At 35.5% G+C, this 57,671-nt stretch carries 58 protein-coding genes and 1 tRNA gene (2 of these 59 running past the window's edge); 28 read left to right on the top strand and 31 right to left on the bottom strand.

From position 1 onward, the window contains the following. The 5 genes from BOQ62_RS17430 to BOQ62_RS17410 all read right to left on the bottom strand — a co-directional run. On the bottom strand, window positions 1–1,006 hold the 5' portion of the coding sequence (locus tag BOQ62_RS17430) for a TonB-dependent siderophore receptor (RefSeq protein ID WP_129041489.1). It extends 1,178 nt beyond the left edge of the window; the window shows 1,006 of its 2,184 coding nt (coding positions 1–1,006); its start codon is at window positions 1,004–1,006; the stop codon falls past the left edge of the window. Between the two features lie 13 nt (window positions 1,007–1,019). Continuing rightward, complete coding sequence (locus BOQ62_RS17425; protein WP_129041487.1) at window positions 1,020–2,468, bottom strand: ABC transporter permease; 1,449 nt, start codon at window positions 2,466–2,468, stop codon at window positions 1,020–1,022. A gap of 3 nt (window positions 2,469–2,471) precedes the next feature. Beyond that, window positions 2,472–3,890, bottom strand: a complete 1,419-nt coding sequence (locus tag BOQ62_RS17420) for a DUF3526 domain-containing protein (RefSeq protein ID WP_129041485.1) — start codon at window positions 3,888–3,890, stop codon at window positions 2,472–2,474. A 170-nt stretch (window positions 3,891–4,060) separates the two neighbouring features. Beyond that, the gene (locus BOQ62_RS17415) at window positions 4,061–4,762 is read right to left on the bottom strand and encodes an ABC transporter ATP-binding protein (RefSeq protein WP_129041483.1); all 702 of its coding nucleotides are present in this window, start codon (window positions 4,760–4,762) and stop codon (window positions 4,061–4,063) included. 671 nt (window positions 4,763–5,433) lie between these two features. Then, on the bottom strand, window positions 5,434–5,982 hold the full coding sequence (locus BOQ62_RS17410; protein ID WP_129041482.1) for a hypothetical protein: 549 nt from the start codon (window positions 5,980–5,982) through the stop codon (window positions 5,434–5,436). A 530-nt stretch (window positions 5,983–6,512) separates the two neighbouring features. Here BOQ62_RS17410 and BOQ62_RS17405 point away from each other — a divergent pair. The 5 genes from BOQ62_RS17405 to BOQ62_RS17385 all read left to right on the top strand — a co-directional run bounded on the left by BOQ62_RS17405 (window position 6,513) and on the right by BOQ62_RS17385 (window position 10,102). Beyond that, on the top strand, window positions 6,513–6,749 hold the full coding sequence (locus BOQ62_RS17405; RefSeq protein ID WP_129041480.1) for a hypothetical protein: 237 nt from the start codon (window positions 6,513–6,515) through the stop codon (window positions 6,747–6,749). Between the two features lie 148 nt (window positions 6,750–6,897). Then, entirely contained in the window at window positions 6,898–7,983 is a 1,086-nt protein-coding gene (locus BOQ62_RS17400; protein ID WP_129041477.1) for an NADH:flavin oxidoreductase, read from the top strand. 307 nt (window positions 7,984–8,290) lie between these two features. After that, window positions 8,291–8,656 carry a DsrE family protein gene (locus BOQ62_RS17395; RefSeq protein ID WP_129041475.1) on the top strand — a complete coding sequence of 122 codons (366 nt, stop codon included), beginning with the start codon at window positions 8,291–8,293 and terminating at the stop codon, window positions 8,654–8,656. Between the two features lie 76 nt (window positions 8,657–8,732). Continuing rightward, entirely contained in the window at window positions 8,733–9,617 is an 885-nt protein-coding gene (locus BOQ62_RS17390; protein ID WP_129041473.1) for a helix-turn-helix domain-containing protein, read from the top strand. An 11-nt stretch (window positions 9,618–9,628) separates the two neighbouring features. Next, entirely contained in the window at window positions 9,629–10,102 is a 474-nt protein-coding gene (locus tag BOQ62_RS17385) for a nucleoside deaminase (RefSeq protein ID WP_129041471.1), read from the top strand. Here BOQ62_RS17385 and BOQ62_RS17380 read toward each other — a convergent pair. From BOQ62_RS17380 to BOQ62_RS17350, 7 genes are all read right to left on the bottom strand, one after another. Further along, the gene (locus BOQ62_RS17380; RefSeq protein ID WP_129041469.1) at window positions 10,099–10,728 is read right to left on the bottom strand and encodes an NUDIX hydrolase; all 630 of its coding nucleotides are present in this window, start codon (window positions 10,726–10,728) and stop codon (window positions 10,099–10,101) included. The two genes, BOQ62_RS17385 and BOQ62_RS17380, sit on opposite strands and share 4 nt — an antisense overlap. Further along, window positions 10,725–11,609 (bottom strand): helix-turn-helix transcriptional regulator, encoded by an 885-nt coding sequence (locus BOQ62_RS17375; RefSeq protein WP_129041467.1) that lies wholly within the window; start codon window positions 11,607–11,609, stop codon window positions 10,725–10,727. Before BOQ62_RS17375 ends, BOQ62_RS17380 begins: the two co-directional genes overlap by 4 nt. 152 nt (window positions 11,610–11,761) lie before the next feature. Further along, complete coding sequence (locus tag BOQ62_RS17370) at window positions 11,762–12,346, bottom strand: NAD(P)H-dependent oxidoreductase (RefSeq protein WP_129041465.1); 585 nt, start codon at window positions 12,344–12,346, stop codon at window positions 11,762–11,764. Between the two features lie 504 nt (window positions 12,347–12,850). Beyond that, a tRNA-Arg gene (locus tag BOQ62_RS17365) sits at window positions 12,851–12,922 on the bottom strand. 75 nt (window positions 12,923–12,997) lie between these two features. Further along, window positions 12,998–14,761 carry a TonB-dependent receptor gene (locus tag BOQ62_RS17360; RefSeq protein ID WP_129041463.1) on the bottom strand — a complete coding sequence of 588 codons (1,764 nt, stop codon included), beginning with the start codon at window positions 14,759–14,761 and terminating at the stop codon, window positions 12,998–13,000. Window positions 14,762–14,795: 34 nt separating this feature from the next. Further along, complete coding sequence (locus BOQ62_RS17355) at window positions 14,796–15,287, bottom strand: hypothetical protein (RefSeq protein ID WP_129041461.1); 492 nt, start codon at window positions 15,285–15,287, stop codon at window positions 14,796–14,798. Between the two features lie 3 nt (window positions 15,288–15,290). Beyond that, window positions 15,291–18,254: a tetratricopeptide repeat protein gene (locus BOQ62_RS17350; RefSeq protein WP_129041459.1), complete on the bottom strand. Its 2,964-nt coding sequence runs from the start codon at window positions 18,252–18,254 to the stop codon at window positions 15,291–15,293. Window positions 18,255–18,511: 257 nt separating this feature from the next. On the opposite strand from BOQ62_RS17350, the gene BOQ62_RS17345 reads away from it, so the two are divergent. The 5 genes from BOQ62_RS17345 (at window position 18,512) to BOQ62_RS17330 (ending at window position 25,470) form a co-directional block, all read left to right on the top strand. Further along, window positions 18,512–20,245 (top strand): CocE/NonD family hydrolase, encoded by a 1,734-nt coding sequence (locus tag BOQ62_RS17345; protein WP_228414265.1) that lies wholly within the window; start codon window positions 18,512–18,514, stop codon window positions 20,243–20,245. Between the two features lie 56 nt (window positions 20,246–20,301). Beyond that, entirely contained in the window at window positions 20,302–20,751 is a 450-nt protein-coding gene (locus tag BOQ62_RS23500) for a CocE/NonD family hydrolase C-terminal non-catalytic domain-containing protein (RefSeq protein ID WP_410494221.1), read from the top strand. 182 nt (window positions 20,752–20,933) lie between these two features. After that, entirely contained in the window at window positions 20,934–23,186 is a 2,253-nt protein-coding gene (locus BOQ62_RS17340) for a CocE/NonD family hydrolase (protein ID WP_129041457.1), read from the top strand. Window positions 23,187–23,290: 104 nt separating this feature from the next. Then, window positions 23,291–24,973, top strand: coding sequence for an APC family permease (locus BOQ62_RS17335; RefSeq protein ID WP_129041455.1), 1,683 nt, complete (start codon window positions 23,291–23,293; stop codon window positions 24,971–24,973). Between the two features lie 158 nt (window positions 24,974–25,131). Beyond that, window positions 25,132–25,470: a DUF962 domain-containing protein gene (locus BOQ62_RS17330; protein WP_129041453.1), complete on the top strand. Its 339-nt coding sequence runs from the start codon at window positions 25,132–25,134 to the stop codon at window positions 25,468–25,470. Between the two features lie 305 nt (window positions 25,471–25,775). Here the strand turns inward: BOQ62_RS17330 and BOQ62_RS17325 are convergent, their stop codons facing one another. From BOQ62_RS17325 to BOQ62_RS17320, 3 genes are all read right to left on the bottom strand, one after another. Further along, window positions 25,776–26,075: a hypothetical protein gene (locus BOQ62_RS17325; RefSeq protein WP_129041452.1), complete on the bottom strand. Its 300-nt coding sequence runs from the start codon at window positions 26,073–26,075 to the stop codon at window positions 25,776–25,778. Beyond that, window positions 26,072–26,239, bottom strand: coding sequence for a hypothetical protein (locus BOQ62_RS22590; protein ID WP_164976780.1), 168 nt, complete (start codon window positions 26,237–26,239; stop codon window positions 26,072–26,074). The genes BOQ62_RS17325 and BOQ62_RS22590 overlap by 4 nt, the downstream gene beginning before the upstream one ends. A 139-nt stretch (window positions 26,240–26,378) precedes the next feature. After that, a complete protein-coding gene (locus BOQ62_RS17320; protein WP_129041450.1) occupies window positions 26,379–28,400 on the bottom strand; it encodes a hypothetical protein in 2,022 nt (673 codons plus the stop codon). 150 nt (window positions 28,401–28,550) lie between these two features. Here BOQ62_RS17320 and BOQ62_RS23495 point away from each other — a divergent pair, with 150 nt between their 5' ends. After that, window positions 28,551–29,165, top strand: coding sequence for a DUF4377 domain-containing protein (locus tag BOQ62_RS23495; protein WP_228414263.1), 615 nt, complete (start codon window positions 28,551–28,553; stop codon window positions 29,163–29,165). A 126-nt stretch (window positions 29,166–29,291) separates the two neighbouring features. Here BOQ62_RS23495 and BOQ62_RS17305 read toward each other — a convergent pair whose 3' ends face one another. Then, the gene (locus tag BOQ62_RS17305; RefSeq protein WP_129041446.1) at window positions 29,292–30,230 is read right to left on the bottom strand and encodes an SPFH domain-containing protein; all 939 of its coding nucleotides are present in this window, start codon (window positions 30,228–30,230) and stop codon (window positions 29,292–29,294) included. Between the two features lie 197 nt (window positions 30,231–30,427). Between BOQ62_RS17305 and BOQ62_RS17300 the strand changes: the two genes are divergently transcribed. The 7 genes from BOQ62_RS17300 (at window position 30,428) to BOQ62_RS17275 (ending at window position 34,183) form a co-directional block, all read left to right on the top strand. Continuing rightward, a complete protein-coding gene (locus BOQ62_RS17300; protein ID WP_129041445.1) occupies window positions 30,428–31,000 on the top strand; it encodes a Crp/Fnr family transcriptional regulator in 573 nt (190 codons plus the stop codon). A 97-nt stretch (window positions 31,001–31,097) separates the two neighbouring features. Beyond that, window positions 31,098–31,412, top strand: a complete 315-nt coding sequence (locus tag BOQ62_RS23490; protein ID WP_228414261.1) for a hypothetical protein — start codon at window positions 31,098–31,100, stop codon at window positions 31,410–31,412. Further along, window positions 31,370–31,630: a YceI family protein gene (locus tag BOQ62_RS23485; RefSeq protein ID WP_228414284.1), complete on the top strand. Its 261-nt coding sequence runs from the start codon at window positions 31,370–31,372 to the stop codon at window positions 31,628–31,630. The genes BOQ62_RS23490 and BOQ62_RS23485 overlap by 43 nt, the downstream gene beginning before the upstream one ends. 39 nt (window positions 31,631–31,669) lie before the next feature. Continuing rightward, window positions 31,670–31,888 (top strand): tautomerase family protein, encoded by a 219-nt coding sequence (locus BOQ62_RS17290; protein WP_129041443.1) that lies wholly within the window; start codon window positions 31,670–31,672, stop codon window positions 31,886–31,888. Between the two features lie 7 nt (window positions 31,889–31,895). Then, window positions 31,896–32,630 (top strand): SDR family NAD(P)-dependent oxidoreductase, encoded by a 735-nt coding sequence (locus BOQ62_RS17285; protein ID WP_129041442.1) that lies wholly within the window; start codon window positions 31,896–31,898, stop codon window positions 32,628–32,630. Continuing rightward, window positions 32,627–33,079 carry a nuclear transport factor 2 family protein gene (locus BOQ62_RS17280; RefSeq protein WP_129041440.1) on the top strand — a complete coding sequence of 151 codons (453 nt, stop codon included), beginning with the start codon at window positions 32,627–32,629 and terminating at the stop codon, window positions 33,077–33,079. The genes BOQ62_RS17285 and BOQ62_RS17280 overlap by 4 nt, the downstream gene beginning before the upstream one ends. Before the next feature lie 30 nt (window positions 33,080–33,109). Beyond that, window positions 33,110–34,183: an NAD(P)H-dependent flavin oxidoreductase gene (locus tag BOQ62_RS17275; protein ID WP_129041438.1), complete on the top strand. Its 1,074-nt coding sequence runs from the start codon at window positions 33,110–33,112 to the stop codon at window positions 34,181–34,183. A gap of 7 nt (window positions 34,184–34,190) precedes the next feature. On the opposite strand, the gene BOQ62_RS17270 is transcribed toward BOQ62_RS17275, so the two are convergent. Further along, complete coding sequence (locus BOQ62_RS17270) at window positions 34,191–35,546, bottom strand: deoxyguanosinetriphosphate triphosphohydrolase (protein ID WP_129041540.1); 1,356 nt, start codon at window positions 35,544–35,546, stop codon at window positions 34,191–34,193. Between the two features lie 349 nt (window positions 35,547–35,895). On the opposite strand from BOQ62_RS17270, the gene BOQ62_RS17265 reads away from it, so the two are divergent. Next, window positions 35,896–36,372 (top strand): class I SAM-dependent methyltransferase, encoded by a 477-nt coding sequence (locus BOQ62_RS17265; RefSeq protein WP_317127392.1) that lies wholly within the window; start codon window positions 35,896–35,898, stop codon window positions 36,370–36,372. 91 nt (window positions 36,373–36,463) lie between these two features. Then, a complete protein-coding gene (locus tag BOQ62_RS17260; protein ID WP_129041436.1) occupies window positions 36,464–37,198 on the top strand; it encodes a DNA-formamidopyrimidine glycosylase family protein in 735 nt (244 codons plus the stop codon). 148 nt (window positions 37,199–37,346) lie between these two features. Here BOQ62_RS17260 and BOQ62_RS17255 read toward each other — a convergent pair whose 3' ends face one another. Together BOQ62_RS17255 and BOQ62_RS17250 are read right to left on the bottom strand one after the other, a co-directional pair. Next, window positions 37,347–38,069, bottom strand: coding sequence for a LytR/AlgR family response regulator transcription factor (locus tag BOQ62_RS17255; RefSeq protein WP_129041434.1), 723 nt, complete (start codon window positions 38,067–38,069; stop codon window positions 37,347–37,349). Beyond that, on the bottom strand, window positions 38,069–39,145 hold the full coding sequence (locus tag BOQ62_RS17250) for a sensor histidine kinase (RefSeq protein ID WP_129041432.1): 1,077 nt from the start codon (window positions 39,143–39,145) through the stop codon (window positions 38,069–38,071). Before BOQ62_RS17250 ends, BOQ62_RS17255 begins: the two co-directional genes overlap by 1 nt. Window positions 39,146–39,337: 192 nt before the next feature. Between BOQ62_RS17250 and BOQ62_RS17245 the strand changes: the two genes are divergently transcribed. From BOQ62_RS17245 to BOQ62_RS17235, 3 genes are all read left to right on the top strand, one after another. Next, window positions 39,338–39,766, top strand: coding sequence for a hypothetical protein (locus BOQ62_RS17245; protein WP_129041430.1), 429 nt, complete (start codon window positions 39,338–39,340; stop codon window positions 39,764–39,766). Between the two features lie 7 nt (window positions 39,767–39,773). Further along, on the top strand, window positions 39,774–40,745 hold the full coding sequence (locus BOQ62_RS17240; protein WP_129041428.1) for a hypothetical protein: 972 nt from the start codon (window positions 39,774–39,776) through the stop codon (window positions 40,743–40,745). A gap of 241 nt (window positions 40,746–40,986) precedes the next feature. Next, on the top strand, window positions 40,987–41,643 hold the full coding sequence (locus BOQ62_RS17235) for a glycosyltransferase family 32 protein (protein ID WP_129041426.1): 657 nt from the start codon (window positions 40,987–40,989) through the stop codon (window positions 41,641–41,643). Here BOQ62_RS17235 and BOQ62_RS17230 read toward each other — a convergent pair. Next, window positions 41,640–41,975, bottom strand: a complete 336-nt coding sequence (locus BOQ62_RS17230; protein WP_129041424.1) for a DMT family transporter — start codon at window positions 41,973–41,975, stop codon at window positions 41,640–41,642. The two genes, BOQ62_RS17235 and BOQ62_RS17230, sit on opposite strands and share 4 nt — an antisense overlap. A 1,186-nt stretch (window positions 41,976–43,161) precedes the next feature. On the opposite strand from BOQ62_RS17230, the gene BOQ62_RS17225 reads away from it, so the two are divergent. The 3 genes from BOQ62_RS17225 (at window position 43,162) to BOQ62_RS17215 (ending at window position 45,754) form a co-directional block, all read left to right on the top strand. Next, window positions 43,162–43,881, top strand: coding sequence for an AAA family ATPase (locus BOQ62_RS17225; protein ID WP_129041423.1), 720 nt, complete (start codon window positions 43,162–43,164; stop codon window positions 43,879–43,881). Continuing rightward, window positions 43,878–44,612 (top strand): YggS family pyridoxal phosphate-dependent enzyme, encoded by a 735-nt coding sequence (locus tag BOQ62_RS17220; RefSeq protein WP_129041421.1) that lies wholly within the window; start codon window positions 43,878–43,880, stop codon window positions 44,610–44,612. The genes BOQ62_RS17225 and BOQ62_RS17220 overlap by 4 nt, the downstream gene beginning before the upstream one ends. 422 nt (window positions 44,613–45,034) lie before the next feature. After that, complete coding sequence (locus BOQ62_RS17215; RefSeq protein WP_129041419.1) at window positions 45,035–45,754, top strand: hypothetical protein; 720 nt, start codon at window positions 45,035–45,037, stop codon at window positions 45,752–45,754. Between the two features lie 182 nt (window positions 45,755–45,936). On the opposite strand, the gene gcvP is transcribed toward BOQ62_RS17215, so the two are convergent. Continuing rightward, complete coding sequence (gene gcvP / locus BOQ62_RS17210) at window positions 45,937–48,795, bottom strand: aminomethyl-transferring glycine dehydrogenase (RefSeq protein ID WP_129041417.1); 2,859 nt, start codon at window positions 48,793–48,795, stop codon at window positions 45,937–45,939. Window positions 48,796–49,241: 446 nt separating this feature from the next. Between gcvP and BOQ62_RS17205 the strand changes: the two genes are divergently transcribed. Continuing rightward, window positions 49,242–49,562: a hypothetical protein gene (locus BOQ62_RS17205; protein ID WP_129041415.1), complete on the top strand. Its 321-nt coding sequence runs from the start codon at window positions 49,242–49,244 to the stop codon at window positions 49,560–49,562. A 2-nt stretch (window positions 49,563–49,564) separates the two neighbouring features. Beyond that, on the top strand, window positions 49,565–50,404 hold the full coding sequence (locus tag BOQ62_RS17200; protein WP_228414282.1) for a DcaP family trimeric outer membrane transporter: 840 nt from the start codon (window positions 49,565–49,567) through the stop codon (window positions 50,402–50,404). A gap of 237 nt (window positions 50,405–50,641) precedes the next feature. On the opposite strand, the gene BOQ62_RS17195 is transcribed toward BOQ62_RS17200, so the two are convergent. The 10 genes from BOQ62_RS17195 to BOQ62_RS17155 all read right to left on the bottom strand — a co-directional run. Next, the gene (locus tag BOQ62_RS17195) at window positions 50,642–51,127 is read right to left on the bottom strand and encodes a molecular chaperone DnaJ (protein WP_410494218.1); all 486 of its coding nucleotides are present in this window, start codon (window positions 51,125–51,127) and stop codon (window positions 50,642–50,644) included. Further along, on the bottom strand, window positions 51,124–51,288 hold the full coding sequence (locus tag BOQ62_RS24325; protein ID WP_410494216.1) for a DnaJ domain-containing protein: 165 nt from the start codon (window positions 51,286–51,288) through the stop codon (window positions 51,124–51,126). Before BOQ62_RS24325 ends, BOQ62_RS17195 begins: the two co-directional genes overlap by 4 nt. Window positions 51,289–51,672: 384 nt before the next feature. Continuing rightward, a complete protein-coding gene (locus BOQ62_RS17190) occupies window positions 51,673–52,317 on the bottom strand; it encodes an alpha/beta hydrolase (RefSeq protein WP_164976779.1) in 645 nt (214 codons plus the stop codon). A 143-nt stretch (window positions 52,318–52,460) separates the two neighbouring features. Further along, complete coding sequence (locus BOQ62_RS17185) at window positions 52,461–52,718, bottom strand: hypothetical protein (RefSeq protein ID WP_047385468.1); 258 nt, start codon at window positions 52,716–52,718, stop codon at window positions 52,461–52,463. A 90-nt stretch (window positions 52,719–52,808) separates the two neighbouring features. Next, complete coding sequence (locus tag BOQ62_RS17180) at window positions 52,809–53,141, bottom strand: hypothetical protein (protein WP_129041409.1); 333 nt, start codon at window positions 53,139–53,141, stop codon at window positions 52,809–52,811. 11 nt (window positions 53,142–53,152) lie between these two features. Next, window positions 53,153–53,707: an RNA polymerase sigma factor gene (locus tag BOQ62_RS17175; RefSeq protein ID WP_174774444.1), complete on the bottom strand. Its 555-nt coding sequence runs from the start codon at window positions 53,705–53,707 to the stop codon at window positions 53,153–53,155. Window positions 53,708–54,181: 474 nt separating this feature from the next. Beyond that, entirely contained in the window at window positions 54,182–56,185 is a 2,004-nt protein-coding gene (locus BOQ62_RS17170) for an alpha/beta hydrolase family protein (protein WP_129041407.1), read from the bottom strand. Between the two features lie 143 nt (window positions 56,186–56,328). Beyond that, entirely contained in the window at window positions 56,329–56,784 is a 456-nt protein-coding gene (locus BOQ62_RS17165; RefSeq protein ID WP_129041405.1) for a DoxX family protein, read from the bottom strand. A gap of 95 nt (window positions 56,785–56,879) precedes the next feature. After that, complete coding sequence (locus tag BOQ62_RS17160; protein ID WP_129041403.1) at window positions 56,880–57,338, bottom strand: SRPBCC family protein; 459 nt, start codon at window positions 57,336–57,338, stop codon at window positions 56,880–56,882. A gap of 87 nt (window positions 57,339–57,425) precedes the next feature. Next, window positions 57,426–57,671, bottom strand: partial view of an SRPBCC domain-containing protein gene (locus BOQ62_RS17155; RefSeq protein WP_129041401.1) — the 3' portion only. The gene runs 183 nt beyond the window's last position; 246 of the gene's 429 nt are visible here — the last part of the coding sequence; the start codon falls outside the window, past its right edge; the stop codon is at window positions 57,426–57,428.

The raw sequence follows: 57,671 nt of genomic DNA, 5'->3' as shown, positions 1-57,671 counted from the left end.
CATCATCAAACATTGGCGGAGTATAGCTTGCTGTTCCTCCCAAAAGGCTCCATTGATCCAAAGGTGTACTTTTAATGGATGACTGAGAGACTATCTTCCATCGATCATTGAAGTTATGGTTAATGACGAATCTTCCGTAATGCTCATCCAGTTTTGATACTGGAAGATTGGGGTCTCCCTGATAATTGGCTCTCCAAGGATGCTTCTGAACACTGTTTTCATTTTCATACTGAATAAAATTACTTGATTCGAGGGCTCTCCCCTGAATCATGTTCCATTCTGCAAGAAGGAAAGTATTTTTGCTGAAATTATATTGAATAACGGGTGCTACAACAAATTTTCGCCTTTTCGCATAATCAAAATAATAGCCCTGAGATTCATAAGCCGCATTGAACCTAAACGAAAAACCTTTCTCTTTTACCGTACTCCCCAAATCAACAGAAGCTCTGTAAAATCCAAAACTTCCGGCAGTAATATTGGCTTCTCTTATTCTACGGGGGCTTTTGGTATTGATATTTAAAGATCCTCCACCTGTTCCCATTGAATTGATGAATCCTGCAGGTCCTTTTATAACATCTACCTGCTCTATCAAGGCAACATCTTCCTGTGAAAGACCTCCGGCAAAAGAAGGCAGTCCATTTCTGAAGGTACTTACAGGATTAAATCCACGAATCTGGGCATTAAAAGTTCCTGAAAAAACATTGCCGGCTCCGGTAGCATCACTGATATACACTCCACTTACATTTCGAAGGACATCCTGTACATCAAATGCTCCCTGAAGATTCAGCAAGTCACTTTTTATACTTATAATATTCTGAGGAATTTCTAACAGCCTGTCTTTTCTCTTTAGATTTCCGGAAAGACTATCTGTTTTGATCTGCTTCATTGCCGTTAATATGACTTCATCAATATATTTTTCAGAAACAGAATCCTTTTTTTCCTGTCCGGAAACTAAGGAAAATGATCCATAAAGTGCTATTGTTACCAGAAGGTAATTTCTCTTCATTATTTTTTGTTTTTTATTGTTGTATTTTCTTTATCAGGAATAAACCTCCTATGCAAAGTCCTATGCTTATAAGCCATAAATTCAATAGGCCATATATAAACTCCGATATTTTTACCGGATGGTATTTTACTTTGAACTCTGGTAATGTTTTAAGAGCTTCAGGAGAAAATGAGGACAATATTCTTTTGCCATTATGCATAGAAAAAACTCTGTCGTAAAAGCAGGTTTGCCATATACGTTGAAAATCTTTAATATCCTGTTTATATCTCAGGTAATCTATCCTGCTGGTATGAGCTAAAAGAGTAAATAAGTGTTCTGTATTTTGAACAGGATTATATTTGATTAAACTATAAGCTGTCTGATTAGCTTTATTATCACCTTGCCATAAAGAATCAACCACAGCTTTCATGCGTTTCTGCTTTATCTGGTAGTATCCTGCAAAGAAAGCATCATTCTGATTATCTATAGTATCTGACGGAGTGTAAGCCAATTTGTATTTCGGATAATCATTGTAAAAACTGTCTGTGACAAGCTTTGGATTCATCGCCCATACTTCATCACTGATTAGCCTGTCTTTTTCTTCAAGATCCAAAAGTTTAAGCTCAGAAGGGTTTTTCAGTTGTGCTGTCTTATTAATTACCAACGGCAGCAGAAACAATAAAAAAATCCAGAGTGCAAGGCACGAAAAGAGGTTGAATACACTATTCCTGTCCAATGAAATCATTATAAAGCACAGAGAAATCCAAAAAATACAGTAGGAAAGTAATAAAAAGAGCCAAAGAAAAGCATCCAAAACCGATGGATGTCCGGATGGAGAAAGCAACATTCCGAGAACATTTAAAAATACCGCAGCCGAAAAAACTAAACTTAAGCGAAATACTAGCTTAATCAATAATACACGTTTTAAGGTTCCGCCCTGAACAATCAGAAGACGGCTTATCCCTTTTTCTTTTTCCGAGGAAAGAATATTGTATACCAGAACTATAATAAGTAAAGGAATTAAGTATAAATTGACATACAGAAGATCCAGACGTCCCTCAAAAAGAATAGCGGGATTGGTTATTTCCCTGTCAACTGCAGCATAATCTGTATAATAATTAACTTTTTCCGTAACAGGAGTTACATCTTTTATTCCTGCCGCCAAACCTGTCAGTGGATAAGGATAATCATAAGCTATCCTCGGATATCGATAATCTATTACGTAGGGGTTGCCTGCGTTTTCTGCCTGTTTCTTTTTCTCAAGAGTTAAAGTATCATTAAAAGCTTTCAATGTCGTATGATAATCTTTCACAGATTCTTTCTTTGCTTCGTTAATAGCTTCCAACTTTTTATTTGTCAAAGCATTACCGGAATAAACAGCGTACCCTCCTATTACAAAAAACAGAAAAAACAAAATCCAAACTGTTGGCTGTCGAAAAATATGTTTCCATTCATAGAACAACAACATTCCTTTATCTTTCATATTTTAAAAATAATTTCGGTTAATGATCAGTCTGAAAGAGAGCATCAATATCAAAGTCCAAAAGAACAGCGACAGAACAGCAATCGGATGATTACGAATAACAGATCCGGCAGTAGGATATTGGTAAGAGAAATCGGGTAAATTGCTATAAAAAAAACGATTATCTACTTTTGTTTTCCCGGAAACAGCGATTTCAAGCTCTCTTTTATTCAGTCTGTCCATCATTGTATTTCTGTATTCTTCTGCTTTATTGAAAAAATCAATATGATGCTGTACATCCGTTCCGGCAAATGCCATAGACAGCTGGCGGATTGCTATAAATGGATTAATAATTCCCATATAATCCATAAACTCCTGCTGTTGATTAAATCTATCCTCCACTTTCTTAGAATAAAAAGCATTTACTTTATTTTCATAAGCTTCGGCCTGAATAAGATCAAGGGCAAAACGGACTTTTTCCGGCAATTTTTCAATACTGGCTGCATTGTACTGACTGAGATGTCTTTTCAGATAGGATTCAGATCGGGATGTATAACCGCCATCATTTCCAAGCCCTTTATCAAAACCTGTTTTAATATTATGCTCAAATTCATGATAGGATGACAAAGGATAAAAGTTATCAGCTGCTGAAGTAGCAAGTTTAGGGATTAGCAAAACGCAAAGAACCCACACTGTAATATTTGCAAGTAATGAAGACCAGGATGAACGGCTCAAAGCTGAAATCAACAGGACTCCGCCTGAAATAATCAGAAAGTACACGGCGTATAAAACAATCCAATATCCTGCTCTTATCAAATGATCAACAGGTTCTCCTTCAAAAATAAGCCCGGCAAACATGATTACCAGTGGCGGAACAATAAATAACAGAACTGCTGTGTAAAGTGCCATGAATTTTCCTGCCAGTAATTGCCCAAATGAAGCTCCCTGTACAGATAACATCTTTAGAAATCCTTTTTCACGCTCGGAAGAAACAGAAGAAAAGCCTAATCCGATAATAATCAACGGCATAAACCATTGAAAAAAAAAGGCTGTATTCAGATCGGGCCTTCTCATAAATGCTTCCAGATCACGCAGTCTGTAGGAATGCATTTGCGGTCTTTTATGAGCTTCTACTCTATATTGGTTTTCAGAATACACATTAGTACCCGATTCTAAAAGGGAAAGGTAGCTTATGGGTTTAAAAAGAAAGGTTCCCCAATGGGCAGCACTATGATTATTTCGGTTCTGATCTTTCCATTCGCTATCTATTATTTCTTTAGCGTGTTTATTCTTCACCGATGCTGCGGCAAGCTGTACATAATTACCTGTCCAGACTCCCAATAAAACAAACGTATAAAAGAAGATAAATAACTTTAGTCCATTTTCCTGAAATGCTTTGAATTCATGTTTAGCGACTAAAAGTGTTCGTTTTAATTTACTCATTCATTTACTTTTGATCATTTTTATAACAGGCAATACTTTTCATTTCAAAACCACTTCTGTATAATCTCACAATGAAGTTTCTAAAAGAACAATCCTTATTGCAACTTTGTAGCAAAAATAAAAATACTTTTCACATAATGCATCATTGTTGCAATATTTTTTTTTAAGTTTTATTCTTGTATATAATCGAGATAAATTTTTTCCAACTCATTGGCTGTTACATCTAAAGCAGGTATTTCCTTCACCAGCAATCCGTTTTTAAGAATTCCTATACAGCTTGAAGTTTCTTTTACCCGGAAAATATCATGGGAAGCCATTAGAACCGTTGCTCCGTTTTCTGCCAATTTTTTTAGTAAAGCAGAGAGTTCATTGCTTGCTGAAGGATCGAGACCGCTTGAAGGCTCATCCAAAAGGTATACTTTCGCTTTTTTGGCATAGGCAATGGCAATTCCAACCTTCTGTCTCATCCCTTTGGAGTAGGTTTCTGTTTTTTTATTTTGAGAATCTGTCTGCAATCCACAATCTGAAAGAATATCAGAAAGTTCTGTTGTACTGTATTCTTTTCCTGCCAGTTTGCAGAAATAGTAGAGATTTTCAATTCCCGTTAAATAAGGATAGAGATTCACGTTTTCAGGAATATAGCCTATCACTTTTCTGGCTTCCTTTACATTGGTACTTATATCGATATTGTCGAGAAGTATTACTCCTGAATCTGGTTTCAAAAATCCCAGCAGCATATTCAATGTAGTAGATTTTCCTGCGCCATTCGGACCGAGTAATCCATATATTTCTCCTTTCTCTATGGATAAGGAAAGCTTATCTACAGCCACTTTTCCCTTATAAGATTTACTTGTATTTTCAATCTTGATCATAATTTTTAATGTATTTGATTTAGATCTTCAAAAATTACCTTAATGCAATATTGTTTCAAAAATAAAGATTATTTTCATTATTGCAACAAAATTGCTTTAATTATACTAAAATTTAATTCTAGGGTTGTAGCCATAGGATGAGATAGCGGGAAAGGAAATCATAAAGTACACTTATGAATATGGAACCAAACCATTGAATATTTATAGAATAATAAATTATTCCCCTCAAAATCTCAGGATTCCCATTGTATGGAAAGAGAAAATCCAAATACTTATAGCCATCAATATAAAAATGAGACTATAAACACATCGGATATTGCTTTGCTTTTCTTGAATAATAAGAAATAAAACCCCAAAACAATACTTTTAAATACACTTTACCACTCTTGATATAAAAACTTTTGTTATGATAACAAATAGTTCCTTTAGGTTTAAAGTCTGGAGACTTTGTGCAGCGGGGTTCAGAGTCTACCAGCCTATAACAGGATATAAAAAACGTATCCAGATCTATATGTATAATAGACCGTTCCATTTCACAAAATTGGATATATTTTTAACCAAAAATCACAAAACAAAAGCCTTTATACAACAGAACTTGATGCATGAAAAAGTCATCCACAAAAAAACCTCCCATAGGTATTGGGAGGTTAAAAGCAAATAATGAAATACGTTTATTTAGCATAAAAAAATACACCTTCGTACGTCCACCCATTACCTCCACCGCCTAATTCATTCCAATTAGTTGTATATAAATGTCCATGTTTTGAGGGTCTATAATACCTGTAAACAGGTGTCCCATCAGGACCATAAGCATATCCTATTAATTCTTTTTGCTGATAACCTTGTGCCGCAACGGCAGGAATATCATGGGCGAAAATTATTACATTATCTCCATTGCCCGGGTGAACCATGCTGTAAAGTGGATCAATATGACCTAAACCAGACTCTCCTGCTAAAATAAATGCCGTTCCTTCATCTCTCCATCCAAGTGCCGGAAATCCAGGCGGCAATTGATTAGGTGAACCAAAGTAATGCTTCATTAAAGTATTACTGTAATAACGCGTGATAACTTTTTCCCAAGTTTTGGAAGCTTCACCTCCTTTAACTAAAGTAGATTTATTGATATTTTTGGTATCATATTCCCCCTGAATATCTGATTCTTCTCTTACGCATGATAATAATGTTAGAGCACAAGCTGAAGCGAAAAGTAATTTTCTCATAGTTATAATAATTTTTAGTTGGACGCAATTATACGAAAATCATTATTATATATCCAATAATAGTGACTAATTAGTAATAAAAAATCCCCAGATCTCTCCGAGGACACAAACTAATAACCATGAAAACTCAATTAAACTTGAGCTGTATCTTCATATACGACAGAAATTTAAATACGGTTTTATTGGAGCCAAATAAAAAACCTCCCGAGCAACCAGGAGGAGAAAGTAAAAAATGAATTATACATTAAATGATGTAGGTTAAATAAAAACTCTCTTAAAAACTTAAAGTATCATTAACAACACACATACCAATTACATCACTATTTGATGAAATCGGTCTTTTTGTGGTACATTTTGTTTTAGTCAATAAATAAAAATCCCCGGCAATTCCGAGGCCATTAAAAAAAACTTGACGTGTATTTATCGTTTAAAAAACTCAGTAAATATGCGGGGGTACTGTAGTAATAACTCTACAGGAAACCGTAATAATTGATTATCAACCAATTGTAGTTTTAATGAAAATAATAATTATGGAAAAAAGAATAATTTCCCAATCCCATCAGATGAAGAATGAATTAGATGATGATTATACTTTATTTGATGATGGAACTGTACTTCATGAGTATGATCACAGTAAATATCCTGGACAATACAATCTAAAAGAAACGCTTAATGCATTGGACTTGAAAGATGAAATTAAACAGCGCTTAATTAGAGGCATACCTGACGAAGACATCGAATTAGCTAAGCAGTTGTTAGGTATATAAATAATCCCCACTTTTAGGTGGTAAGGTTTTTCGGGATAAGGTCACAAAACATCCATCATATAATCAAAATCATCCATTTTTAATAGCTACCGAAAATTCCAACTTTGCAGCAGACAAAATTGATATGTTAAACTAAAAAATTATACAAATGTCTGTTTCTGATTTATTTAAACCCCTTACATTCCTTCACGGTTCGCCGATGAAAAATCGTTTTATGATGGCACCTTTAACCAGTCAGCAAAGTGATTTTGACGGTACAGCTTCCCAATACGACCAATTCTGGATGGAACAATTGGCACAGAGTGGTTACGGATTAATCCAAACCAGTGCTTCTACTGTGGAAGCGGGAGCCATTGCTTTTGAGCGGCAGTTGGGAATTCACAGCGACAAACACTTGCCGGGATTGACGAAAATGGCAACTGCGATTCGTGAAGGTGGCGCTTTGTCTGCCGTGCAACTTCACCATGCGGGACACCGAGCCGTTCCTTCTTTGGGAGGCATTCCGGCTCCGGCTTCGGACAAAACTCTAAAAGGTATCAAAGCGATTTCTACGGAAGAAGTTGAAAGAATTCGTGACAGTTTTATTGAGGCAGCAAAAAGAGCAAAGCTAGCAGGGTTTGATGGTGTTTCTGTTCACGGTGCTTTTGGTTGGATTTTATCTGAATTTTTATCTCCCAATCTGAATGACAGAACTGATCAATACGGCGGAAGTGTAGAAAACAGAGCGAGATTTACAATTGAAGTGATTGAAGGCATCCGTAAAGCCTGTGGAAATGATTTTCAGATTGGATGGCGATTGTCGATTGAACGGTATGGACTTCGTTTGGAAGAGTTACGTGAAATTACGGCGGAAATTTTTAATAAGGAATTGATTGATTATTTGGATTTGGCACTTTGGGATTCGGCACAGCTTGTACGTGAAGGCAGTTTTCAGGGCAAAACAATGTTGAGTGTTTTCACAGAACTTCCCCGAAAAGGCGTTCGTCTGGGGGCTGCTGGAAAAATAATGAGTGCACAGCGAGCCGGAGAATTGCTGGATGAAGGTTGTGATTTTGTATTAATTGCACGAGCCGGAATTCTTCAAAGGGATTTTCCGCTTCAAGTGAAAGCTAATCCGAATTATGACAGCCTGAAATTGCCTGTGACGGCTGATTTTCTTCGGGAAGGTGGATTGAGTGAACGTTTTATTGAAACGATGAGAGGCTGGCAGACTTTTGTGAAGCCAGGCTCTTAGAATTCAATAGTTTAGATTTTAAAATCAGGCGAACTTTTTAATTAGAGTTCGTTTTTTTGCTTTTGCGAAATTCTATTTTTCAACTTTCAGATTTTACCTGCTCTTGAATGGTTGACGGAGACCCTAGCCCCGATAGGAACGGCATCCTTTTTTGTTGCGGGTGGAGCGAAGCGGAAGCCGTGACAAAAAAGATATAGTGGATAGCGGAATTAAGCTCCTAAAAAATCTCCATTACAAAGTAGAAATCATCCATTCTTTAGCGACCGTTATTCCCACATCTTTGCAATGTAAATTAATTTTTTATACAATGAAAAAAACAGCAATTATTATTCTTTCTGACCCAAAAGCTGGTACGGAAGAAGCTTTGGGAAGAGTATTTAACGCTTTGGCATCAGCTTATGAATTTAAACACGCTGGTGAAGAGGTGAAAATTATTTTTCAGGGAACGGGAATCAGATGGCCGGAACAATTGGAGAAGGCCGGCCACCCTGTTCATGGGCTTTACAATGAGGTGAAAGATTATGTGCACGGCCTTTCGAAAGGTTGTGTGGCGGTATTTGGGACTGAAGTTTCCGGATATGAATTATTGAATGAAAATGAAGTTCCGGGAACACCTGGTTTGCCAAGTTTCCTAAACCTGCGAAATGAAGGTTATGATATTTTGATTTTCTAATCTTGTTTTGAAACTGCTCTTTGAAATTTTTCGGAGAGCAGTTTTGTTTAAAAATTATAATTAAATTGCATATAAAATGTTGTCACAATCGGTCTACACGCTCGTGAATGAGCAAAACGGAAATCTGGCTTTCAAGCTTTTTGAGTTTGATAACAACAGCTATTTTGACCATATTCAGCGGAATAATTATTTTACATTAATCCTGATTACTTCGGGAGAGGGCGTTGCTACGGTTGATCTTTGCGACTATAATTTCAAGGAAAATACGTTATTTGCATTCTATCCTTATCAGCCGTTTATGTTGAAATCTGAAAAACCGATTATGGGAATTTCGATACAGTTTCATCACGATTTTTTCTGTATTTACAGGCATCACAAAGAAATTGCAGCGAATGGGATTTTGTTTAATAATGTTTATCAGCAACCCTTTATTCATTTAAATGAATTCAGTAAAAGTTCGATTCTGAATTTGATTAACGGCATTGCCAATGAGCTTAAAAATGATGCTTTCAGGAAAGATGAAGTTTTGATTTCTTATCTAAAAATTCTGTTGGTGACTGCCACTAGAATCAAGTTGGAACAGCAAACAATTCAAAATTCAGAAACGGTAAATATTAAGCAACAGTTTTTGATACAAAATCTGAAAAATGCGATTGAAGATCATTTCCGTACCAAACATTCGGCGAGTGATTATGCGGATTTACTAAATCAGACTCCGGCTTCACTGGCGAGAATTACCAAAAATCATTTTAATAAAACACTTTCGGATTTGATTACAGAAAGAATCATTATTGAAGCTAAACGTGAACTGTATCTTACGGATAAAACAATCAAAGAAATCGCCTATGAATTGGGTTATGAAGATGAATATTATTTCAGCAGGCTTTTTAAAAACAAAACGGATATTTCGCCTCAGATTTACCGAAATACTATTGGCTTTAATCGAGGTGCAGAATCTTAATTAAATTAAAAATGGACAGCTATAAAAAATATATGCTTGAATGCATTAAACTCGCAAAACAGGCATTGGCAAATGGAAATCCGCCCGTAGGATCTCTTTTGGTTTTTGAAAATAAAATTATTGGAAGAGGCATAGAATCAGGAAAATCCAGTGGAGATATTACGCAGCACGCGGAAATTTTAGCAGTGAAAGATGCTTTGGCGAATGGATATCGGGATGTTTTGGAAAAATCTGTTATGTTTTCAACTCACGAGCCTTGTATTATGTGTTCTTATCTGATCAGACATCATCAGATTTCAAAATTGATTTTGGGAGTTTCAGTTCCTTTTGTGGGCGGACAGTCTTCAGAATTTAAAATTTTAGAAACTGAAAATGTTCCTAAATGGGGAAATAAACCGGAAATTGAAATGGGAATTTTGCGGGAGGAATGTGAGATTTTAAATGAGGAGTTTAAGGATTATCTTTTGAAACATTTCCAACATTAAAGTTTTAAAACTGATAGCAACTCAACAATAATTTTTGCCGTCGCTCCCCAAACTTTATGGCCTTCAACTTTATAATAAGGAGTGGTCACCATATCTCCGGGAATATTTATTTCACCAAAACCTAAATTATTAGAATCTGAAAAATAATCTAGTTTTAAGTCAAAAATCTGCTGCACTTCACGGGAATCGGGTTTGAAATTTGGTCGATGTGGAAGATAACCAACTACAGGCAACACACTGAAATCGCTAGGACCGATATAAATTTTGGTAATCGTTCCTAAAATTTTAACTTCATCTGGTTCAATTCCAATTTCTTCTTTGGCTTCACGAAGTGCCGTCTGGATAAGATTTTCATCTGTTTCTTCAAATCTTCCTCCCGGAAAACCAATCTCATTCGAATGAAAACCATCGTAAGAATTTCTTAAAATCAAAGGAAAATAAATTTCATCATTGATTGGATACAAAAGCATTAAAACAGCGCTTTTCCGAGTTTTCTCTGTGGGTTTTAAAGTCAGATATTCTGCAGAAAGAGCTTCCATTATCTGGTGTGCTTTTTCTCTCGGAAGTTTTTTCTGAAGATTACTTTGAAGCTTCTCAATCAAATCAAAAAAAGTTTGCTGTTTCATAATTGTTGCTGCAACTGTTTCGGTGTGTTTCTGTATTTCTGTTTAAATGATGCTATAAAATGGGCGGGAGTTTCAAAACCAACTTCATAAGCGATTTCTGTAACGTTCTTTTCTGAATTTTTTAATAATTCGTAAGACTCTTCCAATCGGCGTTGCAAAATCCACTTTCCTGGATTTGTTTTAAAAGTTTGTACAAATTTTCGCTTAAACGTTGACAAACTACATTTGGCAAGAAAAGCATATTGTTCTAGAGAAATATTTTCTTTGTAATTGTTCTGCATTAATGTAACTAAATCAGGATTCTGATGATGATCAAAACTGCGCAATCGTTTTTCAAAATGATACCCATTGGGAGCTGAAATGAGAATCTGAAATAATTCTCTGATTTTAAAGGGAAGTAAAACCTGCAAACGTTCTTTATCCTGATTTAACTCGAAATATGATTTAAACTGAGCAATCAACGAATTCATTAATTCATCTTCTTCCAACAAAGCAACATCGCCGTTCAGACAGTCTTCAACTTGTATCTTAGAGGTATTTTTACAGTCGAAAATGGTATCAATTTGGGACTGAAGCCACACATCAGAAAAAAAGATAATAATTGATTCATAACCTATTTCTTCATCATTAATTTTATCGGAAACAAGATAAGAACCCTTTTTCATAAAAAAACCGGAACCAGCCGGAACAATTCTCTTCATTCCGCATCCCAAAATCTCTTTTGCACCTTGCAGAACGATGCTAATCATATTCATATGAACACACATATTGGCTCTGATGATTTCCTGATGAGTTTGATAATGCATTACCTGGATATCATCATTCCACGATAAAACCTTGGGATTTTCTTTGATAATTTTGCTGCAATTGAGATTGTTCATTGTTCAATAATTTTCTTGCTGTGACCTTCAAAATTGATAAATTAAAAACTGATAAAAAATGGACAGTTTTTACTTCGTAATGGACAAAATTTTATTAAACCCAAAAAGAGATGCATTATCACACATCTCTTCTTATTAATTTGAATTAGTCCTTATTTCAATTCATTACTAAATTGAGCAACATTTGCATCTTCTTTCTCAGAATTAAAACGATCCAAAAAATCAAGATACAATGGTATACTTCTTTCTACCCATTCCTGTGTCGGCTCGAAGGTCATTCCGTAGTAAGCAAAAAGCGGCTGGTAATCAGCTTTAATCCAGTCAAACATTGCTTCATAAGGACGGGTAAGATCTTCAAGATTAAATTTCAATGGCGTTCCGCGCTGTAAATGTTCTTCTTTTAATCCTAAAGAAATCGCAAGAGCCACTTTCTTTCCTCCAAACTTAAAACCACTTGAGCTTCCATAAGCCCAACCGTAAGTAAGAACTTCATCAAACCATTTTTTCAATAAGGCAGGACCATAATACCAGTAATATGGAAACTGGAAAATAATATGATCGTGCTCCTCCACCAATTTTTGTTCGGCTGCAATATCAAATTTCTGATCTGGGTAAACTTTATGTAATTGATGGATATGAAACTTCTCAGGGTATTTCTCTAATTCTTGTAACCACAATTTATTAATCACTGAGTTTTCAATATCAGGATGCGTGATGATAATTAATGTCTTTTTCATTTTAAATTTTAGGTATTTAATTAAGTTTTGATAAGACAAAATTAGGTCAGAATTTGAAGTGTTTATTTCATTAAAAGTTCAAAAAATATCGTGGAAAGTTCAGAGCTTATTGATTATTGAAATCTGTAATTGCTATTGAAAACAACTGCTGCAGCCTTCTAAGTTGAGACATTCTGAATTGTTTTAAAATGGATGATTTTCACATTAGAATAAATAAAAATTTTAGACATCTATAATATTTGGATGTACCGAAAATATAATATTACTTGATAAAAAAAACAAATCTGATACATTAAAATATATGACGACCATATTTTAGGTAACAATATACTTAAATGTACCAAGAGAGTCTTAGTAATTTGTAAGAGGTATTATTACTAAAAATTATTAGTTTTTTATTTCGAACCTCAATTTACTAAAACATTAAAAAAGATTAATCTGGCTTATTCCGGAATCAAAAAAAATGGCTCAATTTAGATTAAATTGGAGCCATTTGGACATTTGTGACCGCAGAAGGATTCGAACCCTCACTGTCGGAGCCGAAATCCGAAGTTCTATCCATTAAACTATGCAGCCGTATTCATAAATAATGAAGTAATTAATAATACACATTCAATGATTACTAATTACTCATTGTTTATTACTTATGTTTTAGAAAGTAATTTTCACTCCTCCCAGAATCTGTGCACCCAGGACTTTATATCCTTTGTACGTCTGGTATTTTGAGCTCAGAAGATTATTTCCGAGTGCGAAAATACTGAAATTTTTGTGAATTTTATACTCTGCAGAAAGATTTAAATCTGCATAGCCACCTACTTTATCATTGGTGTTCTCTGTAGACTGATAGATTACATTCGGAGCACCTACTCCTTCAATCGCATAAGAGTTTGTCGTTCTGTCACTTGCAAAGATTCCTTTGAATCCTAACAATAACTTCTTGTCAAGCATGGTATATTTCGCCCCGATGCTCGCATTGAATAAAGGAACGTTATAAATATTGTCATAATTCTTTAGATCATACTTTGTAAACCTTAACTCTCCATCTATAATAAGGTTGGCCAATGGGAAATACTGTACACTACCTTTGATATCGCTTACATTTCCGTCATCATACACGGCAGAGAATGTATTGGCAAAATTGTAGGCAGAACGATTAACAGATGTATTATCGAAAAGACCGTTGGCATTAAAGAACATAATATCTCTCATCTTTCCATACCCTGCAGAGAAGTCGTATTTCAACGTTTCATCAATATCACCTCTCAATCCTACATAAAAATGATATTTCGTCTCTGTTGGCTTTAAAAACTGGTCAGAAAGGATGAATGGATTTGTCTGCAGCATATCTCCATACGTATTCAGCTTCAAACCTCCATCTACCCCTCCGTAAAATTTAAATTCTTTAGCCGCTGCAAACTGGAATTCTGCCTGCGGGAACCAATAGGTTTTATTGTTTTTCTGCTGAGAAACCAGTTCCGCTGAGTTTTTAGCATTCAGGAAAGAGAATGAAGATCCTAATGTTAAGTAAGAATCTCCTTTTCTGAACGTCACTTTCGGAGTCAGGCTGGTATTGAAGAAATTGGAAGAGTTTTTATCTACCATTTCAAAATCAGTTTTAACAGCTTCTAAACCTACTCCCAAATCAGCATTCAGGTTGATTCCTGATTTTCCTAATTCAACAGCATGTTTGGAAAAATTGGCAAGGATGGAAACCTGGTTTTCCGAAGCATCAAAATGATCCTTCAGGAATGATGATTTTACCCTTACATCATTTAAGATTTCATTAGAATAAAAATCATAGTATCCGTTTACTTTAAACTGATTTACTTTTTGCTTCAGATCAAGCTCTCCGGTAGGCTGCATGGCATAGATTCCATAATAGTTATAACTGTCTAGACCATATTCAGCATTAAGGTTAAACTTCCCTTTTTCACCATAAGAGTTTAAGAAAGCTCCGATATTAGCCGAAGTCTGCCCGGATTTCCAGTCGTAATCTTTTTTAAGACCATTCGTAGACAAAACATGAACATCTGCTCCTACTTCAAGCTTGTTTTGAAGGGTTTTTGAAACGTTTCCGTCTACCAGAATTTTCCCGTAATTACCCATACCAAACTGGAAATAGTTATTCTGAGCCGTTCCGTCAAATTTTGGAGCCACATCTTCCCCCTGAATGGTTGAAGTTTTGAAATCGGAAACAGCAGGGACATCCGTGATATTGTACTTCACAGGAGTCTGTGATTTCTCTTCCGGCGGATAATTTTTGATGGTTTCCACAGAAGTTTTCTTCTTCTCGATCTTCTTCACTTCCGGCTCTCTTTTTTTGTTAAGAACCAGTTTTTCTTCCTTGATCTGGGAAAACGCCACCGACGAAACCCCTAAAAATAATATGGATAATATTTGAATCTTCTTGTTCATATTTTCTTTATTTGAAAAAATATATAACGGGTTTTTATTTATTGGAAGCCATATAACTGCCTAATAAAGCTTTGCCCGACTGTTTTGAAAAAGTTCTCCCCAGTCTGAATATATTAAACAGCCAAAGGCTTTGATAAACTTGTAATTTGTATTGATAATTTTTCGTTGTACTGTTCTCAGCTACATCATAACTGTAAGAAATATCATACGGAAATCCTGAAGGCAATAACCCCACTGTGAGCATACTTCCAATCATTGGGTTTCCACAAGAAGGAGTACGTGTCATCATCGGATGCAGTGTTATTTTAGCTGCATGGATGCTGTCTTCTACAATTTCATAAATATTGGAGTGTTTTAAAATTTTAAATTCTTTCTCAAGATCCTTATTCACCACAAAAGCTTTTTGCTTTTTGAAATCAGCTTTTGCATGGTTATACTCCTTTGGATATGCACTGTACGAAGGAATGCAGCTCCAGAGAGAAGTAGAAATTAAAAGAGAATATATGGCAATTTTAAACACCTTCATTTCTTATTTCTTAATCTGCTTTTTAACTTCTTTAGCTTCAGCAACGATTTCAGGGAAATCCTTGTAGTTGGCAATGATCTGATCACAGGTATAACTTGCCTGATAGTTATCTTTCAGACCGATATAGTTTTTCGCCATCAATACTAAGGCTTTTGCTCCCCAGAATTCTTCAGATGCATAGTTATTGGCTAGCTTAAAGATCGTTTCATTAGATGACTTGAAAGCTTTTCCTTTATTCTGATAATACGCTTTAGCATACAAAGCTTCCGCAGCTACTGATGTATTGGATGATTTTTCAAGAGAAACATAAGCTGTCTGTGCATCCTTATCTTTTCCTGAGTTCATCAGACTTCTTGCTTTGATCACTTTCGCTGTTTCAATAACTGCTGCTGAGTTTTTAGAATTAGCAATCACTGCATTGGCTAATTTTTCCGCTTCAGAGAAATTATTTTCTTCTGCATACAGTTTCATCAACTCTACATTCGCATAGTTTTTAATGCTGATGTTGGAAGAGTTTTTAATTCCCTCAAGATACTTTTTAGCTTCTGCATTATTCCCTTGTGCAATAAAGATTTGAGCTAAACGAGTTTGTGCATCATCCTGGTAATCGTTCTGAATTCCAGCTACTTCCTGAAGCACAAGTAAAGCTTTAGTTGAATTATTAGTCTGATAGTAACTTTCTCCCAATTCATACTTCGCCTGGTACAATCCCTCTCCTGTCGGATTCTGTGTCAGATACTTTTCGTAGTAAGAAATTGCATTTTTATAATCCTTCTTTGCGAACAATTGCTTACCTGTAGATAAGTTGATTTCATCTATTTCAGCAGCATCTACATTTACACCAATATTTCTTGCAAAAGTTTCATACCCTGAAACATCTCCGTTTTTCGTAAAGATTGGTTTTGCAGCCTGAACTACTTTCTGAGCATAAGCTGTATTCTTATACTGCTCACCCAAAGATCTCAGTTCAGAAAGTGCTTTATCATTCTGATTCTGGTCGATATAATTTTGTGCTCTGTAAATAGAAGCGTTAGCAATCAGATCCTTGTCAGAAGATCCTTTAATTACTTTTCCGAAATAATCGTTGGAGTTCGCAAAATCATCCTGAGCAGCATAGGCTGTTCCTATTTCGTATTGAGCATCATCGTAATATTCGGAATCCGGATATTTTGATAAAAGGTTTTTAAGGTTAGTAATCTTCGCCTGTGTATCTCCTTTGAATCCTAAAGCCATTGCTTTTTGGTACAAAGTATAATCCGTAGCATCTTCATTTTTATCATAAATGGCAATCGCTTCGTTCAGATCATTGTTGGCATAATGAATATCTGCAAGACGAAGTTCTGCATCATTTTTAAATTCCGGTTTCGGATTGGCAAGATATTGTTTGAAATACGTAGCAGCCTGGTCAAATTTCTTGGATTTAAAATAAGCATATCCTAAATCATACGGAAGCTGCTGTTTTTCAGGGAAGCTTTCATCAAGAAGTTTTTCATAACGAACAATGGCAGACGGGTAATTTCCTTTCTGGTAATATACCTGTGCCAGCCAGTACAAAGCTCTGCTGTTGAATTCTTTATTGATATTGAAACCAAGGCTTCTCAAGAAATATTTCTCCGCTTCATCGTAGTTTCCTTTGTTGAATTCTTCAGTCCCCAATAAATAAGAAACTTCCTGATCTACTTTGTTGATCTCTGGAGTTGAACTCTGTAATCTGTCAATCGCATTCAGCGTTTCTTTATAGTTTCCGGAATACAGATAGGATTTCACCAATAAAGATCTCATCTCTGTAGCATTGGCTCCATTCTGATTTTCGTTGATATAACTTTGGATGACCGCAGAAGGGCTTTCAAACGGATTACCAATATCATAACTTAATTTAGCATACTGCTCATGAGCCAGCTTTTTCACTTTCGCATCATAATCCATCTGATAAGAAGAACGGAATGCAGAAAGTGCTTCCTGCTTTTTATCAACTGCCAGATAAGCATTTCCTAACTGGTAGTAAGCATTTTGTGCTAAAGCTGAATTACTGTTTAGAAGCTGATTATAATAAGAAACTGCTTCATCGTATTTTTTAAGCTGTGCAGCTACAAATCCCATCTCATACAAATCGTTTTCTGATGGATTCTGCTGTACGCTCAGATAATCTTTTAAATGGGGGTAAGCTGAGTTATAGTCATTCTTCATGAAATAACTCTCCCCAATGATCTTATGAACTTCCGCTTTATAAGAATCTGAAATATTTTCGTTTAACAGAGCTTTTCCTTCTGTAATTGCCTGATCATAGTTCTTGTCATTATAATACATCTGTACATAATAAGGACGAACCAGCTTTGAGAATTTATCCTGATCTTTTATGGAGTCAAAATACTGGAACGCTTTATCATTTTGTCTGCTGCTGTAATACAAATGTCCCAGCATGTAAGCGATATCACCTTTTTGAGACTGATCTGCTGTTTTATAAGCTTCTTCCAGAGCATCGGTAGCTCCTTTGGAATCACCCGTCATGAATTTTGCATATCCAAGCTTCAGAATATACTGGGTATTTTCCTCTTTTGAAAGTTGATACTGGTTCACCTTTTTCAAGGTTTCAAGTGCTTTGTCAAAATCTTTTTTTGCTAAATAGTAATCTGCCAGCGGAAGATTAGCCTGAGCAAAATAAGCAGAATTAGGATATTCTTTCATGAAAGCCGTTAACCCTTCTTCAGCATGATTTTTCTGAAGAATCACACCGATTACATTATCAAAAAACTGCGCAGCTTCCTTCTTCGAACGTGACAAATTCTGATTGTAGAAATATTGTCTTGCATATTCGTATTGAGAAGCGTTGTAGATTTTAGTCTGATAAAGATTTTCGGCTAGATTGAACCTGTAATTTTCTTTCTGGGTAAAATATTGGGACTGTTGAGCATCGGAGATTCCGAAATAAATTACTGCAGCCGCTAAAAGTATTTTTTTTGATTTCATTCTTCTTGATATAAGAAAATTAGTCTAAATAAGTTAACGAAAATATTAAAAACTTATTGTTTAAGCAAGCTTTAACAGCGTTAATGGATGTTAATACTTATTTCATAACCATGAAAATTTTCTCACTATACAATGATAAAATTTACTACTTTCGTCTGATAAAATGTAAACAATTTTAATTAACGGTTATCAAAAACGTATTTAAATTGGATACTTTTTCAACAACAGCTAAAAACATACCATAAACACACCATTCCATGAAATTTAAGATTCTTTTAGCATTAATTTTTGTAAACCTCATGCAGGCCCAAAAATTTCACTTTCCAAAGACAGCTGTAAATGACTCTCTTCTATTGGAAAAACAGATACCCGGACTTGCCATGCAAGTGATTCCTCAACTTCAGTCTGCCAAGTACAAACCAGAAAACACCGTTGATCTTATGGACAATCTTTTCCGTTTGCAGATGGTGGCTCAGGATTATAAAAATTCTTTGGCTTCTCTTTCCGAAAACCGTAAGCTTTTTGCCGATAACAATATGGGAGACTATAGATATATCGGATTTGAACTGTATGCTCTTGCAAAAATGGAGCAAAAAGAAAACAATACCACCTTTTCCAATGCCCTTCAGAAAGTCTTTAATAAAAAGTATGAAAGCCTTTCCGAAAAAACGATTCCCAGACTAGGAATTGCTCTTGATGGAGATGTAAAAGAATCCAGAAAGCAGTTAAAAAAAGTACTGGATAAACAAAAAGACAAAGACAGTATTGATTACAGAACTGCTCTTGCTCTATGCAAAAGCTATTTGAGTTATAAAACCTATTCCGGTATAAAACCTCAGGTAATGCAGCTCCGGGCTTCAAAAGATAAAGAAAGATTCATTATTGAAACCAAAGATCTTACCATAAAAAACGGAGCTACCTTAACGATTACTATTGTTCGGAAAAAGGGAAATACTTCCCCACTTCCTGTTATTCTTACCAGCAATATTTATGCAGGTTCATTTGATGAATTCTTCGGAAAAAGAGCCGCTACTTATAATTATGTAGGAGCTGTTGTCAATACACGAGGTAAGAGAAACAGTAACAATGTAAATAATCCTTTTGAACATGAATCGGAAGATATCTATGAAGTTATCGACTGGGTAAGCAAACAGCCTTGGTGTAACGGAAAAGTAGGAATGATCGGCGGAAGCTACTTAGGTTTCAGTCAATGGGCATCCGTAAAAAAATTACATCCGGCATTAAAGACGATTGTTCCACAGGTTGCAGTAGGTATCGGGATTGATTATCCTGCTCAGAATAACATCTTCATGAGCTATATGCTGCAGTGGATACAGTACGTGACCAATAACAAATTAACAGATGAAGCAGATTTTGCCAATGCTGTAAAGTGGGATTCTATTTATACAAAATGGTATAAAAGCGGGAAATCATTCAGATCTTTAGACGCAATAAGTGGAAAACCAAGCAAAATATTCCAGCGATGGCTGGATCATCCGGGATATGATGAGTACTGGCAGAAAATGGTTCCTTACAAAGAGGATTTTTCTAAAATCAATATTCCTATCCTGACGACAACGGGATATTATGATGATGATCAGATTGGTGCACTGTATTATTTTAAACAACATCATCTCTACAATAAAAATGCAGATCATTATCTGGTCATAGGCCCATATAATCATGGAGGAGCGCAAAGTTTCGGATTTACTTACGTGAATGGAAATCCTATTGATCCGGTAGCCAGAATAAGTATTGATGACCTTGCTTTCTCATGGTTTGATTATATTCTTAAAGGAGGTCCAAAACCGGAAATTTTAAAAGACAAAATCAATTTTCAGGTGATGAATACCAATACCTGGAAGCATGTGGCTGATCTTGATAAAATGCATACTTCCACCGTGAAATTTTACCTTCAGGACAAAAAAATATATCATCTGTATTCAATAAACCGGAAAACAAGACTTTCACAAAACAAACCGTTGATTTAAAAAACAGGGATCAGAAAGACATTTACTACAAAGTCAGCAAAAAGGACAGCATAAAAATGACAAATTCTATTGCTTTCGAAAGTGAAGTGCTTGACAAGGATATGATCATCAGCGGAAATCTGTCCGGAGTTTTCAATATTGCCATCAATAAAAAGGATTTTGATACGGATACTTACCTGTACCAAATTCAGCCGGATGGAAAATCTTCGTTACTATCCACTCATATCGTGAGAGCCAGCTATGCGAAGAACAATGAAAAACGACAGCTTCTTGAACCGAATAAGCTGGAACAAATCCCAATTAACAATTCCTATTTTATGAGTAGAAAGATAGAGAAAGGAAGTAAACTCCTTTTATTGGTGGGAGTGAATAAAACACCTTACTGGCAGGTTAATTATGGTTCCGGTAAAGATGTAAGTGATGAAACGATCAAGGATTCCGGAGAGCCGATGGAGATCAAATGGTATAATGACAGCTACGTGGAAATCCCTGTTTACAAAGATTAAAACCTTCTGTTTAAGTTAGTTTCAGCAGACTTCACACAACAAAAACAGCAATGAGATTATTTCATCCTTTAATGATAAAAATTCTTAATTTAGTCATCTAAAAATAACCACCTGAGTAATGAATGATCAACAACACATTCTGATGTGATACTTTTTCAGCAGCAGCTCAAAACACACTATTAATGAAATTTAAAATACTCGTAGCATTAGTTTTTGTCAATCTAATGCAAGCTCAGAAGTTTTACTTTCCAAAAACAGCAACAACAGATTCTGTAATTTTGGAAAAACAAATTCCGGAACTCGCTCTAAAGGTGATTACTGAACATCAATCTCCTAAAAACAAACCGAAATCTACCGTCACATTTTTAGATAACCTGTTTCGTTTACAGCTTGCCGCAAAAGATTACAAAAGTTCTATTACAAGCTTAAATGATTATCGTAAAGAATACGCAGATCACAATATGGCGGGGAACAAATCTCTTGCTTATGAAATCTACAGCATGGCCAAACTGATGGAAAAGGATAAAAAAACATCTTTTTCCAATGCTCTTCAAACGGCCTTTACAACAAAATATGAAAGTTTCTCGGATCCACTGACTGCCAAAATAGGAACCATTTTGGATGGTGATGTAAGGGAATATAAAAAATCTCTGAAAACAGCACTTGACAAGCAAAAAGATAAGGACACTATAGATTATGCTTCTGCTCTGGCTTTATGTAAAAATTATGTCAATTATAAAACCTATTCCAGCATTAAGCCTCAGGTTATGCAGCTGTTCAAAGTAAAGGAGCAGGAAAAATTCATTATTGAAACCAAGAACCTTACCTTAAAAAACGGAACAAAACTTACGATTACGATTGTACGAAAAAAAGAGAATAAATCTCCCCTGCCTGTTATTCTTACCAATAATATTTATGCCGGGGAGCTTGTAGATGCAGGAATGGGGAAAAGAGCAGCCGTCTACAATTATGTAGGAGCTGTGGTTAATACCCGTGGAAAAAGGGACAGTAATGATCCCAATAATCCATTTGAAGACGAAGCACAGGATCTTTATGAAGTCATAGACTGGGTAAGCAAACAACCATGGAGCAATGGTAAAGTAGGAATGATAGGCGGAAGCTATTTAGGATTCAGCCAATGGGCAGCGGTCAAAAAACTGCATCCGGCTTTGAAAACAATTGTACCTCAGGTATCGGTAGGAATCGGGATAGATTACCCTGCTCAAAACAATGTATTCATGAGCTATATGATGCAGTGGATCCGATATGTCACTAATAATAAGCTGACCGATGAAGCCACCTTCACCAATTATCCAAAATGGGATTCTATCAATACTGCATGGTATAAAAGCGGAAGGTCATTCAGAGCTCTGGATTCCCTTAGCGGAAAGCCTAATAAAATTTTTCAAAGATGGTTGGATCATCCCGGTTATGACAAATACTGGCAGAAAATGGTTCCTTATAAAAATGATTTTGCCAAAATAAACATTCCAGTTTTAACGACTACCGGCTATTATGATGCTGATCAGATTGGAGCAATGTATTATTATAAACAACATCACCAATACAACAAAAACCCTAACCATTATCTAGTTATAGGGCCTTATGATCATGCAGGAGCTCAAAGCTATGGGTACAATTATGTCTATGGTACCGGAAGTACCCTCATAGATCCTGTAGCCAGAATAAGTATTGATGAACTTGCTTTTTCATGGTTCGATTATATTCTGAAAGATGGAAAAAAACCGGAACTTCTAAAGGATAAAGTCAATTTTCAGATCATGAGCAGCAATACATGGAAACACGTTTCCAGCCTTGATAAAATGCACTCGTCTACTCTTAAATTTTATCTTCAGGATCGTAAAAACGGTTCTTTAGTTTTTGAGAAACCCAAAACAGAACAATTTACCCAACAGACCATTGACTTCAAAGACAGAAATCCGAAATACCTTTATCATAAAGTAAGCGAACAGGATAGTGTATATGTAACCAATTCTGTTTATTTTGAAAGTGAAGTTCTGGACAGAGATATTATATTAAGCGGAAATTTATCCGGAGTATTCAACGTTTCCATTAATAAGAAAGATTTTGACCCTAGTACTTCATTATATCAGGTACAGCCGGATGGTAAGACGTTTTTATTATCTACACATCTTACAAGAGCCAGCTTTGCAAAAGACAATTCCAAACGTCAACTTCTTAAGCCTGGTAAAAAGGAGCAGATCCCGATCAAAAATTCATTTTTTATGAGCAAAAAAATAGAAAAAGGAAGTAAACTGATAGTATTGGTAGGGGCTAATAAAAATAAAAACTGGCAGGTCAATTATGGTTCAGGAAAAGATGTAAGTGATGAAACATTAAAAGATGCTGGTGAACCTCTGGAGATAAAATGGTATAATGACAGCTATGTGGAAATCCCTGTTTATAAAGATTAAAGCCTTTTGTTTGAGCATTTTTACCCAAATGTTCTTAACAACTGTTAACATCAAAATAAAAAATCATTACATTTGCTTTTTTTCAAATCAAATATAGTTATTGAATGAGTCAACTTTTTAGAAGAAAAATCTATTCAGATACAGATACTTCAACGGGACTTTTAAGAGTCTTAGGTGTATGGGACATTGTATTTTTTGGTATAGCGGCCATTATTGGAGCTGGAAGTTTCAGCAGTTTGGGAGAAGCCGTTTTCAGAGGTGGTCCCGGTGTTATTCTACTATATTTGATTTGCGGTTTTGCCTGTGGATTTACCGCTTTATGCTACGCTGAGTTTGCCAGCAGAATTCCTACTGCAGGCTCTGCATACACCTATGCTTATGCCAGTTTTGGAGAATTGATTGCCTGGGTAATTGGATGGGCTCTGATCATGGAATATTCTTTCGGGAATATCTATGTAGCCTTTTCCTGGTCAGATTATTTCACGAGTTTCTTAGGCCGTCTCGGAATGCATATCCCTGACTATCTGACGTGCAGCTATACTGAAGCTAGAAAAGCAGTTCAATACGGTTCTGAAAATAAAGAACTTTTAAATGCATGGAATACCGCTCCGTTAATCGGAAGTTTGAAATTCATTGTAGATATTCCGGCATTGGTTATCAATGGGTTAATCACATGGCTTTGCTATGTAGGAGTAAAAGAAAGTAAAAACTTCAATAACTCTCTGGTTATCTTAAAATTGGGAGTAATTCTATTAGTTATCCTGGTTGGCTTTGCTTATATCAATACTGAAAACTGGACACCGATAAGCCCTACAACAGGAACACCATCCTTCATGCCAAATGGTTTTGCAGGGGTAATGAGTGCTGTATCGGGAGTATTTTTCGCCTATATTGGGTTTGATGCTCTAAGTGTACTTTCCGAAGAGACTAAAGATCCTCAGAAAACCTTACCAAAAGGAATGATCATCTCCCTTGTATTATGTACTGTAATCTATATTGCATTAACGCTTGTATTAACGGGAATGGTAGATTACAAGAAATTTGATGGTGTAGGAGATCCGCTTTCATTCATATTTGAAAAAACAAATGCCAATGTAGCCTGGATGGAATTAGTAGTTTCTTTCGTAGCCATTGTAGCTATTACAACCGTATTATTGGTTTTCCAGATGGGACAGCCGAGAATCTGGTATGCTATGAGCCGTGACGGACTGATGCCTGCAAGGTTTCAAAAGGTACATCCTAAATACAAAACACCTTCTTATGCAACTATTGTTACCGGTATTGTGGTAGGTATTCCCATCCTGTTTACAGATAAAACATTCATCCTTGATTTTACAAGTATCGGAACTATTTTTGCCTTTGTATTGGTATGCGCTGGAGTACTTATGCTTCCTGCTAAAGAAAAGATTAAGGGCAGATTTCACCTTCCTTATGTGAATGGTAAAATCATTTTCCCTGTTATTTTCATTGGTAGTTTGCTGGTTTTCTATAAATGGCAGCCGGAATTTTTTGACAACCTGCTGAACTGGTCAGATCCTAAAGAGGGGGAATTCAGAGCTTCTATTTTCTTCTTTATTATTATCAACCTGATCCTATGTGTTGTTACTTTTATCAAGAACTTATCACTAATTCCATTGATTGGATTAAGTTCATGTCTGTATCTTCTTACAGGAATGAGCCATGAGAACTGGTTCTGGTTCGGAATGTGGTTCCTGATCGGTATGGTTATTTATTTCTGCTACGGATACAAAAACAGTAAGCTTGGAAAAGAATTAAAAGACAGCTAAATAAGCACTAAATAAAATTGCGGAAAGGCAAAATAGCAAAGAGGTTAAACCTGATGGAGAGACTGATTGGCTATTTTGCCTTTTTGCTTTTTTACCCATTCATGAAAATCGGCAGAATTATTGCTTTAACTTCAATAGAATCAATAAACTAGATCGCCATGGCCGAAAGAATCAAAACATACAAAGAGTTTTACCAGTTCTATCTTACCGAACACAGTAAAACAGGAACCCGTATATTCCATTTTATCGGAACATTTCTCGTATTTTTCGTGATATGGTATGTTATCAGCTCCGGAAAGGAAAGGTTTCTTTGGTACATCCCGATTGTAGGCTATGGATTTGCATGGTTCAGTCATGCTGTGATTGAAAGAAATAAACCGGCTACTTTTAAATATCCTTTGTGGTCTCTGATTTCGGATTTCAGATTGTTTTTTGAACTTTTGATCGGTAAACAGAAGTTCTTTACATCTAATAATCAGCCTCAGAACCAGGAATAGCTTTAGGACTTTTCTCGCTTTTTTGATCAAAAAGCATTCCTTGTAATAATACTTGCACCTTTGCATACTCTAAATGAACTTGTCATTTTTTTGTTGGATAATCGCAAAGGCGCAAGAACTTCATGATTTGCGTATATTTTAAGACGCAAGAAAATCTGAGATTTTCAGCAAAGATTATGCGATCTCAAGTTTATCGGAGATAAAATCTTTGCGCCTTAAAAGCATTCCCTGTAATAATAGTTTCGTCTTTGCGTTTTCCAACCCTATATTTCTATTGAGATTGTTTCACCTTTGGTTCGCAATGACTAGAAATCTGTAGAATTCTGTTCGTTTCTATGAAGCTTCTTCCCTATCAAATATCCTAATGAAGGCAGAATAAATGATAATACAACCGGAACCACCAATGCCAAGCCTGAACCTTCAAGAATAATCGTTAAAGGGAAAAGATATCCATTATATACTATAAGTGCCAGTGAAAAAAGAAAACTATCACTATTACTGTTAGAAAGGATATTAAAATGACCTCCAAACTGATCAAACAAACCGGAACAAGAAAATAAAAATACGTTCACAAAAAACATCCACAGAACAGTTCTGTAAATCATTCCTTTTTTGCATTCAGATATCCTGCGAAAATCAGAAGAAGAGATAAAACTCCTGAAACAAAAAAGTCTGCACCTGAAACATCTGTTTCACCTCCAGTTCGTCCAAAGAAATACATGGCATACAAAACAATATTCAGGAGATAGATTGCCGTTACATAATTCATACATCAAAAATTTTACTGTTTATCATCAGAAACGATGAGCATTGAATATTATTAAGATAGAAGGGTTTCGGCGGGCGGCAGAGCCGCCCGCCGAAACCCTAAACCTTAAATTTTAAACTTTGAATTTAAAACCCAGATTCTATTTAAACTTTTTCTTAAAACTGAATTTAAGCATATTCATCAGTCCAGGTTCAATAATATCAATCCCAAGTCCAAAATTACTGTCAGCAACAGTATGATGATCTGTCCTGAAATTTTCAAACTCACTTTGCGGAATTTCAAGATTAACCAAAGGATTGTATTCTATAGATACACTTGCTCCGTTTTTGTTTATTTTTTTACGGCTTTTATAGTCAAAATATGGATTAGCTATTGTACTTTCCTGAATGGTATATTTTTCTTCAGTATCAATTTTCTGATCTGTATTCAGGTTGATTTCATATTTCTCACTGTCGAAATTATGCCAGAACGGTAAATCTTTATGAATGAAATCTCTTGCACCTGCCTTTATCACATTTCGGTCAAAGTACATCAGAAAACGATTTTTCTGTGGATCTACAAAATAAGGATTCTCAACAATAGCAGTATAGCGGATCTTTACTTCATTTAATCTTTTATCATCACTTATCACATCAATTGCAGCATCTTTGAATACATTTCGGACATCTGTGCCATTCCTGTCCCCTGAATAATTAAGGGCATAAAAAAGGAAGCCATTCCAGCTGTCTATGATTTCTCTTTTATTGGTACTTTTAAAATACCTTCTCATGGCATTGGCTCTGTTTCCTTTGTAAGTAGTTGACAAAGTAAGTTTTCCGGTATTGCCTTGTGCGTTCAGATCTACTTTTTCATCAATACAGAAATAAGGATATTTATAAGATTTTCTTACCTGAAGCACCTGATCTTTTTTCACTTCCAGATAATGCATAAAATAGATAAACCCTCTGTTTTCGATCAGTCCGAATTCATCACGGATGGTAGCATCTATGAAATATTCTTCGCCTTTATAGTTTACTTTCACCACCACATGATTGAAGTTCAATAATGATGGCAAATAATATTTAATATAATAATCTGTGTTAAAATTCACGAGTACTACAGAAGCATCTACCCCTATATAATCAAGGATTACTTTTAACAAAACTGATTTTGCCTTACAGTCTCCCTGCTTGTTTTCATACGTTACAGAGGGTTCCTGTGGCTTATGTCCATTCATTTCATCAGCGTTAAAGATATAATAGACATGATTCTGAACATATTCTATTGCAAACTGGAGCTTTTCATCCAGATCAGCAATAGCATCCAGTTTTTCAATCAGATTCGGAGCGAAATCCTGTAAAGAAGATTTATTGAAAATCTCATCATAGAGAGGTACAATATAATTAGAAAGGTCTATCCAGTTACTTTCTGTAGCAAAATCTATATAAGGGAAAATTTCACGTCCGGAATCTACGGGATTGATATAATTTTGTTCTTCAATAACAAACCTTTCTCCTTTTTTAAGGTGATTGATTTCGGGCTCAAGAACACTGCCCTGTTCATCTCTGAAAAATGTTTTTTTGTAAGCAATAGTCTGCTCCCGTTCGTTGATAAAAGTAAATTTAAAACTACCGTAAGCCCAGTAATTATCCGGACTTACCCAAACGTATTTTGAGAATTCCTTTCTTAAAAAATCCCGGTCTGTAAATTCTTTGATTCTTGAATCTTCCAGAATCAGAACATCATACAGTCTAAGATCTTTAATTGTAATATTGATTTTCTTATTACTGCTCAAAACTCCTCCACTGCTCTGGTTTTCACTGTCAAGGACTTTTATTTTCGTATCCGGAATCTTATCAATCAGTACTCCATCTCTCAATACACTGATTCTGTGAATCTGATAGACTTCATTTTCCTCTACAATGACATCAGAAACAGAAGCTCTTTCCAGATTTCCGGGTTCGTTCAGCGTATATGCCATGCATACATATTCGCTGTTTTCCGTATTGCTTGTATAGTATTTTTTATCTAAAAAGTAGCAGTAATCGCGGCCTTCATCAATTTGTCTTTTGGCGAATTCGGAGTCTTTGATCAGGCTTTTTATTTCTTCGTCCCCGATATTTCCTGCCCACATTTCAGGTTTTTGAATCCTGTAATTTTCAACTTGCATTTGATTTTCCATATTTATTGTAAGAATTATATTTTGTGTTTAGTTTTTAAGAAATTCAAATTAAATGATTAAAAAAATAAAAAGCAATAGCAGAAGTACTACAAATTCATCTAACTAATTTCGGCATGGTAATTGCGAGGTATGGGGAAAAAATCAAGTTTTATGAAAAGTATAGCAACAATTCTAAAAGGGGCAGCTCCCGCATTAGCATTATTCGCAATGACGCAATGTACAACCACAGCCAATGCATCTGCAGGTGATGAAAAAACATTCATCGTAGGACCACAAACAGCAGATTGTACAGGTGTAGCTCCTATGAAATGTCTGCAGGTAAAAGAAAACGTTTCCGGAAACTGGACGAATTTCTACAGCAATATCGAAGGATTTACTTATGAACCGGGGTATGAATATGTTTTAAAGGTAAAAACGGAAAAAATTGCCAATCCACCAGCTGATGCATCTTCCATAAAATACACCTTAGTAAAACAGGTTTCTAAGACAAAAAAGAAAGAACTGGCAGCCAATGAAAAAACCATTATCATAGGACCTCAAACCGTAGAGTGTTCTGCCGGAGCCGGCCGTATGCAATGCATGCAGGTAAAAGAAAGTGCTGCTGCAGACTGGACGAATTTCTACAGCAAAATTGAAGGTTTTACTTATGAGCCAGGTTACGAATATGTTTTAAAAGTAAAAACAGAAAAAATCGCTAATCCACCAGCTGATGCTTCTTCAATCAAATACACGCTGATCGAACAGGTTTCTAAAACGAAGAAATAATTAATAAAAAAGTTCCTGAAAATTTCAGGAACTTTTTTTATGTTGGAAGTTGGAAGAATGAAGTCATAAGTTACTTTTAGTCAATCCGGAAAAGTTAATCATTATATATTCATTTTCCTTTCTATCTTAATACCCGCTTTCTTTTTTAGGAGGATCAGGATATTTCCCTTTACTAGCCTCTCCTAAGGTATTTGCAGTTGTCATAGCCACTACAAGATCATTCAGCATTCCGCTTGCGGCAGTAGGTGAATTGGGAAGAAGTACAAGATTACTTCTGCTGCTCGCTCCTACCGAATGTAAAGTATCATAATGCTGGGTCACTACAATAAGTGCTGATGCTTCGTGAGAATTGATATCTACGTTATTCAACATTCTTACAGACTCTTCAAGTCCTTTAGCAATTTCTCTTCTTTGATCAGCAATCCCCTGCCCTTGCAATTTTTTAGATTCTGCTTCTGCTTTTGCAACAGCTACAATACGAATTCTCTGTGCTTCGGATTCATATTCTGCAGCTGTTTTTTCTCTTTCTGCAGCATTGATTCTGTTCATGGCATGTTTTACCTGCTCATCCGGATCAATATCTGTTACCAAAGCTTTGATAATGTCATATCCATAACTGTTCATAGCTTCCTGAAGTTCACTCTTCACAGCAATTGCTACATCATCTTTTCTTACAAAAACATCATCCAGTTTCAGCTTTGGCACCTCAGCTCTTACCACATCAAAAACAAATGAAGTAATTTGATTTTCAGGATTTTCCAAACGATAATAAGCATCTCCAACCTGACTTCTGATTACCTGATACTGAACAGAGATTTTCATTTTGATAAAAACGTTGTCTAATGTTTTGGTGTCAATCATTACATCCAGCTGCTGAATTCTTAAATTCAGTCTTTTTGCAATCTGATCTATGATTGGCAGTTTAAGATGAAGACCGGAATGTTTTACAGCCCGAAACTTTCCAAAGCGTTCAATAATAGCCGCTGTTTCCTGCTTAACCACAAAAAACGAAGCAAATAAAATGATAAGCCCGAAGAAAATAACGGGCGCTAAATATATACCCATAGTTTTAATTTTTTTAATATGTCGTCACAAATCCTGTTTTGTTAAAAACATTATTGTTCGTGTTTGCTTAAATATAAGAAAATAAATGTAAAACCGGAAATATAATCCACAGAAAATCAATGCTGAAACGGCTAAATTATTTTTTAAAATTAAAATTATTCTTAAAAACTCTTACTTTTGAATATTCATTACACATCATGACCGATTCTAAAGAAATATTAAAAGATCATATCTCAAAATTCACTTCCCTTACGGAGGAGCAGCTGGATTACGTTTTTGGACATTTTAATCTGATCAGTTTAAAGAAAGGGCAAAGCCTGATCTCGGAAGGTGATTTTGTGAACCATGAATATTTTGTTATTGAGGGTTGTCTAAAAGCTTTTTATCTTAACGACAACATGAAAATGCTTATTCTCCAGTTCGCCATGCCTACCTGGTGGGTGACAGATTTCGATGCGCTTTACAGCAAAACAAGAGCTACCATTAATGTAGACTGTATTACAAACGCCACAATCTTGTCTATTTCCAATGAAGACAGAGAAAAGATCTGTAATGAAATTCATGAAGTGGAACATTTTTTCAGATGGAGAACCAACAAAGGCTATGTAGCAGCCCAGAAACGACTGCTTTCTTTCATGAATAATGATGCTAAATTCCGCTATGAAGAACTTCTATCCATGTATCCCCAACTCTACAATCTGGTTCCCAAACATCTGATCGCATCTTATCTGGGAGTCACCAGAGAAACGTTGAGCAGACTTCATCAATAATCTGCCTCTTTAAAACCTCTTCTATTTTGTGAGGTACATCACGTAACTTTTTCTTTCGATCGGCTGAACTTTGTGTCAATATTTAAACCTAATAAAAATGGACACAAAAAATTTTAAAGTCAATAAAGAAAATAGCACCATCGAATGGATCGGAAGAAAAGTAACCGGAGCTCATAACGGTACAATTGGTGTAAAAGAAGGAAACTTTACCTTCGGAGAAGGAAAACCTGTATCCGGAAAATTTATCATTGATACCCGTAGTATTAGAATCCTTGATATTGAGGACACAGAAACAAATACTCAATTTGCCAATCATCTGGCTTCTGATGATTTTTTAATTCTGAACAGTTTCCTGAAGCTTATTTCGAAATCACACATGTCGAACCGGGTGATGAAAATCTTTATTATGTAAAAGGAGATCTTACTATAAAGGGGATTACCCATCCTATCGATACAAGTTTTCACATTGTAAAAACAGAAAACGCTGCTGTTTTAGATACTAAAATCGTAGTTGACAGAACGAAATTCAATATCAGATTCAGATCTTCTAATTTCTTTACCAATCTTGGTGACACGCTGATCTACAACAATTTTGATCTTAATATCCATCTTGTTTCAGAGGCTTATTAATATCATTCAAATATCAATTAATCTTAAAAATTTACCATCATGCCATTCATCAAAGTAGATGTGCTTCGCGAAGATCTTAACCGCGAAACGAAACAACAATTAATCAAAAAAATAAGTGAAGCTATTACCTCAGTTTTGAATAAAGATCCTCATTTAACGCATATTGTCATCAACGAAATTGAAGATGATAACTGGGGATATGCCGGAGAACAGGTTTCAGTGTTAAAAGAACAAGGATTTTCAACAGAAAAAAAATAAATCAGTTATGAAAAAACAAACCGTAATAATAACAGGAGCATCTTCAGGAATAGGATTGGAAACAGCCCGTTATTTCTTAGACAGAGGCGATAATGTGATCATTAATTCACAAACAGTATCCAAACTTGAAGAAGTGTATCATGAATTAGGAGCCGGAGAACATCTGGCAATGGTTGCCGGAAATGTTTCTGACAAAGCAACAGGAGAAGGACTGGTAAAAACAGCTTTAGAAAGATTTGGAACTGTTGATGTCCTTATCAATAATGCAGGAATCTATGAGAACAAAGCATTTCTGGACGTTACTGAAGACTATCTGGACCGTTTTTTAACCACCAATTTAAAAGGAACATTCTTTACTACACAGGCTGTTATTCCTCAGATGATCAAACAAAAAGACGGTGTGGTAATCAATGTAGGAACGCCATTGGTATATCATGCGATTGCAGAATCTCCTTCTACTGCACCGATTTCCAGCAAAGGAGCAATTCATGCACTGACTTTACAGCTTGCTGCAGAGTTTGGAAAAGATAATATCAGAGTGAATACCGTTGCTCCGGGACTAATCAGAACTCCGATGCATGGTGCAGACCTTGATAATAATGTAGGACTTCACCTGATCAAGCGTATTGGAGAGCCGGAAGAAGTTGCGCAGATGATTCATGCGATTGCCAAGAATAAATTAATTTCCGGAGCCATCATCAATGTTGACGGAGGTATGGGTGCGGGACACCATTTATCATGAAACTATCATTAATTATAGCATGGCTGCTCAGCTTTCCGTTGAGCGGCCATGCACAAAATCTAAAGGATATGAAAACCAATCAGACCTCAGAAACTAAAATAAGAAATGTCATAGAGAATTATTATTTCAAAGGAATCTATGAAGGAGATACAGAACTTCTTACCAAAATTTTTTATAAAGACGCTTTACTTTTCGGAGACGTCAATGGAGTTCCCTATTTCAAAACTGCAAAGCAATATATTGAAGGGGTTGGAAACCGTGTAAGTCCGGAAAAATCAGGAAAGGAATTTAAAGCTGAAATTATTTCAATTGACATCATTAATTCGATTGCTGTTGCGAAATTAAACGTCAAAATGTATGATTTTAATTATTATAATTTCATAACTTTCAATTATATCGATGGGAAATGGATGATCGTTAACAAGACGTTGACCCATGTACAACCTTAATTCAGATTTTTAATAAAAACCAGTACCATCATGTGGAATAAAAATAGAATTACGGAATTATTAGGAATTGAATATCCTATTCTGCAAGGTCCTTTTGGCGGAGGTCTTTCTACTGTTGAACTGACAACAACCGTGAGTAACCTTGGCGGGTTGGGAGGTTTCGGAGCGTATACATTATCACCGCAGGAAATCTATGACACTCACAAAGCGATACAATCCAAAACGGACAAACCTTACAATCTTAATCTCTGGGTAAGTGATCACGATATCATTGACGAAGAACATACAAAAGAGCAATATCAAAAGGCGGTTGAGACTTTCCAACCTTATTTTGATCTTTTGCAAACGGATATTCCTGCACCACCACCCTCTTTTGAATCAAGATTTCAAAACCAGCTGGATGTTGTTTTTGATATAAAACCTAAAGTTTTCAGCTTCATGTTTGGACTATTGGATGAAAATATCATTGAAGATCTTCAGCGTAACGGAACTATTGTGTTGGGAAATGCGACAACGCTTGATGAAGCGATTTCTCTAGAAAACACAGGCGTGGATGTTATAGTTGCTTCCGGTTTTGAAAGCGGGGGACACAGACCTTCGTTTCTGGATCAGGCAGAACTTTCTACTACGGGAACTTTTGCTTTGATCCAATTAATTAAAGACCGTGTAAAAATCCCTGTAGTGGCTGCCGGAGGTATTGCCAACGGTCGTGGAATTGCCGGTGCCTTCACACTGGGAGCTGATGCTGTACAGATCGGAACAGCATTTCTGGCGACTGAAGAATCCGGAGCTTTACCGATACACAAAGAGTTTTTGTTTTCTGATGCAGCTAAATCCACCACGCTTTCCAGAACGTATACCGGAAGATTAGGACGTGGAATTACAACAAAAATCACAAGAGATGTATTGACTGCAACGGACAAAACATTGCCTTTTCCTTTGCAGACTCATTTTATGGGAGCATTGAGAAAAGCTGCTTTGGAACAGCAAAAGAATGATCTGGTATTCTTCTGGTCCGGTCAGATTGCTCCGCTTTTAAAGCATAAAAAAGCCTCCACTTTAATGAAATCATTAATAGAAGAGGCTTCTGAATTATTACAATAAATAGAATCTACACGGTCATTCCGATGTCTATTCCTTTAATTTTTCTATATAAATCGGTAGCGTAATTATCGGTCATTCCTGAAACGAAGTCAATGACTCCCAGCACTTTCTGATAATCAGTTCCGTCATTGTAAATAAATTGCTTTGGAATTAATTTCAAAGCTTTTACATCATAGGATTTTCTTTGATCATCAGGCTTTAGGATGGAAGGAATAAAATGATCCAGCAATTCATACATTACATTATACCCGGCATTTTCAATCTCAACAACAGCTTTATGATTGTAAATTTTTTCTACCGAGAAACTTTCAATATCCTGTAATGCTTTATTTTCTTTTTTATAAATATCAAGTAAGCCGTTGCCAAGATTTCCTTCAAGAATCGTCTCAAAGTTATGCTTGTACATCGCAATTGACTTATTGATTAATGCATTAATTACTTTTGCTCTCAAATAAGAAATCTGTTCGTTTTCATTGGAAATAGAACTAAGCTTTGTCTCGATTCTCTGAACATCATCCGTTTCAGATTTTACCAGCTCGAAAAACAGATTTTTACAGTCTGCAGTGGAAACAATACCCAATCTGTGGGCATCTTCCATATCTATGATGTTGTAGCAGATATCGTCAGCCGCTTCTACCAGCCATACAAAAGGGTGTCTTTTGAAAATGTGCGGTTCTTCACTTTCAGAAATAAGCTGGGTTCCTTTGGCAATTTCCAGGAATATATCTTTTTCATTCTGGAAAAACCCGAATTTCTTTCTGTGAATGATTCCTTTTTTCTTTGCAACCGCTTCGCACGGGTATTTTGCAATACTTGCCAATGTAGAAAACGTCAGCTGAATACCTCCTGCATCTTTCCCTTGTTGCTGCTGTGCCAGTACTCTTATGGCGTTTGCATTTCCTTCAAAATTCACCAGATCCGCCCACTCTTTTTCATTGAACTTTGATTTCAGATCTTTTTCATTTCTTTCAAAATAGCTGGCAATGGCATCTTCACCAGAATGTCCAAATGCAGGATTTCCCACATCATGACATAAGCACGCTGCAGCAATTACATTTCCTAAATTATAGAGATAAAAATTCTTTGAATCTTCAGTCAGTTCATTTTTAAAATCTTCAGCAATAAATTCACCGATAATGCTTCCTAAACTTCTTCCTACGGATGATACCTCCAAAGAATGCGTAAGTCTGTTGTGTACAAAAACACTTCCGGGAAGAGGAAAAACCTGCGTCTTATTCTGCAGTCTTCTGAAGGCAGAAGAGAAGATAATTCTGTCGAAATCCCTTTGAAAATCAGTTCGTGAAGCCTTTGTCTGTGGATTGTTTCCTGTACGTTGATTGGTGAAAATCTGGTTTAAATTCATCATTTTTCAAAATTACTCCAAATTTTAATTGTACGGAATAGTATTTAGATTTTTATTAAACAGATCTGTCATTCAAAAAATCTATTATAGTAAACGTTTTTTAGGGATCGGAAAACTTGAGTAAATATTCTACTTTTGATACAACTAATACAATTGAAGAATATTTTTGATTCTTCTTTCAAATTTTAAATTATAACTATGACAGACAACACATGGCTCAACAGGTGGGACGAAAGGTACAGCAGCGAAGAGTTTGCGTATGGAACCGAACCTAACAATTATCTAAGAGAACAATTATTACAATTAACTCCCGGAAAAATACTTTTCCCTGCAGAAGGCGAAGGTCGGAATGCTGTTTTGCGGCCACAAAGGATGGCAGGTTTCTGCTTTCGATATCAGTGCCAATGGAAGAAGTAAAGCGTTGCAGCTGGCTGAGCAACAACAAACTACTATTGATTATCAGGTGGGAGAACTTTCCACTTTACATTATCAGAAAGAACAGTTTGATGCGATTGCTCTTATTTATGCTCATTTTCCGGGGGCTATTAAATCATCAATTCATCAGATGCTGAATCAATATCTTCGTAAAGGAGGTTTTGTTATTTTCGAAGCTTTCAGTAAAAACCATCTTGAATATATTACAAAGAACGAAAAAGTAGGCGGTCCAAAGGATATTGAATCGTTATTCTCTATTGAAGAAATCAAAGCTGATTTTCCGGATTATGACATTATTGAATTAGAAGAAACAGAAATTGAACTGAATGAAGGATTATTCCACAATGGGACGGGTTCTGTGATTCGTTTTGTGGGGCAAAAGCTGGTCTGAATATATTGTGAATAGGTTTATTTTGGGATAGAACATCAGATTTTATCCAATTATGGAATATTATTTGAATCATTTATCTCAAAATAAACGTATGCCTGAAGGTCCCTCCATCATATTAATGAAAGAAAACCTGCAGCCATTTGCTGGCCAGCAAGTGACAGAAATTTCCGGAAATGCCCAATTTGAAAAAGAGGTCTTCATGGGTCAAACTCTTTTGGAAATCCGGACTTTTGGAAAGCAGACTTACCTTGTTTTTGAAAAAGCAGCCATTCGTATCCACTTATTAATGTTTGGTTCTTACAGCATTAATGAGCAGACTAAACCGGATAAAAGTTTACGATTAGCTTTATTCTTTTCTACCGGAAGCATCTATTTTTACACCTGTTCTGTAAAAACTGTGGACCTTGAATTTCTTTCTGCAATTGACTGGGAGGCTGATATCATGAGTAATCAGTGGAATCCTAAAAAAGCTGAAGAGAAATTAAAATCTAATCCGAAAATGATGGTCTGTGATGCATTGATGAATCAGGATATTTTTTCGGGTGTTGGAAATATTATTAAAAATGAAGTTCTTTTCCGAATTGGCGTTCAGCCTGAAAGTTTACTGGGTAATCTTCCTCCCAAAAAGAGAAAGGAACTCATTGCTGAAGCCAGAAATTACAGTTTTGATTTTCTAAAATGGAAAAGAGAATTTGTTTTGAAAAAGCACTGGCTGGTTCATACGAAATCTATGTGTCCTATATGTGGACAAAAGCTTACTAAAAAACAGACGGGTGTAGGAAAAAGGAGAAGTTTCTTTTGTGAAAGAGACCAGAAACTTTATTAAATGAACTGCTATTTCTAAGTTTTGGCTAAAGCTCATTTCTATTGAATTATTATATTTTCTCCCACTGATTGCACAGATTGACACAGATTTTTTGATTGCTTGGATGGCATTTATTATTGCTCATTACTCATTACCTATTACTTATATTCTAATCTGAATTCAAGAGTCCTCCGGCAAATTTTGTGAAAAACTCGGATCTGTATACTTCTCCAAGAGGAATTTCTGAGTCATCAATGTATATATTATGATTATCAAATGAATCTATATAGTTCATATTCACAACGTAGGATTTACTTACTCTGATAAAGGTTTCACCAGATATCTTCTGATGAATGGTTTTTAAATTCATTGCCGTGATCAGCTTCTGCTGCTTTGTGTGAATCACCACATAGTCTTTAAGCCCTTCTATAAACTTAATATCTGAAAAGCTGATCTTATAAAACCTTCGCTCTGCTTTGATGAATAAAAAGTCTGCTGTATTAGATTCTACCGTATTTTTCACGGTATCTTTAGACAATAGTTCGGTGTAAAGTATTGCTTTTTCGATTGCTTTCTCCAGTCTTTGGGGATCTATAGGTTTCAGGAGATAATCAACAGCTTCCAGTTCATAGCTTTTCAATGCATATTGAGAATAGGCAGTGGTAAAAATAATCAGGGATTTTTTGGGAAGCATTTCTGCAAATTCAAGACCTGTCACCATGGGCATTTCTATATCAAGGAAAATAAGGTCCACATCATTATCTTTAAGAAACTCTAAAGCTGAAGGTGCATTGGAAAATTCCCCAAGGATACCCATACTTGAAATTTCAGCGATCAGCGATCTCATTTCGGATCTTGCCAAAGGTTCATCATCTATTATTATACAATTCATCAAACGGGAATTTTTAAATTTACACTATATTCTTTATCATCGGATTCTATCTTCAGATCAAATGTATCACTGTAGAGAAGCTCAAGCCTTCTTGTAATATTGGCCAGCCCGAGTCCGCTGCTTTTTTTATCTGAAACACTATAATCCACACTCCTTGAATTCACGCACACAAAATAAAGCTGTTTATTCTCGATATTGATTTCTATTTTCACATAAGATTCTTTTCCACTGAGATCTACACTGTGTTTCACAGCATTTTCTACAAAAGTGGTAAAAAGATTGGGTGGAATAAAAGTACTGTTAACGATTCTTTTATCAACCTCTGTATGAATATCAAAAGAGAAATTATCACGTCTTATCTTTTCAAGATTTAAAAAGTTGGACAGAAAATCAATTTCTGAAGTCAGTAACGTTTTTTCTTCACTGTTTTCATAAAGCTGATATCTGAGAAACTCGGAAAGCTTTACAATCACCACCGAAGCTTTGGCAGGATCTGTTCTGATGAGCGCTTTTACATTATTCAGCATATTAAACAGAAAATGTGGATTGATCTGATTTCTCAGTTCATTAAGCTCCATACTCATCGTAAGATTGCTCAGCTCATTGATCCTTTTATTATCACTAATCCATTTCTGCAGAAGTTTTATGGTTGTTGTGGTCAGAATAATGGGAATACACATCAGCACACCTTCATAGATGCCTCCTCTCTCATTATCTTTGGGAATATATTGTGTCCTAAAATCTTCAAAAAGATGTCTGAAACTATATCCAATGAAATTGAGCCCCATGATTCCCATCAGAACAAGCAAGGCGAGATAAGTAACATATTTTGTTTTAAAGAAAAACCGTGGAACCAATACATATATATTAATGTAAACCATGGCAATCAGGACCGTATAAACAAAGAATAAAACATAATACTGATAGATCCCTGCATACCAATGCCAAAACCTCGCACTGTAGATTAAGAAGAAAAAGAAAATCAGGAACAGCAGATGTCTTCGGAATCCATACTTCGCTTCCACCAAAAAATCCATTACAAAGGTTTCTTCAAATTTCCACGGACTGTATTTCATGTGATAGACTCATTTAAGGGTTAACAAAAATAGACAATAACGTAAATTACAACTATTTTATTATACAAAACCTGCATTTTTTTATACCAATGAACAGCTTCCCGGATTTTGTATAAAATACCAGCCGTTTCGTATAAAAACAAATTCATGCGCTGCTTTTCTCTATTCCTTTGTACGGTAAAATGAACCCATATGGAATTAACCGCTTTTCACGAACTGACTCAGGAAATATCACTAGAATGTTTTTTTATGACAGAATCTCAACAGGAAGAAAAAGTAATACAGCTCATAGATTTACATCATTTCGTAGAATGTTTTGATCCAAAAATGAAAATTCTCAGCTACCTGCATCATCCTATTAATATTGTGGAACAGGGCGGAGATAAAAAAGGAATTCTGTTTTGTGATCTTAAGCATTCCGCGGTACCTGACAGCAATGCTTCTGAGGAGTTCAGAAGAAGATACAGCCTTTCAGAACTCTGGTTTGTTTTTGTAGAAGAAACTTTTGTGGCGGATACTTCCAGCTATACGGATACTATTATTGAAAACAGTCTGGATATCTTCTATGACAAGATTTTCACATTCAGTTTTTTCCAATCTGTAATTCAATCTTTAAAATAAACTGCCCATGAAAACATTGAGAAGAATGCTTGTACCACTGGCAATCCTCCCTTTTAAAAACATTATTTATGCTCAGAAAAAGGACAGCATTCCGTTGAAAGTACGTGCTTTTTTTGCTGATAAAATTCCGCAATCACGAAATTTCAATCTTGAATATACATTCGTTACCCCATCTTCTTTCTCTTCACAACTTCAGGGAAAGGAGCTGCCGGATAACAAGATGAAAAGTTTTCAGCAAGTGAAAGCGGATGCCAATATTTACTTTATCAAGAACAGAAGCTGGCTTTTGAGTACAGCTCTGAGCTACCGCTACACTTCCATCGGAAATGAAAATTCTGTCATCCCCGGAATTGAAAGTGAAGAAAACTTCCATTATCATTCGGAAGCCATCAACCTTAGCTATTTTTCAAGATTATTTAAAAAGACCGCCATATATTCTGCAAGTATTTCTACAGATGGAAGTGATCAGCATTTTGAACGCATCAGAGGATTGGTTACAGCTTCATTGATTTTAAAAGCAACTCCAAAAACAAAAATGAGTCTCGGGTTGGCTGGTATTATTGACCCAAGTGCCCAAATTCCTCTGCTGCCTGTCTTCACGTATGAAAACAGGTTCAATAACGGATGGGTACTGGATATCCTGCTTCCGAAAAAAGTATTGGTAAGAAAAGATATTGCTGCAAACGGAAGGTTATCTTTAGGAACGGAGATGGATAATACTTCTTTTTATACGTACCGAAATAATAATACGTATGAATTCCGGCAGGTTGCTCTCAATTCAGGGGCAATCTATGAGCACAATCTTGGGGGAAATTTCATCGGAACTTTTAAAACAGGGCTCAGAGCCAATATTAATTCCAGGGCATTTAACAAGCAGGAATCCTTTAATGATTATATATGGAAAGGAACTTACAAACCTTCAGTTTATTTCAATGTCGGTATTTCCTATAACCCTTTTGAAAGACGAAAAATAAAATAAGATCACTCGGTCATTCAATTTTAAAGTTTTCTAACTCATTATCAGGATCTGAAAGAAAATATTAAAAAAAAATTAAAATTTCTACCTATTGGGATTTAACCATTCATCCAAAATACAATCAAAACTTCAGAAAACACAAATTAAGAGTATTCTCATTCATGAAAAATCTTATTACCACTTATGCGAATGGTTTATGAAAATGATTTCGGGATTTTCCTCTAAGAATAGAATAAAATTGAATATGGCAGTACCTAAACAGATATTTCAGACTTTTATCACTAAAAAACTTCCTCTGATTACGCGTTATCATATCTGGAATATGAAAAGAAAGAATCCGGAATACAAGTATTATTTTTATGATGATCAGGATATAGAAAAGTTTCTCACGGAAGAATTTCCGCCCCAATATATTGAAACGTATCGTAAACTGAGAATCGGTGCTTCAAAAGCAGATTTTTTCAGATATGCTGTTTTATATAAGAAAGGAGGTGTATATCTGGATATCGACAGTAGTATTACCAAACCATTCAGACAATTGATTAAGGATAATGATGAAGCTGTGATCAGTGTAGAAAGACACGAAAATCTGTACGTTCAATGGGCACTTATATTCAATAAAAATCATCCTTTTCTTAAGAAAACATTAGAGCTGATGATGGATAATATAAACACCCACCGTTATCCACATAATATACATGCTACTACAGGTCCTACCGTATTCAGTAATGGAATAAGAGAATCATTAGAGGAAAATCCGACAATTCCCTTTACATTATTTAGCGGCATTGAGTTCCGCGGCTATTTAAAGTTCAAATATAAACTGGGAAAGTTTTTCTTATACAAAACAAGATCTCAGCATTGGAAACAGATGCAAAAGCATGAGGAGATTATTTTTTAATGCGTTCCCATTTTTGAAAATACATTAATAATAATCACTCCAAGAACAATCAGAACAATACCAATAATCGCAGACAGATCAGGAACCTGTTTGAATGCTATTACCCCAATCATCGTTATAAAGACAATGCCTACTCCCGACCAGATAGCGTAGGTAATGCCTACCGGAATCTGGCGAAGCGTAAGACTCAGAAAATAAAATGCACAGGCATATCCTATAACGGTTACTACAGACGGCCATAGTTTGGAGAATTCTTCAGATTTCTTGAGGAAAGTGGTAGCGATGATCTCAAATAGGATAGCCAAAGCAAGAAAAATGTAACTGCGTCCCATAAATTTATTCTTTATACAAAAGTAACGAAAGCACATCGGTACTTCCAAAAAGGAAGTGAATATGATCATCTCATTATTCTCAAGAATCCAGATACTCCTATCCTTTCTGATACTTTTTGAAAAAGCCGATTTTTTATCCTCAATAATTTAATTTTACAATATGCAGGTGCTTAAATTGCTTTAAGCATCTTATTTTCAATTACATTGATTATTTAAACGAGTAAAAAAACAAGTCAGTATATCAACTTAATTTTCTGCCATGACATAAAATCAATATTTCTCCATGTCATGAAATGTGACAGGTGACAAAAATTCCGAGGGAAAAATCAGGATGAAAAATAAGTTTTCTTAACATAAAAATCCATTTCAGGCGAAAATTAAAGTTCACAAAATACACTTTACACCACTATTATGCTAAGCATTATTTATTATTTGTTTTATCAAGTCCAATATAGAAGTCAGGAAACGGTTACCGTTTTAATAAAATTTTACAGAGAGAACAATAAAAGTATTAATAAATTTTCAATAATGCATTAATTTAATGTAAACAAAATTTCACCAACAAATGAACACAAACCACCGTAATACACTGACATACATCATAAATATTTACTTTGGCACATGATTTGAAAGTAGTAATATTGCAATTGAAAGATTGATAAAAAAAGTCAAATAATTAAAAATAATACAAAATGGTAACTTATATCGGTATCTTAACAGGTTTAGTGGTAATCACTTCATATTTCGCAACAGTAAGAAGAGAAAGAAACTAATTTTAAAATAAAACAAGCCTATAGAATATCTATACTAATTATATTGTTTTATGTTTTTAGTCTGAGAGATCAGATTGCTCTTTTACCATCGGGTAAAAGGGCCCAAAAACATAAGCAGAAAGATCTTAGTTTCATAACAAATTTTAATATCCAAATGAGAAAAGCCGGTCGCAAGTCTGGCTTTTCTTTTTTTATTGAACTTTTTCCCGGCAGAGTTTTTTTGACCACAGATCCCGCAGATTTTCACAGATTATCAATACCAACTTTCTCCCATCATCCATCATCCATCATCCATCATTTATCATTTATAATTAGTTTTACGTTGGACCATGCGTTTATTATCATTCAGGATTTCTTCCGGCATTCAATAAAGCTTTATCTTTGCTTATTCAATAATCCTTTTAAACGTCATTATGAATCTGTACAACCTCATTATTCAGGATAAAGAACAGGTAAGCCTTAACGAGGTGTTTCTCAATACAAACAACAGGGATCAGCTTGTACAGCTTATCAAGGAACATAACTACATCAAAGAACTGCAGGAATACGGTCTTCCGGTTAATAATAAGATTTTGCTCCAGGGAAGTTCAGGATGTGGAAAAACAATGACCGCAAAAGCTATTGCTAACGCTTTAGGAAAAAACATTATGATCCTGGATCTGAGCAATATTGTTTCATCACGAATCGGCGAAACATCTCAAAACATCAAAATGATCTTTGATAAAGCAGGACGTGAAAGATCTGTCCTTTTTCTTGATGAATTGGATCAGATCGGAAAAGCAAGAGGAAGTGATGATAAAGATGTAGGCGAAATGAGAAGACTGGTTAATACTCTGATTCAACTGATTGATTATTATCCTGAACACGCACTTTTGCTTTGCGCCACCAATCATCCTGAGATTATTGATACAGCCATTTTAAGACGTTTCCAGTTGAAAATCAATTACGAAATGCCTTCTGACGAAACTCTGGATACGTTTTACGATCAATTGCTGGCAAAGTTTCCTGAAGAGATGAGAACAGTTGAAAGAAAATATTCTATTTCTTTTGCCGAAGCTAAAGATTATGCTTTAACGGCTGTAAAGGCAGCTTTAATTAACAAACTGGAAGCTAAGGAAATCATTCCATCATGAAAGAAGATATTCTCCACAACCTCACGATCATCCAAGAAAGGATAAAAAATGCCTGTGTAAAGTCCGGAAGGAATACTGATGAAGTGAAGCTATTACTGGCAACAAAAACCGTTTCTGCAGAACGAATCAAAATCGCACTGGACTACGGACAGACCTTAATTGCTGAGAACAAAGTCCAGGAATTGAAGGAGAAATATGAAGATCTGATAAAGATTCCTCATGAAAATCATTTTATCGGCCATCTTCAAACCAACAAAATCAAAGACATTCTAAAGTATAATGTTTCATGCATCCAGTCTCTGGATCGACTGGATCTGGCTGAGAAACTTCATCAAAGGCTTTTAGCTGAAAATAAAACGATAGATGTTTTAATTCAGGTGAATACTTCCAATGAAGAAAGTAAATTTGGAGTTGATCCCAATGAAGCCATTGAACTTATCAAAAAGGTTTCCCACTACTCTACTTTGAAGATAAAAGGCTTAATGACGATTGGTTTATTCAGTGCCGAAACCGAGAGAGTAAGAGCATGCTTTAAAATCATGAAAAACCTTCAGCAAGACATTATCCACGAAAATATTCCCAACGTAACAATGACAGAGCTTTCTATGGGCATGAGTGGCGATCTGGAAACAGCCATTGAAGAAGGCGCTACGATTGTACGGGTTGGGACAGCTGTTTTTGGAGCGAGAATCTATCCGGATAGTTATTATTGGGATGAAGGAAAAGCTTAAATTGCCTGCCAAAGCATCCTACATAAAAATCAAATTCACAGGCTCATTATAAAACTTTCCATAGTCTATAAATCCGGTATACTTTTTGATGTAAACATTTCATAACCAAATAAATGCATTTATGAATAAAAAATTACTATCGGCATGTCTCTTCATGACATTATTATTCTTTTTTTCATGTGAAAAAGAAAACCCACAGATAAAAAGTGGAATTTCAATTGAAACTATTTCAATTATTACCTGCGTTACAATGGGCTTGGCAATTTTGCTGGCTTATACCGTTAAAAGAAGATAACAAACCAGAATTTAAATACTAAGGCACCTCTTAATTTTTGGGAGGTGGTTTTTTGTTATTTATTTCAAATAAATGATGAAAATTTCATTAAAATCTAATAAATTGTCTTATTCTTATTTATAATCCAATGAAAACACCTCTATTATCAATTCTTTCTTTCATGGCTCTTAGCTGTACCCAAAAGAATGAAAAAAAATTCGGGCAGGTTTCAGATTATCCGGCAATTAAGGATTCAGCGTTGTTTATCAGAAATCTTAGGCAGACCTTTGATCTTGTTATTCATGAAAGTCCGGAACAACAGGAAGGTGAAAAAATAACGGCATTCAAAAAGGTAAAAATAAATGGTTCTGATCAGGATTATTATTTTATTGAATATGACTGGAAAACGGGACCCACTTCAGGATATCCCTGGAAAAACCAAATAATACTAACTTCCGACGGAAAGCTGGTTAAAACTTTGTTTGCTCAACGATATGAATTTATAAAGATCTTCCCCAAACAAAATCCTTTTTTACTGGCGACATTAGTAACAGGCCATGGAAACGGAGGTCATGAAATTTACAAAATAACGGCAGACTCTTTAGTAAATATCTATGATGGAAATGTAAAAACTTATGATACTGATGAGGACAACAAAGTTTATGAACCTCATGAATTACAATTAAAAATAAAAGATGATAATAATGATGGATTCAATGACATTGCTTTCACGGGAAAACTCGTATTGATCCAAGGGCGAACACCGGATGGATTCTGGTATGATAATACAACAATAGATGGCAGGAAAATCAATTATTCTGTTGACAATCCTTACAAAAAAATTCCTGTAGAATATATTTTTTTATGATCAAAAAACGGGACATTTTAAGCCAAAAGGAGATTATAGAGAGAAATACAAATCATTTGATTAGTAGTGTAATATTGATTTTACGCAGCTTGAGATTGCTTCGCTTTGCTCGCAATGACTATGAATAAAACAAAAATCCCTCTCATTACTGAAAGGGATTTTTTATATCTAAAAACTAAGAATTACATATAAGCTTCAATAGGCTCACAAGTACATACTAAGTTTCTATCTCCGTATGCTTCATCTACTCTTGATACAGAAGCGAAGAATTTGTGGTCTCTTACCCACTCTAACGGATAGGCTGCCTTTTCTCTGCTGTATGGTTTATCCCAAGAATCAGAGATTACCAGTTGTTCTGTGTGAGGAGCGTTTTTCAATACGTTGTTTGCAGCATCTGCTTCTCCATTAGCAATTTCATCAATTTCTTTTTTGATAGAAATCAATGCTTCTGCAAAACGATCAATTTCAGACTTACTTTCAGATTCTGTAGGCTCAATCATCAATGTACCTGCAACCGGGAAAGAAACCGTAGGAGCATGGAAACCATAATCCATTAATCTCTTCGCCACATCAGCCACTTCAATTCCTAAAGATTTGAACTGACGGAAATCTACGATACATTCGTGAGCTACTCTTCCGTTTTCGTTTGAATATAAGATTGGGAAATGCTCTGCTAAAATTTCTTTCAGGTAATTAGCATTCATGATAGCGTGTCCTGTAGCCTTTTTAAGACCTTCTGTTCCTAACATTTTAATATAAGAATAAGAAATGTTTAGGATCAATCCTGAACCGTAAGGTGCTGCAGAAATACCTTCAATAGCTTCTTTAGATCCGATTCTGATATTCGCGTTAGAAGGAAGGAAAGGGACTAAGTGTTTAGCAACACAGATTGGACCTACTCCAGGACCTCCTCCTCCGTGAGGAATTGCGAAAGTTTTGTGAAGGTTAAGGTGACAAACGTCAGCTCCGATGTTTCCAGGACTTGTAAATCCTACCTGAGCGTTCATGTTAGCCCCATCCATATATACTTGTCCTCCGTGTTCGTGGATAAGGTTGGTAATTTCTTTGATATTAGCATCAAAGAATCCGTAAGTTGAAGGATAAGTGATCATTACAGCAGATAAGTTTGCTGAATGAAGTTCTGTTTTAGCTTTAAGATCTTCGAAGTCGATTTCCCCGTTTTCAAGGTTTTTCACCACTACGATTTTCATTCCTGCCATTGCAGCAGAAGCCGGGTTTGTTCCGTGTGCAGACTGAGGAATCAATACTACATTTCTGTGGTGGTCTCCTCTTGAAATATGGTATTCTCTGATCACCATTAATCCTGCATACTCTCCCTGTGCTCCTGAGTTTGGCTGAAGAGAAGTTCCTGCAAAACCTGTAATTTCTGCCAAGTCTTTCTCTAATTCACGGATCATTTCCTGATATCCTTCAGCCTGATTAACAGGTACAAATGGGTGAACTGCACCCCAGTTTTCCCATGAAAGCGGTAACATTTGAGTTGCTGCGTTCAGTTTCATCGTACAAGATCCTAAAGAAATCATTGAATGAGTCAATGATAAATCTTTTCTCTCAAGACGCTTGATGTAACGCATCAATTCTGTTTCCGTATGGTATTTGTTGAATACAGACTCTGTAAGAATTTCGTCTTTTCTTAAGTTTTCTTCTGGAATACTGTACCCTTCTTTGATTTCTAATTTGAAAGTCTGCTTGTCTTTAAACTGAGCAAAAGAAGCCATTAGATAATTTAATTTCTCTAATGTTGTGCTTTCGTTGATCGCAATACTTACTACGCCTTCTGTGAAATAGTTTAAGTTTAGCCTGTGATCAAGCATCAATCTTACTAATCTTGCTTTCTCTTCTTCAGGCATAGTCATCTTTACCGTATCGAAGATAGGTTCTTCTACTACCTGATAACCTAATGCCTTAAGACCGTTTTTCAAAGCGTTTGCTTTAAAGTGGATCTGATCTGCGATATAATTTAATCCTTTTGGACCGTGATAAACGGCATACATACCCGCCATTACTGCCAATAGAACCTGAGCTGTACAGATGTTTGAAGTAGCTTTTTCTCTTTTGATGTGCTGCTCTCTTGTCTGTAATGCCATTCTTAATGCACGTCTTCCGTACATATCCTGAGAAACCCCGATGATTCTTCCCGGAATATCTCTTTTATAATCTTCTCTACAAGCAAAGAAAGCTGCGTGAGGACCTCCATACCCTAATGGAATACCAAACCTTTGGGTAGTACCTACCGCACAGTCAGCACCCATTTCCGCTGGAGACTTTAGCTTCACCAAAGCCATCGGATCACAAGCAACGGCAACCTGAAGATCAAGTTTTTTGTATTCTACAATATCTTCAGTATAATCCAGAACGATTCCGTTTTTACCAGGATATTGTAATAAAACTCCATAATAAGAACCATCAAACTGGTGTGCTTTATGATCTCCTACTATGATTTCAATTTCTAATCCTTCAGCTTTTGTTTTTAAAACAGAAACTGTTTGAGGAAGTACAAGGTCTGAAATAAAGAATTTATTAGCTCCTGCTTTTTTCTGATCCTTTGTTCTGTTATTGAAGAACATGTGCATTGCTTCAGCTGCAGCAGTAGACTCATCCAAAAGTGATGCATTGGCTAACGCAAAACCTGTAAGATCACATACTACAGTCTGGAAGTTAAGAAGAGCTTCAAGTCTACCCTGTGCAATTTCTGCCTGATATGGTGTATAAGCAGTATACCAACTAGGGTTTTCAAAAATATTTCTTTGGATTGCTGAAGGCAAAAGCGTATTATGGTATCCAAAACCAATATAACTCGTATAATCAGTATTTTTTGATGCCAATTCTTTTGAATGGTTCAACATTTCGTATTCAGAAAGTGGTTCCGAGATCTCAAGATCTTTCTCTAAACGGATAGAAGATGGGATGGTTTGAGAAATTAACTCTTCGATACTAGAAACGCCAAGTTTTTCCAACATCGCCTGCTTATCGGCTTCATTAAGGGAAATGTGACGGCTCACAAACTGTTCTGTATTCATTTTTATTTATTAGATTTTGTTTGTAAAAAAGATTCGTAAAATTACGATTTTTTAAGCGATTTCACAACATAGAAAAAAGGGAGACATTTTCTTAAAAATTCTTAAAATTCCGGAATAAAGTCTTTTTAAATGTTAAAAAATAAATTTTATTATTTCACTGTTTAATGAATTTAATTTCAGAAAAATTAGTTTTTAAAGAATATTCATTTTATTTTCTATCTATTTTTTCACCTTCCATCTTCTAAATACCCTTTAAAAAGATTAAATTTTTCACTTAAGCCATTTCAAGCAGCATTTGTACATTCGTATAAACAATCACGATAAGGTGAGAAAAGCTTATCATACACTATGAAAATTTTTAAAATTAATCACTGATCAATTCAATTTCCCATGAGAACATAATTTATATATCACGTCAATAGATGACACAGATGATGAGAAAAAAAATGAGCAGGCATATTATGCCCGCACGGATTACTATTGTTTTGATTTTATTACAGACAAAGGCAAATGCCCAAATGGCTATCGCGAATACTGAACCAGATGCTTCCGGAAGAAAATGGTCTGCTTATTTAAAAGGATTTGTACAAACTGATGTTATGTTGAATTTTCAGGAAATTGGAGCTAAAGATGGGATCGTTGCTCCTTCGATTGCACTTCCGCAGCACAATTCAATGTCCAGTTATTTCAGTGTAAGACAATCCCAAATGGGACTAGGTCTTAAGCAGACTGACAAAATGGTGGGTCACCGGTTTCTGCTTATGTAGAAATTGATTTATACGGATCTAACGGAACGACTTCTCCAAGATTAAGACATGCCTATGTTCAATGGAAAAAATGGTTAACAGGCCAAACCTGGAGTAATTTTAGTGATGGAGAAATTTTCCCTAATATATTAGATTTTAATGGTGCTAATGGTGCAATGCTCAATCGGTCTATTCAAGTACGTTACACCGAAAAGCTTTCTGATAAAGAAACTTTATCTTTCTCGCTGGAGGATCCGGGTAAGATAAACATGATTATCCCTACAACCCGTCCTGAATGGAAGAGAAAGAGCCTTATCCCGATTGTCACAGGGATGTACAGATATGGAAATACCAGAAATTATTTTAAAATAGGAGGAACTTTATCCCCTGTTAATTATGAAAATCAGGAAAATAGCTATACGAAGATGGGATTTGGAGGAATAGTTTCTTTCAGAAAATATATATCGAACCTTGATGATTTCAGATTTCAGGTTTCTTATGGAAAAGGAATTGCAAGAAATAACATTGTTTTGAGCGGAGAAGGTTATGACGCTGTCTTTGATCCGCAGCGCAATACAGCAGAAACTTTAAGCCTTTTCAATATAGCAGGAATCTATGAGCACTGGTGGTCTCCTAAATGGAGCTCAGTGGTATATTACAGCTATTCACAGGTCGGGTCCAATCCTTCAGTTACAAATAGTTTGATGAAGCATTTTCAGAATGCAGCTATCAATCTTATTTATCAACCTTATAAAAATCTGAGAATGGGTGTGGAGGGGAATTATGCAACGACTGAAAATTTCGAAGGGATAAAAAGTGATGCATTCAGAATACAATTCTCAACTTCATTTTCATTTAAATAAAGCCCCTATTGCAGGCTAATTTTCAGGTCTGCAATTTTTTATGAAATTTTATTAATTATATTTATTCTAAATTAATATATTTGCAGCATGAATATGATTGTCCCATTTAAAGTTCCGCCTTTGGCGCCTTACTCATTCAATAACGAAGAGATGTTCTGTGAAAAGAAGTCTTGCTGCAAAAAGTTCAAGAAAGGAAAAAGATGTAAAAAGTGCCCTGGAAGAAAGAAAATGGCATAATCAGCTGAAATTTCTGATCAGCATATAAATAGCAATTGCTATAATGATAATACCCCAGATCAGCATCATTATTTTAGGCTGACCTGTTTTATTGATTCTTGTTCTCGGTTGTGGTTTAAACATTTCTTCTACTGAATTTTTGAACTTTTCAGAATCATTTTCAAAAACTTCTGTAATGGTTATTCCCTGAACTACGGTTTTGTGCAAAAGTGAATTGGTCACATGAAGCAGAAGCTGGAATTTTCCGTCTTTAAATTCTGTGATTTTAAAGATTCTCTCCCCATAAGGCTTTTCTAATCCGAAAGGCAATACCTTCACCACATCGGCATTACTCGTCTGCCAGTTGATGATAATCTCCTCCCCTTTTTTCGCATGAATTTTGTTTGCTGTAAAAGTTTTGATTGCAGGCGGAATATTATATCTGAAACTTCGCTGATGATTTTCAAGATTTTGATCATAAGCACGTCTTCTGACAGAGTCACTCAAGGTTTCATAAGCTTCCTGAATCTCACGGAATCGGTCTGCAAAAAATCATCATTGTCGTTTTTATCGGGATGATATTTTAAAGACAGTTTCCGATACGCTTTTTTGACGTCTTCTTCAGAAGCATCCTGGGATATACCGAGAAAATAGTAGTAATCTTTCATTGAGCATGACAAAAATAAGGATTTATTTTTCTTTGTGTTTGATATTTCTAACAAAAGTTTTTTTGAAAAATAGGGTTTAAAAAGTCATTTCGAATCAAAGGTGAAGCAATCTCGATATGATTTATAAAACCGCTATTTGGAAAACGCAAGGGCGCTAAAGTTTTTTTCAAACTGTATATTTTTAAGGCGCAAGGATTTTATCTCCAATAAAATTGTACTTCTCAACAAATACTGCGAATTGAATGAGTTCAACAGTACCTTTGTCATTCCGAGCATAACGAGGAATCTCAACTTTAATTTCTGCCCGCAGATTTCACGGATTACGCAGATCATTTCGCAGCAACTTCAATCATAAGAACTAAACGGTAATAGTCCAACCAGCATCTATTCACTGGAAATCCAATCCTTCGTGGGAGCAATCCAATCGTTAAGCGCTTTAAATAGAAAACCGTGATGTAAACCTGTGTTAAGCTCTATCTCTTTAAAATCTTTAATGTTGGATCTGATCAACCTCTGTTCCTTTGATAAAAGCACATGTCCCTCATCCGACTTCTCTGTAATGGAAAGAATTCTCCCGTACAGCTTAAAGTTTTTATCTTTTTCCAAAGAATCATCTTTAAAACTGGCTCCGATAAACACAAATTTCAATTGTGAATTTTTCTCATAAAAAGATACATATTGTGCAATATATCCTCCCTGAGATGTTCCCACAATGGTAATCCTTCCAGCCGGAATTCCTTTTTTCATGAGGCTGTCAATCTGCTTCTTCACCTTTTTAGCATACACCGATGGATCTGGATCTGATTTTCTTTTCTCTGAAATAACAATGGTATTTTTATTTCTTAGTTTATTAAGAATTGCTTCATATTCTGCTACTCCATATTTTGGATGCTTTTCTTCAAATGAATGGTCTTCCAAGAATTTATTATGCAAAAAGAAAATATACTGTTTTTGCTCCGACTTCTGGCCAAACATCATCATCGAGAAAAAAGAAAATACTACAGCGAAAATATTCTTAAACTTCATCATAACCGGAAATAGCTTTAAGTAATAAAGAAACAAATGTAGTGTAAAAAACATTTTTAATACCTTTTTTAAACAAAAAATTCCGGCGCGGGAAGCTTTGCTTCCCGCGCCGGAATGTAACAATTTCAATTTAGTTTTTACTTTTCTTATGCTTCGCAGGTATTATCCTTTTTGCAGCATCTTGAATGGAATTCTTTTTTGAATTTCCCTTTCAGCTCCTGATAGTCTTCATCATTCATTTCTCTGATCTTATCTGCCAGTCCGAAAGGTGACTTTTCTTTGATTCCATATTCATCAAAAATACCTTTGATAAATCTTTTTCTTTGTATTGCTTTTTTAGCGATTAAGGCTACACCTACTACGGCTAGTGCTCCAAGAGCTCCTTTTAATGCTGAATTTTTCATTTTTTCAAAATTTTAAATTTTACTACTTCTTGTTTTTTATAGAGACGAATGAATTTCAATTTTACTTTACTACTTCTTAAAATTTTCAAACTATTCGTTATTTCTGTTGAAGAATCCACCTGAACATTTATTTCTCCATACTTCTTTGAATTTCTCTCTTTCTTCAGGCGACCAGCTTTCCATTTTTTCTCTCATTTTTCTTTCCTTGAAGTCTTTCATTCCTTTACCGAAATGAAAACCTCCAAAAAGAATCTTGCTTAGGATCAGTATTCCCATTGCCTGCCAGAAACTAATGGTTTTTACTCCTAAAATCTCCGGAAGAAGGCAATTCCAAAGCAGCATTACAATCCATGTAACTGCGGCTAAAATTAATGGCGGACATAACAATAAAAAAATCCAACCCTTTTTGTGTTTATGATTCATAATTTCTTTTTCTAACTTTTTAAATCTTCGTATAGCTTTCTCAGCCTGTTTCTCAAGTGCTTCACAGCATAGTTTTTTCTACTGATGATGGTTTTGATGTTTTCTCCCTGTTCATCGGCGATCTCCTGGAGTGTTTTGTCGTTGAGTTCATTTTCTACGTACACCAGCCTTTGTTTCTCGGGAAGTTCATCAAGTGCTTCAAACAGTTTTTTCCAGATCTCATCCTGAAACATTTTCACTTCAGGGCCTGCACTCTCATCCAGCAAAAGAATATCCTTGATAGAAAAACTGCCGTCTTCATCTTCATACACAAAATCTTCAAGATTCTCTGTTTTCTTTTTACGATAACGGTCTGTGATTTTATTCGCCGTTACTCTGTACAACCACCCACCAACATTTACGATCTCCGAAATATTCGTGAGGCTACTGAACTGATACCACACTTCCTGAAGAATATCTTCCGCATCCTCCGTATTTTTTACTTTCGGACGGATATAAGACATCAGCTTCCCTCCGTAGTTGGAAACGGTCTGCGAGATAATACTTTCTTTCTCTTTCTGTGGCATTGTTATTTTTTCGACAACCTCCATATTGCTATGACGGCTGAACTTTTGGTTTTACTTTAATAAATTTAAAATATTTTTCTTACAATTCAATTTTTCTTTTATTCATCAATGTTTTATTCATCAAGTTACCAGCACATTGCCTATAGATTATTTTTCCGGGAGCTTTTTCCCGCTATCCGCTCATACTCCTCACCCCCAACCATCCCATACTCTTACCTTCCCACTCTTCCACTCATGTTCCGGGGTAACCGCTTCTATCGGGGCTAAGAATATCAATAATAAATGATGAAGACCTTTTTATCCATTCTCAATTTCTAACTTTATTTGAGATTCCTACGAAATGACACAATTGTAATGATAGTTTATCCATACAGCTTGTCACTCCATAGAAATCTACCCCCCCAGCTATTCATAATAACAAAAAAGGAGCGGAAGACCTAAGTCTTCCGCTCCAAATATTATCTAATTAATAGTTTATTTATTAAAATTTTCTGCAAAGAATCCTAGCATCGACTTGTAAAGTTCAATTCTGTTCGGTTCTTTTCCAAATCCGTGTCCTTCATCATATTTTACCAGATAAGGTACTTCAAAACCTTTAGCACGCATTGCTTTTACAATCTGATCAGATTCATTGATATTTACTCTTGGGTCATTAGCTCCCTGTACTACAAATAATGGTTTCCTGATCTTATCAATCTGGAACACCGGAGAAACTTCTTTAGCAATCTTAGCTTCTTCAGGGTTGTCAAGATCATACCATATTTGTTTTACCATTTCTTTGTACGGCTTCCAATACTCCGGGAAGGAATCGAAAAAGGTAAAAATATTAGATACTCCTACATAGTCTACACCGCAGGTATACAGATCCGGAGTTTTGATCAATCCCATCAATGTCGCATACCCTCCGTGGCTTCCTCCATAAATGGCTACTTTATCTTTATCTACCCAACCTTGTTCAATGGCATATTTTACCCCATCTTCCACATCATCCATCGCTTTTCTTCCGATTTGTTTATAACCCGCTTTCTGGAATGATTTTCCGTATCCTCCAGAAATTCTGAAGTTAACCTGAAGCGTAGCATATCCTCTGCTTGCAAACAGCTGTGTTTCCGGATTGAATCCCCAACTATCTCTGATTCCCTGAGGGCCGCCATGAGGGTTTACAATTAAAGGAACTTTTTTGCCTTCCAGCGCTGCTTTAGGCAATGTGATATATCCGTGGATGGTAAGCCCGTCTCTGCTTTTAAATTCGATAGGTCTCATTTCAGCCATATCTTCTTCTTTCAGCTGAGGCATCAGGTTATAAAGAAGTTTAGTCTGCTTGGTTTTTGTATCATATTCATAATAGGTTCCATACAGCTTATCACTTCCTACGACAACGAGAAGTTTATCATTATTATCATCAGAAGAAACAATTCCAAATTCTTTATCTCCAAACTGAGCTTTTAATTTATCATCTATTTCCTTATAAAATTTACTTACCGGAACGGTTTCTCCTTTAACCCCTTCATAGCTAATGAAATCAAGTTCATAATTTCTGTTTTTACCGGCTGTACTTACAGAGCTTACATCATATACAGGATTGGAATACACTTCTTTAATCACCGCATTTTTTTTCAGATCATACAATACCACTCTCGCTTTGTCACTATCCAGATTGGTTACCACATAGGCTTCATCCTTATTTTTAGAATTCTCATTAAATTCGATAATTCCAAAGGTATCAGACCAGTCTGCAGATTTGATCAGGTTGAATTTTCCTGTCTGCAAGTCTTTATAATATGTTTTTGTAGTCAGTCCGTTTTCAAGAATGCTGTATCCTCTCAAAGTCCCGTCTTTATCGAAAATATAATCATCAATAGGGCTATTGACATCTTTATTTTCATATAACTGGGTCATTTCCCCGGTAATAAAATTGATTTTAAAAGGTTCGAAGATCTGTTTATTATTTTTATTGAGGGTAACGACAACAAAGTCTGTATCTTTTATGGGAATAATTGACTGGACTTTTACGCCGTCAAATGGTGTTAAATCCTTCTGGTTTCCACCATCTATATCTGTAGCATACAAATGTATATTCTCGTTTCCACCTCTATCCTGTGTATAGAAAAGACGTTTTTTATTCAGCCAGCCGTAGTTTCTGACAAGGTCATCTTTTTCTACGATGGCTTTATTAATTTTTCCTGTTGCCAGGTCTTTTACATATACATGATTCTTTTTATCCTGATCTTTTTCTTTATAGGAAAGATATTTCCCATCAGGAGAGATTTTAAAAGCTGAAGCTTTTGGTCTTGCAAAATAATCTTCCACTTTGTATTTAAAGTTTCCTTTATCATAGGAAATAAGCTTCTCAAGACTGGCTTTGGAAGATGGTAAGGTAGGATCTCCCGGCAGTTTGGCAGTAGAACTCTGTGCGTTGGTCATAATGGTAGAGAGTACAATAAGGGCTGTACCGAAAATGTTGTGATTTAGGTTCATAACTTCTGTTTTTAAGGTTAAAATTATATAGGCATTTATATAATAAGACATACAATACCCTAAAACGTTACAATATTTTATCAATTAATGAAAAAAAATGATTTTATAAAAAAAGACAGCCTTGATGACTGTCTTTTTATCTATTATAAATAAATCCCGAAATACCATGTCCAGGCGATTAATATAATCTGCATGGGAATCCTTTGATTGTAAAGGTATTTCATGCCCGGACCGGTGTAATCGGCTTTAAAAATATTAATCTTTTTTTGGGAAGAATTGATATTGGCTATAAAGACCAACACATAAAAAATAATGAGCAAAATAGCCGTAAGTTCCCGAATAGCCGGAATCATAAGTCCTACTCCCGCAGCAATTTCTATTACTCCCGTAAAATATACCCAGAACATTTTGGCAGGCATGAAATCCGGAATCATCATGGCCATTCCTTTCTGAAATTTAAAATGAGAGAAACCTGTAAATAGGATGAAAACAGCCATTCCCAGATTTCCTGAAAATATAAAATCCGGCTTTCCCTGAAATAGAAAAGTTCCCAGCAAGGCCAGTATAAATGTTGCAAAAAGTATGACGAGTAATTTCATTTTTTAGGTATTAGGTAGCAGGTAGCAGTTCTAAACTTTAAACTTTAAACTTTAAACTTTGAACCTTGAATTTTAAACTTTAAATTTTGAATTCTTTACACAGAGTCAAGGCTTATCCCTTCTGCAAGGCTTTTTACGACCATTAATCCTTTCGTAAATCCTGTATTGAGATGATCTTGCCATTCTTTTTCAACCTGAACTTCCGTGTGGAGTTTTGTTTTTCCATCGAAATCTATCAGGAAATATTTTTCAAAGCTGCCACTCCATTCCATTACTTCTTTACTTTGGGTGTCTTCATTGCCGTCTTTATCTACCATTCCCAGATGTTTGAATACAATCTGATTAGGTTCTTCCAGACTGTCTATGGTTGAAACCATTCCTTCTCCTTCTGCATTCAGAAAATAGGTTTTACCTCCTACTTTCCAGTCGGATTTCATGACAGATCCAGGACCGAAATACTTGGTCCATTCACTATATGTTTCAGGATTCCAAAGGATGTCCCAGACTTTCTGCATGGGAGCATCAATTACTGTTTCGTATGATAAAGTTTCCATTTTTTATTTTTTTTAGTGGTCATTGCGAGCAAAGCGAAGTAGTCTCAAAGCTCAAATGATTTTTCCTTTTAATTTAAATTGAATGATTTACAACTGATTTTCCGAAAGGTGCTTCACAATCGCCATTGCTTTCGGAAATTTCTCTTCAAAGAATTCTTTGAATTCTGCGGGAGTCTGAACTTCTGTTTTCAATAAAGTACCTTCTTCATTTTCTTCAAGAAAATAAGCTTCTGTGGCTTCGCCCCAATCCTGAGGAACTTCAATACCGTCATAAATTTCTCCCAGATGCAGAAATTTTATTTCTTCATTAGGAATCACTTTTTCCACTCTGCT

The organism is Chryseobacterium sp. CH21 (assembly GCF_004119445.1).
In the GTDB taxonomy this organism is placed as follows: domain Bacteria; phylum Bacteroidota; class Bacteroidia; order Flavobacteriales; family Weeksellaceae; genus Chryseobacterium.
The sequence above is the reverse complement of the archived record's forward strand: the minus strand, read 5'-3'. Positions and strand labels throughout refer to the sequence as shown.

Excerpts from the sequence above, each read along its gene's own strand:
- BOQ62_RS17425 (WP_129041487.1), bottom strand. The coding sequence starts at position 2,468 with ATGAAAGATAAAGGAATGTTGTTGTTCTATGAATGGAAACATATTTTT.
- BOQ62_RS17420 (WP_129041485.1), bottom strand. The coding sequence starts at position 3,890 with ATGAGTAAATTAAAACGAACACTTTTAGTCGCTAAACATGAATTCAAA.
- BOQ62_RS17415 (WP_129041483.1), bottom strand. The coding sequence starts at position 4,762 with ATGATCAAGATTGAAAATACAAGTAAATCTTATAAGGGAAAAGTGGCT.
- BOQ62_RS17410 (WP_129041482.1), bottom strand. The coding sequence starts at position 5,982 with ATGAGAAAATTACTTTTCGCTTCAGCTTGTGCTCTAACATTATTATCA.
- BOQ62_RS17405 (WP_129041480.1), top strand. The coding sequence starts at position 6,513 with ATGGAAAAAAGAATAATTTCCCAATCCCATCAGATGAAGAATGAATTA.
- BOQ62_RS17400 (WP_129041477.1), top strand. The coding sequence starts at position 6,898 with ATGTCTGTTTCTGATTTATTTAAACCCCTTACATTCCTTCACGGTTCG.
- BOQ62_RS17395 (WP_129041475.1), top strand. The coding sequence starts at position 8,291 with ATGAAAAAAACAGCAATTATTATTCTTTCTGACCCAAAAGCTGGTACG.
- BOQ62_RS17390 (WP_129041473.1), top strand. The coding sequence starts at position 8,733 with ATGTTGTCACAATCGGTCTACACGCTCGTGAATGAGCAAAACGGAAAT.
- BOQ62_RS17385 (WP_129041471.1), top strand. The coding sequence starts at position 9,629 with ATGGACAGCTATAAAAAATATATGCTTGAATGCATTAAACTCGCAAAA.
- BOQ62_RS17380 (WP_129041469.1), bottom strand. The coding sequence starts at position 10,728 with ATGAAACAGCAAACTTTTTTTGATTTGATTGAGAAGCTTCAAAGTAAT.
- BOQ62_RS17375 (WP_129041467.1), bottom strand. The coding sequence starts at position 11,609 with ATGAACAATCTCAATTGCAGCAAAATTATCAAAGAAAATCCCAAGGTT.
- BOQ62_RS17370 (WP_129041465.1), bottom strand. The coding sequence starts at position 12,346 with ATGAAAAAGACATTAATTATCATCACGCATCCTGATATTGAAAACTCA.
- BOQ62_RS17360 (WP_129041463.1), bottom strand. The coding sequence starts at position 14,761 with ATGAACAAGAAGATTCAAATATTATCCATATTATTTTTAGGGGTTTCG.
- BOQ62_RS17355 (WP_129041461.1), bottom strand. The coding sequence starts at position 15,287 with ATGAAGGTGTTTAAAATTGCCATATATTCTCTTTTAATTTCTACTTCT.
- BOQ62_RS17350 (WP_129041459.1), bottom strand. The coding sequence starts at position 18,254 with ATGAAATCAAAAAAAATACTTTTAGCGGCTGCAGTAATTTATTTCGGA.
- BOQ62_RS17345 (WP_228414265.1), top strand. The coding sequence starts at position 18,512 with ATGAAATTTAAGATTCTTTTAGCATTAATTTTTGTAAACCTCATGCAG.
- BOQ62_RS23500 (WP_410494221.1), top strand. The coding sequence starts at position 20,302 with ATGACAAATTCTATTGCTTTCGAAAGTGAAGTGCTTGACAAGGATATG.
- BOQ62_RS17340 (WP_129041457.1), top strand. The coding sequence starts at position 20,934 with ATGAAATTTAAAATACTCGTAGCATTAGTTTTTGTCAATCTAATGCAA.
- BOQ62_RS17335 (WP_129041455.1), top strand. The coding sequence starts at position 23,291 with ATGAGTCAACTTTTTAGAAGAAAAATCTATTCAGATACAGATACTTCA.
- BOQ62_RS17330 (WP_129041453.1), top strand. The coding sequence starts at position 25,132 with ATGGCCGAAAGAATCAAAACATACAAAGAGTTTTACCAGTTCTATCTT.
- BOQ62_RS17325 (WP_129041452.1), bottom strand. The coding sequence starts at position 26,075 with ATGATTTACAGAACTGTTCTGTGGATGTTTTTTGTGAACGTATTTTTA.
- BOQ62_RS22590 (WP_164976780.1), bottom strand. The coding sequence starts at position 26,239 with ATGAATTATGTAACGGCAATCTATCTCCTGAATATTGTTTTGTATGCC.
- BOQ62_RS17320 (WP_129041450.1), bottom strand. The coding sequence starts at position 28,400 with ATGGAAAATCAAATGCAAGTTGAAAATTACAGGATTCAAAAACCTGAA.
- BOQ62_RS23495 (WP_228414263.1), top strand. The coding sequence starts at position 28,551 with ATGAAAAGTATAGCAACAATTCTAAAAGGGGCAGCTCCCGCATTAGCA.
- BOQ62_RS17305 (WP_129041446.1), bottom strand. The coding sequence starts at position 30,230 with ATGGGTATATATTTAGCGCCCGTTATTTTCTTCGGGCTTATCATTTTA.
- BOQ62_RS17300 (WP_129041445.1), top strand. The coding sequence starts at position 30,428 with ATGACCGATTCTAAAGAAATATTAAAAGATCATATCTCAAAATTCACT.
- BOQ62_RS23490 (WP_228414261.1), top strand. The coding sequence starts at position 31,098 with ATGGACACAAAAAATTTTAAAGTCAATAAAGAAAATAGCACCATCGAA.
- BOQ62_RS17290 (WP_129041443.1), top strand. The coding sequence starts at position 31,670 with ATGCCATTCATCAAAGTAGATGTGCTTCGCGAAGATCTTAACCGCGAA.
- BOQ62_RS17285 (WP_129041442.1), top strand. The coding sequence starts at position 31,896 with ATGAAAAAACAAACCGTAATAATAACAGGAGCATCTTCAGGAATAGGA.
- BOQ62_RS17280 (WP_129041440.1), top strand. The coding sequence starts at position 32,627 with ATGAAACTATCATTAATTATAGCATGGCTGCTCAGCTTTCCGTTGAGC.
- BOQ62_RS17275 (WP_129041438.1), top strand. The coding sequence starts at position 33,110 with ATGTGGAATAAAAATAGAATTACGGAATTATTAGGAATTGAATATCCT.
- BOQ62_RS17270 (WP_129041540.1), bottom strand. The coding sequence starts at position 35,546 with ATGAATTTAAACCAGATTTTCACCAATCAACGTACAGGAAACAATCCA.
- BOQ62_RS17265 (WP_317127392.1), top strand. The coding sequence starts at position 35,896 with ATGCTGTTTTGCGGCCACAAAGGATGGCAGGTTTCTGCTTTCGATATC.
- BOQ62_RS17260 (WP_129041436.1), top strand. The coding sequence starts at position 36,464 with ATGCCTGAAGGTCCCTCCATCATATTAATGAAAGAAAACCTGCAGCCA.
- BOQ62_RS17255 (WP_129041434.1), bottom strand. The coding sequence starts at position 38,069 with ATGAATTGTATAATAATAGATGATGAACCTTTGGCAAGATCCGAAATG.
- BOQ62_RS17250 (WP_129041432.1), bottom strand. The coding sequence starts at position 39,145 with ATGAAATACAGTCCGTGGAAATTTGAAGAAACCTTTGTAATGGATTTT.
- BOQ62_RS17245 (WP_129041430.1), top strand. The coding sequence starts at position 39,338 with ATGGAATTAACCGCTTTTCACGAACTGACTCAGGAAATATCACTAGAA.
- BOQ62_RS17240 (WP_129041428.1), top strand. The coding sequence starts at position 39,774 with ATGAAAACATTGAGAAGAATGCTTGTACCACTGGCAATCCTCCCTTTT.
- BOQ62_RS17235 (WP_129041426.1), top strand. The coding sequence starts at position 40,987 with ATGGCAGTACCTAAACAGATATTTCAGACTTTTATCACTAAAAAACTT.
- BOQ62_RS17230 (WP_129041424.1), bottom strand. The coding sequence starts at position 41,975 with ATGGGACGCAGTTACATTTTTCTTGCTTTGGCTATCCTATTTGAGATC.
- BOQ62_RS17225 (WP_129041423.1), top strand. The coding sequence starts at position 43,162 with ATGAATCTGTACAACCTCATTATTCAGGATAAAGAACAGGTAAGCCTT.
- BOQ62_RS17220 (WP_129041421.1), top strand. The coding sequence starts at position 43,878 with ATGAAAGAAGATATTCTCCACAACCTCACGATCATCCAAGAAAGGATA.
- BOQ62_RS17215 (WP_129041419.1), top strand. The coding sequence starts at position 45,035 with ATGAAAACACCTCTATTATCAATTCTTTCTTTCATGGCTCTTAGCTGT.
- gcvP (WP_129041417.1), bottom strand. The coding sequence starts at position 48,795 with ATGAATACAGAACAGTTTGTGAGCCGTCACATTTCCCTTAATGAAGCC.
- BOQ62_RS17205 (WP_129041415.1), top strand. The coding sequence starts at position 49,242 with ATGAGCAGGCATATTATGCCCGCACGGATTACTATTGTTTTGATTTTA.
- BOQ62_RS24325 (WP_410494216.1), bottom strand. The coding sequence starts at position 51,288 with ATGAAAGATTACTACTATTTTCTCGGTATATCCCAGGATGCTTCTGAA.
- BOQ62_RS17190 (WP_164976779.1), bottom strand. The coding sequence starts at position 52,317 with ATGATGAAGTTTAAGAATATTTTCGCTGTAGTATTTTCTTTTTTCTCG.
- BOQ62_RS17185 (WP_047385468.1), bottom strand. The coding sequence starts at position 52,718 with ATGAAAAATTCAGCATTAAAAGGAGCTCTTGGAGCACTAGCCGTAGTA.
- BOQ62_RS17180 (WP_129041409.1), bottom strand. The coding sequence starts at position 53,141 with ATGAATCATAAACACAAAAAGGGTTGGATTTTTTTATTGTTATGTCCG.
- BOQ62_RS17175 (WP_174774444.1), bottom strand. The coding sequence starts at position 53,707 with ATGCCACAGAAAGAGAAAGAAAGTATTATCTCGCAGACCGTTTCCAAC.
- BOQ62_RS17170 (WP_129041407.1), bottom strand. The coding sequence starts at position 56,185 with ATGAACCTAAATCACAACATTTTCGGTACAGCCCTTATTGTACTCTCT.
- BOQ62_RS17165 (WP_129041405.1), bottom strand. The coding sequence starts at position 56,784 with ATGAAATTACTCGTCATACTTTTTGCAACATTTATACTGGCCTTGCTG.
- BOQ62_RS17160 (WP_129041403.1), bottom strand. The coding sequence starts at position 57,338 with ATGGAAACTTTATCATACGAAACAGTAATTGATGCTCCCATGCAGAAA.